General features: G+C 61.3%; 24 protein-coding genes and 1 pseudogene (1 of these 25 running past the window's edge). 10 read left to right on the forward strand and 15 right to left on the reverse strand.

From position 1 onward, the window contains the following. On the reverse strand, nt 1–560 hold a 560-nt coding region (locus ACIPIZ_RS04285; protein WP_401164246.1), incomplete at its 3' end, for a cbb3-type cytochrome c oxidase subunit I. A 95-nt stretch (nt 561–655) separates the two neighbouring features. On the opposite strand from ACIPIZ_RS04285, the gene ACIPIZ_RS04290 reads away from it, so the two are divergent. Together ACIPIZ_RS04290 and ACIPIZ_RS04295 are read left to right on the forward strand one after the other, a co-directional pair. Then, entirely contained in the window at nt 656–1336 is a 681-nt protein-coding gene (locus ACIPIZ_RS04290; RefSeq protein WP_401164248.1) for an alpha/beta family hydrolase, read from the forward strand. A gap of 1049 nt (nt 1337–2385) precedes the next feature. Further along, nucleotides 2386–2751 carry a DUF6124 family protein gene (locus ACIPIZ_RS04295; protein ID WP_253484882.1) on the forward strand — a complete coding sequence of 122 codons (366 nt, stop codon included), beginning with the start codon at nt 2386–2388 and terminating at the stop codon, nt 2749–2751. 132 nt (nt 2752–2883) lie between these two features. On the opposite strand, the gene ACIPIZ_RS04300 is transcribed toward ACIPIZ_RS04295, so the two are convergent. Both ACIPIZ_RS04300 and ACIPIZ_RS04305 read right to left on the reverse strand, forming a co-directional pair. Then, the gene (locus ACIPIZ_RS04300) at nt 2884–4275 is read right to left on the reverse strand and encodes a surface-adhesin E family protein (RefSeq protein ID WP_401164250.1); all 1392 of its coding nucleotides are present in this window, start codon (nt 4273–4275) and stop codon (nt 2884–2886) included. Between the two features lie 79 nt (nt 4276–4354). Then, nucleotides 4355–5053, reverse strand: a complete 699-nt coding sequence (locus ACIPIZ_RS04305; RefSeq protein WP_122661757.1) for a hypothetical protein — start codon at nt 5051–5053, stop codon at nt 4355–4357. 115 nt (nt 5054–5168) lie between these two features. Here ACIPIZ_RS04305 and ACIPIZ_RS04310 point away from each other — a divergent pair, with 115 nt between their 5' ends. Next, entirely contained in the window at nt 5169–5540 is a 372-nt protein-coding gene (locus ACIPIZ_RS04310) for a hypothetical protein (protein WP_401164251.1), read from the forward strand. Here the strand turns inward: ACIPIZ_RS04310 and ACIPIZ_RS04315 are convergent. The 3 genes and pseudogenes from ACIPIZ_RS04315 to inhA all read right to left on the reverse strand — a co-directional run bounded on the left by ACIPIZ_RS04315 (nt 5537) and on the right by inhA (nt 8913). Beyond that, a pseudogene (locus ACIPIZ_RS04315) lies at nt 5537–7102 on the reverse strand (methyl-accepting chemotaxis protein). The gene ACIPIZ_RS04310 and the pseudogene ACIPIZ_RS04315 sit on opposite strands and share 4 nt — an antisense overlap. A 102-nt stretch (nt 7103–7204) precedes the next feature. Continuing rightward, nucleotides 7205–7996: a CPBP family intramembrane glutamic endopeptidase gene (locus ACIPIZ_RS04320; protein WP_122854363.1), complete on the reverse strand. Its 792-nt coding sequence runs from the start codon at nt 7994–7996 to the stop codon at nt 7205–7207. Nucleotides 7997–8226: 230 nt separating this feature from the next. Continuing rightward, nucleotides 8227–8913 carry an isonitrile hydratase gene (gene inhA / locus ACIPIZ_RS04325; protein ID WP_150647161.1) on the reverse strand — a complete coding sequence of 229 codons (687 nt, stop codon included), beginning with the start codon at nt 8911–8913 and terminating at the stop codon, nt 8227–8229. 89 nt (nt 8914–9002) lie between these two features. On the opposite strand from inhA, the gene ACIPIZ_RS04330 reads away from it, so the two are divergent. After that, nucleotides 9003–9986 (forward strand): GlxA family transcriptional regulator, encoded by a 984-nt coding sequence (locus ACIPIZ_RS04330; RefSeq protein WP_401164254.1) that lies wholly within the window; start codon nt 9003–9005, stop codon nt 9984–9986. On the opposite strand, the gene ACIPIZ_RS04335 is transcribed toward ACIPIZ_RS04330, so the two are convergent. From ACIPIZ_RS04335 to ACIPIZ_RS04360, 6 genes are all read right to left on the reverse strand, one after another. Next, nucleotides 9955–10854: an alpha/beta fold hydrolase gene (locus ACIPIZ_RS04335; RefSeq protein ID WP_401164256.1), complete on the reverse strand. Its 900-nt coding sequence runs from the start codon at nt 10852–10854 to the stop codon at nt 9955–9957. The genes ACIPIZ_RS04330 and ACIPIZ_RS04335 overlap by 32 nt on opposite strands. Before the next feature lie 12 nt (nt 10855–10866). Next, nucleotides 10867–11499, reverse strand: a complete 633-nt coding sequence (locus tag ACIPIZ_RS04340; protein WP_401164259.1) for a BRCT domain-containing protein — start codon at nt 11497–11499, stop codon at nt 10867–10869. Nucleotides 11500–11511: 12 nt separating this feature from the next. Continuing rightward, a complete protein-coding gene (locus tag ACIPIZ_RS04345; protein WP_064389797.1) occupies nt 11512–11901 on the reverse strand; it encodes a hypothetical protein in 390 nt (129 codons plus the stop codon). A 360-nt stretch (nt 11902–12261) separates the two neighbouring features. Continuing rightward, nucleotides 12262–14088, reverse strand: a complete 1827-nt coding sequence (locus ACIPIZ_RS04350; RefSeq protein ID WP_122854359.1) for a glycoside hydrolase family 15 protein — start codon at nt 14086–14088, stop codon at nt 12262–12264. Beyond that, a complete protein-coding gene (locus tag ACIPIZ_RS04355; protein WP_122661752.1) occupies nt 14081–14881 on the reverse strand; it encodes a glucose 1-dehydrogenase in 801 nt (266 codons plus the stop codon). The genes ACIPIZ_RS04350 and ACIPIZ_RS04355 overlap by 8 nt, the downstream gene beginning before the upstream one ends. Before the next feature lie 89 nt (nt 14882–14970). Beyond that, complete coding sequence (locus ACIPIZ_RS04360; protein ID WP_105707954.1) at nt 14971–16518, reverse strand: family 2 encapsulin nanocompartment cargo protein terpene cyclase; 1548 nt, start codon at nt 16516–16518, stop codon at nt 14971–14973. A 330-nt stretch (nt 16519–16848) separates the two neighbouring features. On the opposite strand from ACIPIZ_RS04360, the gene ACIPIZ_RS04365 reads away from it, so the two are divergent. Beyond that, nucleotides 16849–18021 carry an MFS transporter gene (locus ACIPIZ_RS04365; protein WP_401164264.1) on the forward strand — a complete coding sequence of 391 codons (1173 nt, stop codon included), beginning with the start codon at nt 16849–16851 and terminating at the stop codon, nt 18019–18021. 101 nt (nt 18022–18122) lie between these two features. Here the strand turns inward: ACIPIZ_RS04365 and ACIPIZ_RS04370 are convergent, their stop codons facing one another. After that, nucleotides 18123–19256: a cupin-like domain-containing protein gene (locus ACIPIZ_RS04370; protein WP_401164266.1), complete on the reverse strand. Its 1134-nt coding sequence runs from the start codon at nt 19254–19256 to the stop codon at nt 18123–18125. 129 nt (nt 19257–19385) lie between these two features. Between ACIPIZ_RS04370 and ACIPIZ_RS04375 the strand changes: the two genes are divergently transcribed. The 5 genes from ACIPIZ_RS04375 (at nt 19386) to ACIPIZ_RS04395 (ending at nt 52259) form a co-directional block, all read left to right on the forward strand. Further along, nucleotides 19386–20123 (forward strand): thioesterase II family protein, encoded by a 738-nt coding sequence (locus ACIPIZ_RS04375; RefSeq protein ID WP_105707960.1) that lies wholly within the window; start codon nt 19386–19388, stop codon nt 20121–20123. 244 nt (nt 20124–20367) lie between these two features. Next, nucleotides 20368–32688, forward strand: coding sequence for a non-ribosomal peptide synthase/polyketide synthase (locus tag ACIPIZ_RS04380; RefSeq protein WP_401164268.1), 12321 nt, complete (start codon nt 20368–20370; stop codon nt 32686–32688). Then, nucleotides 32688–46214 (forward strand): non-ribosomal peptide synthase/polyketide synthase, encoded by a 13527-nt coding sequence (locus ACIPIZ_RS04385; RefSeq protein WP_401164270.1) that lies wholly within the window; start codon nt 32688–32690, stop codon nt 46212–46214. The genes ACIPIZ_RS04380 and ACIPIZ_RS04385 overlap by 1 nt, the downstream gene beginning before the upstream one ends. Further along, complete coding sequence (locus tag ACIPIZ_RS04390; protein WP_401164272.1) at nt 46211–49441, forward strand: amino acid adenylation domain-containing protein; 3231 nt, start codon at nt 46211–46213, stop codon at nt 49439–49441. The genes ACIPIZ_RS04385 and ACIPIZ_RS04390 overlap by 4 nt, the downstream gene beginning before the upstream one ends. 337 nt (nt 49442–49778) lie before the next feature. Continuing rightward, nucleotides 49779–52259 (forward strand): TonB-dependent siderophore receptor, encoded by a 2481-nt coding sequence (locus tag ACIPIZ_RS04395; protein ID WP_064389807.1) that lies wholly within the window; start codon nt 49779–49781, stop codon nt 52257–52259. 162 nt (nt 52260–52421) lie between these two features. Here the strand turns inward: ACIPIZ_RS04395 and ACIPIZ_RS04400 are convergent, their stop codons facing one another. Beyond that, a complete protein-coding gene (locus ACIPIZ_RS04400) occupies nt 52422–56594 on the reverse strand; it encodes an amino acid adenylation domain-containing protein (protein WP_401164780.1) in 4173 nt (1390 codons plus the stop codon). Nucleotides 56595–56720: 126 nt separating this feature from the next. Further along, a protein-coding gene (locus ACIPIZ_RS04405) for a cyclic peptide export ABC transporter (protein ID WP_105707970.1) crosses the window boundary here: on the reverse strand, nt 56721–57671 show its 3' portion. 711 nt of this gene lie beyond the right edge of the window; 951 of the gene's 1662 nt are visible here — the last part of the coding sequence; its start codon lies off the right edge, out of view — the gene reads right to left on this strand; the stop codon is at nt 56721–56723.

The raw sequence follows: 57671 nt of genomic DNA on the forward strand, positions 1-57671 counted from the left end.
GTGAAACTCACTGGCAACTCAAGGTTGTTGACGATGTGCAGAATCGCCACGGTGATGATGAACGCGCCGAAGAACCAGTTGCCCACATAGATGTGCTTGGTCTTGCGCTGCATGATCGTGCCGAAGAACACGACGGCGTAGGCGACCCAGACGATGGTGATCAGGATGTCGATCGGCCATTCCAGCTCGGCGTATTCCTTGGAGCTGGTGTAACCCAGTGGCAGGCTGATCGCCGCCAATAGAATCACCAGTTGCCAGCCCCAGAAGCAGAACACGGCGATTTTTGGCGCAAACAATTGGGTCTGGCAGGTGCGTTGCACCGAGTAGAACGAACTGGCGAACAGCGCACAGCCACCGAACGCGAAGATCACCGCGTTGGTGTGCAGCGGGCGCAGACGGCCGAAACTGGTCCAGGGCAAATTGAAGTTGAGTTCGGGCCAGACCAATTGGGCCGCGAGAAAAACCCCGAGCCCCATGCCGACGATGCCCCACACCACCGTCATAATGGCGAATTGGCGGACCACCTTGTAGTTGTAGGCGGTACTGATAGAAGTGTTCATGGTTCCCCATCCACGGTTCAGCCGAAGTGAGCGCGCGCAAGACACGCGGCGAATCCTTCGTCTGGAGTTATAGGCAGACTAAAAGCGAGGCAAGCATGGACAAACAGCACAAGGCCAGTATTGACGGGGATCAATGGGCGCAGTGTGTGCGGGATCGTGGGTGGCTTTGGGATGCTGCCAGTGGTGAGGCTGCGGCGACGTTGATCCTGGCTCACGGTGCCGGTGCGCCGATGGATAGCGAGTGGATGAACGACATGGCTGGGCGCCTTGCCGGGCTTGGGGTAAATGTGTTGCGGTTTGAGTTTCCTTATATGGCGCAGCGGCGGGTGGATGGGGTGAAGCGGCCGCCGAATCCTGCTGCCAAACTGCAGGAATGCTGGCGTGAGGTGTATGGCGAAGTGCGGCGTCATGTCGCTGGGGTTTTGGCCATTGGCGGGAAGTCCATGGGCGGGCGGATGGCCAGTCTTTTGGCTGACGAATTGGAAGCGGATGCCTTGGTGTGTCTGGGCTATCCGTTTTATGCGGTGGGGAAGCCGGAGAAGCCTCGGGTTGAGCATTTGGCTTCTTTGCAGACTCGGACGTTGATTGTGCAGGGGGAGCGGGATGCGCTGGGCAATCGGGAGGCGGTTGAGGCTTACACCTTGTCACCGAGTATTGAGGTGACGTGGTTAGCGGCAGCGGATCATGACCTGAAGCCACTGAAGGTTTCCGGGTTTACCCATGAACAGCATTTGGCCAGCGCTGCGCAGAAAGTAACCGAGTTTCTCAAGGGTTAACCGAGATCCCGAACCGCATAAGATCGGCTCCCTTTCCCCCTCGCCCCCTTGGGGGAGAGGGCTGGGGTGAGGGGGATGGATCTTGATGCGCTGCTGTCTTTCGTTTTGGGTACATATCCTTTCCTGCGGTAACGGCCACTCAGGGTTCCGCCCTTACGGCGGGTCACCTTTTCCAAACGCCGAAAAGGTAACCCAAAAGGCTTGCTCCTACGTACGGCCCGCTCGCTGGGGCTCGGGGTCCCTTCGCTCCGGGAGCGATCCGGGCGCAGCGCCTACGGTTTGCTTCGCTGCACCTCCTCTCGCTGTGTTTGGCTGCGCCAAACGGTCGCTACGCTCCCACCCCCGGATCAATCCCTCCACTCAGCCTTCCGACGTCGCCCGTGGATCAAGATCAAGAGCAGGCGAGCTGACACTCGGCCTATTGAGTGGTGAAGAGCGGGTGTTCGGCTTTTGTTTTGTGGTGCTCTTGCCCCTCATCGGAACGCCGCCCGCCCAGCCCGCTCCCGAGGGAGAGGGAGCCGATGGTGGGCCTCTCAAAATTTGCGTTCAACTCGGACTTTCACGTCGGCGTAACTCTCCCAAACACCTCGATCAGTCCCCTCTCCCTCTGGGAGAGGGCTAGGGTGAGGGGCGATTTCGCTGACACGATAAAAAACTGGAAGCCCTCACTACCCAGCAGTTCCTGTGCGTAAACATGATTCCGCGAGCGCGTTTAAAGTACACGAGCCGTTACGCCATCGGGCCTACAACACCTTGCGCCGTTACCTACGCGTACGCCAGAATCCGCCGGCTTACACGACCATAGCGCGGGCTATATCGTTTGCCTGCCACTGCCCATCAGTGGTCGGGTTTAGTAGCCCGTATGGTTTTAGTAAGTGCATAGGTCCCATTAAGTCAGGCGCATTTGCCTGCACTCAATGGTGGCTGTGCTCAGGGCGCTTTCGAGCGCGCCGGTCTTGCTAATTCCTCCGGTCTACTAACCTGCGCACAGCCGCCACCCTTCTTTTAGTAGAGAACGGTCGCGGCCCTTGTTCAGGAATTAGATATTTATGTTCAAAGCCACGCCAAACCCTCCGGGCACCGACCCAACCCCTCACGACCCAGCGCTTGAGTCTCAAAAGACAAAAGAAGCAATCGATCGCGCCCTCGACTACTACCTCAGACCAGAAGCCCTGGCGGCCCCGCCAAACTCGCCCAAGTTTCGCCCGGTCTATCTCGTCGACCCCACGCTGGATGACGAAACCCTCCTGGTCGAGGCTAGCGAGTCGCTTTCATACGCCCACGCCATGGCCGGTAACATCGCCAACTCAATCGGCGGCCCGGAACGCAAGCCGCTGCTGGCGCTGCAACAGGTGATCATGCTCAACGAACTGTTGGTCAATCGACTGTTGGATAAGCTGAAGTTGCCTCAGTAATTTCGCCGGCTGTTATGGCCTCATCGCGAGCAGGCTCGCTCCTACATTGGATCTGCGGTGATCACAGATTGTGAGCCCGACAACGATCCCCTGTAGGAGTGAGCCTGCTCGCGATGAGGCACCCGTCGCCGCCTACTTCACGCTTTGCACGTGCATATCCACCGCAATCCCGTCGCCTTTATCCGTACTGGCGTGATAGAAAAAACCGTAATCCACCAGATAGTAATAATGATCCATCGGCACGGGCTTCAAGCTCTTGCGCTGATCACGGCAACTGATCGCTTTGGCGTTACCACTCAACGCCGGGTTCAGCAGTTTGGCGGGTGACTCGCTGTCGACGGTGCAATCCACGGTAACCGGTTCTTCCCCCAGCGAGCCGATCAGGTTGCTGTTGATGCTGCCTTGGCGGGTGTAGCCCAGTTGGCTGCCGACGCGCATTTGCTGCCAATCACCTCGGAAACTCAAATTGTCGATCACAAGGGTGTTGCGGGACAGTTTGGCCTGTTCCCGACCGGACAGGGTGAGCAGGCCGCGCCAGCTGATTTGATGGCCGACGAGGTTTTCGCTCTTATGGTCAATGCTCAGTTGTTGGGTGACCGGGTCGGTGGAAATGAAGTATTCGGTGCGTTCCGGCCAGCTCTTTTTGCTATTGCTGGCGGTTCCGGCGAGGTCCAGGTAAGTCAGGGTCTTGAGTGGTTTCGGCAGGTGCAGCTGTTCGATGTTTTTCAGCACGTTCGGGCTGATGTCGGGGATAGCGTTGGCATCTACCGCCGCTTTGCTGCGTCGGGTCAGCGCCGGCAGGCTGGCGATGGACGTTGGTGCGTTGCACACCAGTTCAACCATCTTTGACTTGTCCGCCTCGGACGCCGTGATTACTTTGGTCTCGGGGAACATGTCGATTTTGCCGTCGGTGACCTGGTTGTCGGCGTTGAGGAAATAGCGGGCCAGCAGCGTGGAATTGCGTGTGGCGCAATCGAACGTGTAATGCTCGCGAGTTTGGGTGAACGGTGCGCTATTGACCAGGTTGAGGCGGGTTTTCGGCTCGTCGTAGGCCATCCATACATCGACTTGCCCGGCCTTGTTTTGCAGGTTGTTTTTATCGACCAGCAACCAGCGACCCGTGTCGTCTTCCGCCACTTTGCGCCAATCGGCGACGGGCAGGTTTTTGCATGCCTGGAGGAAGTCGCGGTTGTTCAGCAGTGTGGCGTGGTAACGCTCGGGCAACGCCCTCGCCGGCGCATAGTGACCCGGATTGCCCGGATAAATGTGGCGCATCAACAGGAATGAATACACTTCGTTGATCTGCGCCGTGCTGCAGGCCGCCGAGTACTGGAAGCGCTGTACCACCACGGATTGCGGATCGCGCGGCTCGATCACCTGAAAGTTGATGACGTCGCCTTCACGCATCAGGCTGTTGGGCGTCAACGGCTGGGCCAGCAACACTGCCTGGCGGTCGATATTTTTGGGCTGGGTGACGCAAGCGGCCAGCAGCAATGTGCTGATGCAAAGAATGATGCGCTGCACGGAACTCTCCGGGGGATCGATTGAAAGAGGCATTACGATTCATATAGCTCTGCTTGGGCTCAGCGCAGCGCCATCACCCTTACTCGTTCAAATCCTTGACCAGATAGTCGCCGACAATCTGCGAAACACCGGTCAACGCGGTGCGTACCAGTTCCGGTTCAGTGCGATAGCGCAGCGGCTCATAACCGTAGGTGTTGGCGCCGTTAAACGCGGTGATCGGCTCGTTGCGCTGCCAGATCAACTCGTCGCCGCGCTTCATCACGCCGTTGACCGCGATGGTCGGGTAAACCACGCTGCTGAAGCCCTGGGTCAGGGCGAAGCCCCAGTTGAATACGGTCAGTTCAATCTGCGCGTCCGCCGGTTCGTTGTCGCCGACGATTTTGAAGCGGCCGCTGGCGGCGAGTTTTTCTTCGAAGCTCGTTTTCACCAAGTCGCCGAGGTTGATGTTGGCGGTTTCCATGTTGTACAGGATCGCATCGACGGTCGACATGGAGGCCAAGTCGCCGGCCTTCATACCAGCGGCAAAACCGGCACCGCCGAGTGCCGCCGTACCGATTTTGCCAGCGCCCGCCGCCAGACCTACGCCGGTGCCGACGCCCGCGCCAATGGCGGCGCCCCATGCTTGTTCGCGGCCCATATAGCTCATTTCCCGGGGTTTCCATGACACCGCAAGGATTTTCACGGTGTGGATTTGGGTACGGTATTCGGGCTTGAATTTCTGGTTGGCGCATCCGGCCAGGAACAGAACGGCGAACATCAGGACAGCGATCTTCTTCATGAAGGACTCACAACAAGAAACGGACTTGCGGAGGTTGTCGTCCGCATGCAGGAATTCTGAAGGGGTGATGGCTATTAATGTGCCACTATCGCGGCGATCGAGTTCCGGCGCCTGAATGCCGCTGCCGCCAGCAGGTGGAAGCGCGCATCGGAAAACTCGCTGGACACACACAGCCCCACACGCTGACGTCTCGCGCTCTATTGCGAGAGATTCCCAGCGATGCGCGCTGTGCCACGGGCCGGATATCAAAAGCACGGGGTCGTTGGCGAAAAAGAGCAATCCGTCCACACCTGACCTGACCACCCCCGCGTTCAAGCAACGGCTAAATGATTACCCGGGGGTGATTGTGTCTTCGGTGATCCTGCGCCCGAACGGCAATCTGATACCGAAAACCTTGCAGGAGAATTCAAAAAGATCGCAGCCTGCGGCAGCTCCTACACGGATTATCTGTAGGAGCTGCCGCAGGCTGCGATCTTTTTGCTGTTAGCGGTTAAACCGCTCCACCAACGAGTACTGCGTGTTGGCCGTTTTGGTCAGCTCTTCACTCAGCAACGCCGAGTTATGCGCCTGTTCCGACGTCTGATCCGCCAACTCCGAAATATTGCTGATGTTGCGGCTGATCTCTTCAGCCACCGCACTTTGCTCTTCCGTCGCCGCCGCAATCTGCGTGGTCATGTCGGTGATGTTGGCCACCGCTTCGCTGATGCCGACCAGTGCCTGATCCGCTTCCAGCACCCGCGCCACACCTTCTTCCGCTTGGCGATGCCCGGCTTCCATGGTTTGCACGGCGCTGGACGCGGTCTGCTGCAACTTGGCGATCAGGGCATGAATCTGCCCGGTCGATTCGCTGGTGCGTTGCGCCAGTTGACGCACTTCGTCAGCTACTACCGCGAAGCCACGGCCCATCTCGCCAGCACGTGCAGCTTCGATGGCGGCGTTGAGCGCGAGCAGGTTGGTCTGGTCGGCGATGCCTTTGATCACATCAACCACGCCGCCGATTTCGTCGCTGTCCTTGGCCAGTTGGGTCACGGTCAAACCAGTTTCCCCGACCACCACCGACAAGCGCTGAATGGCTTCGCGAGTTTCCCCGGCGATGTCACGGCCACGACCGGTCAGGCGATTGGCTTCCTGAGTGGCGTCAGCAGTGCGCTGGACGTGGCTCGCCACTTCTTGCGTGGTCGCGGCCATCTGGTTGACGGCGGTGGCGACCTGTTCGGTTTCCACGCGCTGACGTTCCAGACCAGTGGAGCTGTTGTGCGCCAAGGCGTCAGACTGCTTGGCCTGATCGGTCAGGTGTTCAGCGGTGTCCTGCAGACGGGTCAGGCAGGTTTTCAGGCGTGCCTCCTGGCTGAGGATCGACATTTCCAGACGCGCCTGCGCGCCACGGCTGTCGGTGTACATCTGCGCGATCAGCGGGTCAGAGGTGGTCTGCTCGGCCAGACGCAGCAGGCGCTTGAGCCCGCGTTGCTGCCATTGCAGGCCCATCAGGCCCAGCGGCACCGACAGACCGGCGGCGAGAGCGAAGCCCCACTGCGAGTTCAGGGTCGCGCCGATCACGAAGCTCAGTTGGCTGACCAGAATGAACGGCAGCCAGTCTTGCAGCACTGGCAGCCATTTATCGCTGGAAGGGATCGCCGACTTGCCTTGGTTGATGCGTTGGTAGAGCGCTTCGGCACGGCGGATCTGTTCGGCGGTGGGTTTGATCCGCACCGACTCGTAACCGACCACCTGATTGCCGTCGAACACCGGTGTGACATAGGCGTTAACCCAGTAATGGTCACCGGTCTTGCAGCGATTCTTGACAATGCCCATCCATGGCAAGCCGTGTGTCAGCGTGCCCCACATGTGCGACCCCACCGCAGCCGGCACGACAGGGTGACGGACCAGCTAATGCGGCGCACGGATCAGTTCCTCACGCGAAAACCCGCTGATTTCGACGAAAGCGTCGTTGCAGTAGGTGATCACGCCCTTGGCGTCGGTTGTGGAAATCAACCGCTGCTGAGCCGGGAAAGTCCGTTCGCGTTGTGTAATGGGCTGGTTATTACGCATGGTTTTTCAATCCGCAAGGCTTTGAAAGGTTGTCGGCGGTGACAGCTTTTTATTGAAATTATTTTTCAATAATCAGCACGGCGTCGCAAAACGGCGCTTGCTTCAGCCGGCGAGCATCGGATAGGTGAACAGGCCGAAATGCAGCAGGTTCAGGCCGAAATGCGTGACGATCGCCGCGCCGAGTCCGCCAAAACGATAGGCCAGACCATAGCCGACCCCCGCCAGCCCTGCCAGCAACACCCAGGTCCAGCCCGCGCCGGCGTGCACCAGACCAAACAGCAACGAGGCCAGCAGCAGGGCGAGGTTGTCGCCGTATGGCAGCTGTTTGAAGCGCTGGCTGAGGCCGCCCTGTATATAGCCGCGAAACAGCGCTTCCTCGACCAAGGTCACCAGTAGCAGATTATTGAGCACCCACAGCCATGCCTGATCCGGCCACTTCGGCGCCCAGGCAATCACACCCAGCAACAGCGCGCCGCCGAGGGCCAGAACCGCGCTCAGCGTCAGGGCGAGGGCGGTGGCGTAGACGCTCAGGCGCAACGAACGGCGGCCGACAATCCACGGGCACACCAGCAGCAGCCAGAAACCAATCAGCGGTTTATCCAGATTCAGGTACATCGAGAACGGCACGGCGTTGTCGGTGAAGCGCTGCGGATCGATAGCCCGACCGTTGGCGAAACCCGGTAACCAGTGCAGCGCCAACGCCACGGCCAACACGATGAACAGCCCATGACCAAGAAAACGCGCGACCGGCACCTGTTGCTGGCGCACGGCAAAACCGGCGAACACCAGCAGCCCCACGGAAATCAAAGCGAGCCAGCCGAGGTGGCCGTAGCTCAGCGCCCATCCATAACCGAGGCTGAGAAGCGCCAGATAGAGCCATGGCAAAGCCTTCATCGAAAGTCCCTGTGCAGAATTTGTGGAAGCGCTTTCTACACGGGCGAGGGCTTGGGGACAAGTGAAGGTGTGGCGGTGATCGGGGACAACCCAAATATCCTTGGTAACCCGATCAACTGTAGGAGTGAGCCTGCTCGCGATAGCGGTGTGTCATTCAACGCAGATGTTGGCTGATCCACCGCTATCGCGAGCAGGCTCACTCCTACAGGCTTTTGTATTTGGCTGACGAATCAGTGCAAGTTGAGTTTGGCGGCAGCGCGCTCGGTAATTTCCGTACGTAGCTTCAGCGATGGCGCTGCACGCAAACGGGCCTCATCGACAACCGCACCCGGCGCAGTCTCCGGGCTGCCGGAATTGAACGGCGGTGCCGGGGCATATTCCAGTTGCAACTGGATCAGTTGCGCCGCGTCGGCACCCACCAACTCTTCAGCCAATACCAGGGCAAAATCGATCCCCGCCGTAATCCCGCCACCGGTAAACAGATTGCCGTCACGCACCACCCGATCTTTCACCGCAATCGCACCCAGCGTCGGCAGCAGATCGTGATACGCCCAATGCGTGGTCGCGCGTTTGCCTTGCAGCAGGCCCGCCGCGCCGAGGACCAGCGAACCGGTGCACACCGATGTCACGTACTTCGCCTGAAGGGCCTGGCGTTTGATGAAGTCCAGCGTCTGCGCGTCTTCCATCAACGGCCCGACACCGCCGCCACCGGGAATGCAGATCACATCCAGACACGGGCAATCCTCGAATGTGGTGGTCGGTTTCAGCAGCAGCCCGGTGCTGGCGGTGACCGGCATCAGATCCTTCCAGATCAGATGCACCTGTACGTCCGGCAACGAGGCAAGCACGTCATAAGGGCCGGTCAGGTCGAGTTGCTGAACCTGTGGAAACAACAGAAAACCGATCTGCAACGTCATCGTTCTTGCTCCATGAAAAGGGGTGGACGGCTTCACTGTAGGCGCGTAGGTTCTGGCGTATACGCCAATCACCCCACGAATTACGCCAAATGCCCAAAGCCATCCACGTACTCGCGTTTGCCAACATGCAGATCCTCGACGTCACCGGGCCGCTGCAGGTGTTCGCCTCGGCCAACGACCTTGCCCGCCAGCGCGGCTTGCCGATCCCTTATGCACCGAGCGTGATTGCCAACGGCGGCGGGGCGGTGATGTCGTCGGCAGGCTTGGCGGTGCTGGCCGAGCCTTTGCCGCAGGAACCCAGCGACACATTGATCATCGCCGGCGGCTGGGGGATTTATCCTGCCGCTGAAGATGTTCTTTTGGTGGATTGGGTACGCGAGCACGGCGGTAAATGTCGGCGCGTGGCCTCGGTGTGCACAGGTGCTTTTTTGCTGGCCGCCAGTGGCTGGCTGGATGGGCGTCGCGTGGTTACCCACTGGACCCGTTGTGAACAACTGGCGCAGCAACACCCCAATCTGCACGTTGAGGCGAATCCGATTTTCATCAACGACGGCCCGGTGTGGACCTCGGCAGGTGTCACCGCCGGCATCGACTTGGCTTTGGCAATGGTCGAAGAAGATCTGGGCAGCGACATCGCATTGGATGTCGCCCGCCATCTGGTGGTGTTCCTAAAGCGCCCGGGCGGGCAATCGCAGTTCAGCGTGACTTTGTCGTTGCAGAATCAGGGCAATCGTTTTGATGAGTTGCACGCGTGGATCGCCGAGAACCTCACCTGCGACCTTGGCGTGCCGACCCTTGCCGAGCAGGCCGGCATGAGTGAACGCAGTTTCGTCCGCCATTACCGCGCCGACACCGGCCAGACCCCGGCGCGGGCCATCGAAATGATCCGCGTCGAAACCGCCCGGCGATTGCTCAGTGACACTGGTCTGCCGGTCAAACGCATCGCCGCCAATTGCGGGTTTGGCAGTGAAGAGACGTTGCGTCGTAGTTTTCTGCGGGCGATTGGCGTAACGCCGCAGGCTTATCGCGAGCGGTTTTCGGTCAGTGCTGCAACAGATCCAGTAATGCCTTGAGGGTTTGTTCAGGGGCTTCCTCGGGAATGTTATGGCCGACATCGGGCAACACACGCCGCTCATAGAAGCCGGTGAAATGCTCTGCGTCTTCATCCTCTTGTGGTGCAGGGCCGACACCGTCGTCGGCACCGCACAAAGAAATGGTCGGCACGCTAATGGTCGGTTGCCGAGCCAGCAAATCTTCCATCAACTCAAACGCCGGATCTCCCGCGACGTACATGAAGCGGTGGCGATAGGAGTGGATCACCACGTCAACGAAATCGGGGTTGTCGAAGACAGGCGCAGTCAGGGGGAAACGCTTGGCGGCGTGCGACCAGGTCGGAGACCAAAGCCTCCAGAGCAGCTCACAAAACTCCCGACGATTGTGCGTCAGGCCCTCAACGCCACGTGGCGTGTGGAAGTAATACTGATACCAGAGCCGATGTTCGGTCTCGGGATCCAGCGGTCGAATCGAGTTGGGGATGTCCTGCAGGTTGTAGCCATCACCGGTCACCAAGCCGCGCACTCGTTCCGCAAATAACGCCGCGACGATACATGCCGCGCGACCACCCCAGTCATACCCGCAGAGCGTGGCTTGTTCGATGGAGAGTGCATCCATCAAATTCAGCAAATCCTGGGCGAGTGCGGCTTGCTGGCCTGAGCGCAGTGTTTGTGCATCGTTGAAGCGAGTCTGCCCGTAACCGCGCAGGTACGGAACGACGACTCGGTAACCCTGAGCGGCGAGGAGCGGCGCGATTTCGTCGTAAGCGCGAGGGGAATAGGGGAAGCCGTGAAGGAGGATCACCGGCGCACCGGTTTCCGGGCCATGCGCCTCATAGGCAATGGTCAGGCTAGCGGTTTTGCAGAACAGAATCGCTTTTCCACTCATACCGGGCTCCTGTTATCCGAACAACACCTTCTCCCAATGATCTTCACTGATGATGGCGATCGGCACGCCGCTGTCTCTCAGCTCAACGGCTTTTTTGATCTTCGTACCATAGCTGCTGTGCAGCCACTGTTCATTGCCGATGCTGCCGATCACTAGATAATGGATTTTCTTGCTGACACCTGCACCAATCATTCCGCCGCGTTCTACGATCAGCGATTCACACGCTTTGCGCGGCCCGTAAGCCATAACACCGGTAAACAGAAAAACACGATTGGCACAGTCCAGGGATGGGGCTGGACTATCGAGCGGCAGGCTGTTGGGCACGCTGAAGGTTTGTGCTGCGCCCACTGGCAGGCCGGCGAACTGATGAAGAATCTCCAGCAATTCCACCGATTCATCGGCATCCAGTACACCGTCGCTAAGCATGCCCCCAAGACGCTTGTAGAGAATATTTACCACCGGATCCCCCAAGTGAACCAAGTGGGTTTCGATCCAGGTCTTGAGAAACTCGGCTTCCTGCTGATTGATCTTGCCATCAGCGGCTAGCCCGGCAGCGACCCCTGCCAGTGCGTCGGCCGAACGCCTGTCAATCCGCGCTTCGTGAAAGAAACGGCTGTTATGAAATTCCTGATGCAAATCGACCATCGCTGCTTCTCCTTAAGCCTCGGCTTCCGCCACCTGATTGAAATACTTCGTCCGATCCGGAGTAAACGTCACCCGCATCTTCGTCCGCGAACAGGTCAACGAACGTTCTTCGCTCATATCAATATCCAGATCCTCGCCGCGCAAGCCTTGCCACTGCGCCAGATACTTCAACGAGCCATATTTTTCGGTTTTCTTCAGGCTGCGGCTCACGCCACCTTTCCAGCCGAGCACTGGCAGTTCGTCGGCGAGGCAGCGTTGGGCGAGGTCGGGGAAGCGGGTGGCGCGTTGGCGGCCGATTTCCCAGCATTTGATCAGGCCTTTGTCCGCGGCTTCCCAGAGTTGGCTGCGGGTCAGGCCGCTGCGAAGGGGCGTGTCGATTGTGCGCTGGACGTGCTGGGACATTCTGGTTCCTTGAATTCGGGTTTTATTGGACAGCTCCGCTGTGCCCGTTGCGGTGGATGGTAGGGGGGGATGTAACAGCTGGCAACAGGGTATTTCCGGGTGTGACTGCGAGGTTCGGGGGAGGGTGGACGCGGAGGATGTTGATCACCTGTAGTCCATTGCCATGCGAATTTGTGGCGAGGGGATTTATCCCCGATAGGCTGCGCAGCAGCCCCGAAGTGAGAAAACCCGGTACTTCTGGGGGAATGGGTTGGAGGGTTTTGGGGCTGCTTTGCAGCCCATCGGGGATAAATCCCCTCGCCACAGGGGTCCTACAAGGTCTTCGTTTTGTGGACTATTTCCTACAACCACTGGCGAACATTACGGCTGCCACTCACTCTTTTCCCCACTCAACCGACGATCCAGAAAACTCGCCGCGCTGATCAACGCCAGATGCGTCAGCGCTTGCGGTGTATTGCCCAAATGCCGGCCATGGCTGTCGAATTCCTCGGCGTACAAGCCCAGCGGGTTGGCGTAACGCAGCAGTTGCTCAAACTCCAGATGCGCTTTTTCCACTTGGCCGGCGCGGGCGAGGCATTCGACGTACCAGAATGAGCACGCAGCGAAGGCGCCTTCGGTGCCGGCCAGGCCATCGATATTGCTGTCGTCGTTGCGATAGCGATACACCATGCCGTCGCGCACCAGATGTTTTTCAATCGCCTCAAGCGTCGACAGCCAGCGCGGATCCTTGGCGCTGACGAAGCGCACCAGCGGCATCAGCAACATCGAGCCATCCAGCGCCGTGCCACCCTTGTACTGCACGAAATGCCCGCGCTCTTCATTCCAGAAGTTGTCCCAGATGTCGGCGTAGATCGCCTGTCGGGTCTGGTCCCACTGCGCAAACGGTGCCGGCAGCGAGCGTTTCGAGGCCAGTCGGATGGCCCGATCCAGCGCTACCCAGCACATCAGCCGCGAGTGCAGAAAGTGGTGCTGTTCACCGCGCATCTCCCAAATGCCGACGTCTTTGGTCTGCCACGTCTCACAGACTTGATCGACCACTTCGCGCACGTGTTTCCAGCCTTCGTGGGAAATTGCGTCGCCGTATTTGTTGACCAGATACACCGCGTCCATCAGCTCGCCAAAGATATCGAGTTGGATCTGATCGTAAGCGCCGTTGCCGATGCGCACCGGTTTTGCTCCGCCGTGCCCCGAGAGGTGATCAAGTTCGGTTTCCGGTAATTCCTGACGGCCATCGATGGCGTAGAGAATGTTCAGCTTCATCGGTTCGCCACAGCAGTCGCTGACCCGCCCGCGCAACCAGCCCATATAAGCGTTGGCTTCGCCGACAAAACCCAGGCGCATGAACGCGTACACCGTGAACGAGGCATCGCGGATCCATGTGTAGCGATAATCCCAGTTGCGTTCGCCCCCCGGCGTTTCCGGCAGGCCGAAGGTGGCGGCGGCGAGAATGGCGCCGTGTTTGCGCGATGTGAGCAGTTTCAACGCAAGGGCCGAACGGTTGACCATTTCGCGCCAGCGTCCGCGATAGATTGACTGACCGAGCCAGTCGCGCCAGAACTTCAGCGTGCGCTCCATGCAAAGTTGCGCGGCACCTGCCGCGAAACGCGGATCGTCTTCGCCACCCAGCATGAACGCAGCAGTCTGATCCTGTTTCAGGGTAAATGAGGCAACCGCTGCGTCGGTTTCGATGTGCAACGGCTGATCTGAGGTCAGGCGCATCGATGGCTGCCCATCGGCACTGAAAATCACCGCTTGCTGGTCCATCCGTGCACGGGTGTCGGCGCGCGCGTAGTCATGGCGCACCGCGCAACGCACGTGGAAGGTCGCCTCACCGCTGACCACGCGGACCCGGCGCATCAGCAGCGGCAAATCGTCCTCGTTGTCCGCCACCGGCAACAGATCGGTGACTTCGACCACCGCACGCTCACTCAGCCAGCGGGTTTGCAGCACATTGGTGTCAGGCAGGTAAATCTGCTCGCGGCGCGCATCGGGCAAGTCCGGCGCCAACTGGAAAATCCCCGCGTCGGGGCTGTCCAGCAACGAACAGAAAATCGACGGGCTGTCGAACTCCGGCCAGCAGAAGAAATCCACGCTACCGCGATCATTGATCAGCGCTGCACTGCGCATGTCACCGATGATGCCATGGGCATCGATCGGACTTTGTCGTTCCAGGTGATGCTCAGCCATTGCCGCGAAACTCCGGATAGAGGCTCATGCCGCCGTCGATGAACAGGGTGGTGCCGACGATGTAATCGGAGGCATCCGAGGCGAGAAAGACCACGGCGTTGGCGATGTCTTCCGCGTCGCCGATGCGTCCGTAGGGGATCAGCTCCAGCAGCTTGTCGCCGGCAGCGCCTTCGGTCGCGTCTTTGTTGATTGCCGTGCGAATCGCCCCCGGCGCGATGCCGTTAATGCGAATGCGTTGATGGCTGACTTCCTGCGCGAGGGTCTGCATCAATTGATCGACGCCACCCTTGGACGCTGCATAGTTGACGTGGCCGGCCCAAGGAATGCGCTGGTGCACCGAACTCATGTGGATGATCTTGCCGGCCGCGCGCGACACGCCTTCGCGAATGCCCTGGCGATTGAAGATGCGCAGGGCGGCGCGAGCGCAGAGGAACTGCCCGGTGAGGTTGACGCTGATCACTGCGTTCCAGTCGTCGAGGGTCATGTCCACGGCGGCAGCGTCTTTTTGCATGCCCGAGTTGGCCACCAGAATGTCCAGCGAGCCGAAGGCCTCGACGGTTTCGGCAAATAACCGTTCAACCTCGTTTTCTTTTGACACGTCGGCACCGATGGCCAGCGCCTGACCGCCCTCGGCAATGATCTGCCGGGCCAGTGCTTCGGCCGGTTCGGCCTGACGGTTGTAGTTGATGACCACTGCGGCGCCGGCAGCGGCGAGGGCTTTGGCGGCAGCGTGGCCGATGCCGGAGCTGGCGCCGGTGATCAGGGCTACTTGTCCGGTGAGGGAGATTTGCATGCAGGGTCGCGCCTTGAGTCGAGGACTTATCTAGCTGACTGACAGGCGGCGACGAGAGTTCATCCGTAATCATGAAAAGTTCGACACCTTCACACCTGATAACGGCCACTGGTGCGATGCCATTCGACATTGCCCGCCAGCCAGCTCTTGATTCCTCGCAAATAGCGTTTGAGCAGCGGCGATGCGCCCGGCAAGACGGCCAGCTCTGCGGCTTCATACAGATGCATGATCTCGTCATGGATAGCGGCGCTTTGCGCCATGGCCTGTTGCGGCGAGCATTGCTGCTCACGCATCAGCAGCAACGGTAAATTGAAATCACCAATGCCGGCCTGCTGTTCCTTCAACGCCGAAAACAGGTCGTTGGCAATGATCGTGGCGCTGGCAGCCAGTGTCGTCACCCGCCGCACTTGCGGTGCGCTGTAGACATTGGCGGGCAATTCATAGTCACCGACAATGTCGACGAGCGACAGGCATGGGAGGAAACTGTTGACCTGGCGGTGGGCGAGGTACTCCCAGAGCGCCGGTGTGAGTCCTTCGATGCGCCAGGCGGCTTCGGCTGTCATGGTTACGAACATGGCGATGATTTCATGGCGTACGCGTGCGACCTGTGCAGGTCTCGCGAAGGCCTCCACCCGCGCCAGATAGGCCTGCAGTGCGACCAATACCGGATCGCCACACAAAGCCTGTGCCAGACCAGGGCGAAACCGTTCGCTCAAATAAACCGGTTCCAGCGCGGCCAGCGCGACGGACAGGCGCGGGCCGACCAGTTTGGGTTCAGCCCCGGTTCTTTCATCATCACAGTAGTAATCATCGACGGCGAACAGCGCGGCAACACATTGCGCTGCCAGCAACACACGGTCCGGATCCTCCGTGTCGGTATGACACAGCATGGCGAAGCGCCCAAAGCCCATCGCGCGGACTTTTTCGAGTTGGCCCGGAAAGATCCCGACCTGCTCGATCCATGGCATGAGCTGTTCATCCACTGCCTCGGCCAGCGCAGCATCGACCCGAAAGGGAGCAGGGCAGTACAACGGTGGGATGGCCCAGGGCGAATCCATACGAACAACGTTTCGCGGCGGCGATGATGGTGAAGCGGTGCGCGCGCGCACTGCCTCGAACCAGCCTCGCACCCCCTCTATCCCGAACTGCTCGAACATCCGCCGAAACCAGACCGTGAAGACGTTGGGCGTCTGCTCGATGCGCTCCGCGATTTGCGGTAGCGCCAGCCACTCCCAGCTTTCGGCTTCATCAGGATTGGCCACCGGATCGGTCTGACTGATACCGGCAAACACATGATCGAACTCATGCTCGATCAGTTGATCGGACACTTGCTCGTGGTAGAGCATCGAGGCGACTTTGTGCAGCTTGCAGGTCATGCCCATTTCTTCCTGCAGTCGACGGTTGACAGCGACTGCCGTCCGTTCGCCCGCGCGAGGATGCCCGCAGCAGGTGTTGGTCCATAACCCGCCGGAATGATATTTGCCCAGCGCGCGTTGCTGCATCAGCAGCCGGCCCTGCGGATCGAACAGCAGAATGGAAAACGCCCGATGGCGCAGGCCCTGGTGATGCACTTGCATTTTTGCGGCCACGCCGGTCTGGCGATCCTTGGGTGAGACGAGAATGAGCTGTTCATCCATGGCAGGGCTCCCGAGTATGTTTGCTGCCAGATAGTTCCCATGCACGTTGCCTGTTCATCAGGAGCGCTGCGCAGTTGAGCGACGGATTAATGAAAACTTGTGTGGCGGAACAAGGCACCTGTCAGATCTGACAGGTCTGCCAGGTTTTCGACAAATGGTCGTTGTGATTCGAGAGGTTGACGGCCATTTCGGCTGTATCAGGCATCGGTCGTCAGCGCATGAGTCGAACCGCAGGCCGTAGTCGAGCACCTTCACATTCCACCAACAATTGTGCGCTTTGCGACCTGCAAGCCTTATGGCAACTTGGCGGCCCCTGATGAGGCAGCACCCATGGCAAACCCCTACCGCGAATTATTCACCGCCCCCGGCGCACGCAATTTTGTCCTGGCCGGAATGATCGCGCGCATGCCGATCTCCATGACCGGTATCGGCGTGATCACCATGCTCTCGCAGTTGAAGGGCGGCTATGCGTTGGCCGGTGGTGTGGCGGCGACGTTTGCTCTGGCCACGGCGTTTTGCGCGCCGCAGGTGTCGCGACTGGTGGACCGCTTCGGGCAGGGGAAAATTCTCCCGGTGTCGGCATTGATCGGCGGCGGCGCACTGCTGATGTTGCTGCTGTGCACGCGGTTGCAAGCGCCAAACTGGACGCTGTTCATCTTCGCCGCGCTGGCCGGGTGCATGCCGAGCATGTCGGCAATGGTGCGTGCGCGCTGGACCGAGATCTATCGCGGTCAGCCGCAATTGCAGACGGCCTATGCGCTGGAGTCGGTGCTGGATGAAGTGTGCTTTATCGTCGGCCCGCCATTGTCGGTGGGGTTGTGCGTGGCGGTGTTTCCCGAGGCGGGACCGCTGGCGGCGCTGCTGGCGCTGGCGATCGGCGTGACAGCGTTTGTCGCCCAGCGCAGCACCGAACCGCCGGTGCATCCGCACTCGTCCGAAGATCAGGGCTCGATCATTGCTTCGACCGACGTTCAATTACTGCTGGCGCTGATGATCGCCATGGGCGTTATTGTCGGCGTGATTGATGTAGTCAGCGTTGCGTTTGCCCAACAGCAAGGGCAGCCGGCGGCCGCGAGCATCGTGCTGTCGGTGTACGCGATCGGTTCGTGCCTGGCCGGCATCGCCTTCGGTGCGATGCGCTCGAAATTGCCATTGCCGCAGTTGTTCCTGTACGGCGGCGTGGCGACGGCGGTGACGACATTGCCGCTGTTGCTGGCGAGCAATATTTTTGGCTTGTCGCTGGCCGTGTTCGTTGCGGGGCTGTTCTTCTCGCCGACGCTGATTGTGGCGATGGCGTTGATTGAACGCATTGTGCCAGCGGCCAAACTCACCGAAGGGTTGACCTGGCTGGTGACCGGTTTGAGTATCGGCGTGGCTGTCGGGGCCGCCGGCTCCGGTTGGCTGGTGGACGCCTTCGGTGCGCGCAGCGGTTTCTGGCTGGCGATTGTGGCGGGGGCCGTGGTGCTTGGCTCGGCAATCCAGAGTTACCGCCATCTCAAGTAGGGGTCGCGGCACGCTGCGATCTTTTGATCTTGATCGTTAAAGTCAAAAGATCGCAGCCTCGTTTCACTCGACAGCTCCTACAAAGTAGAGGTGGCAACTGTTTACCAGCCCCGTCCCGAATTCACCCAGAAATTCACCGACAGTGATGTCGACACCGATTCCACCTGATGGAACCAGCCCTCCGGCAAAAACAGCAAATCCCCAGCCTCCAGCGTCACCCGCAGAAATGTCACGTCGCGGGCGGCAGGAAAACGCTCGTAGTCCGGCGCATCCGGGTTGAAATCACAGCCATCCAGACCACCCTTGGGCGCCGTCGACCAGGTCCCCAGCGCTTCACGGTGATGCGGCGCGGCGAGGGTGAAGGTCTTCTGCCCCCAAACCTGCGCGAAGAGGTTGTCGGTGTCGTCACGATGCAACGGCGTCAACGTGCCTTTCGGCCCGATCCAGATTCGCGGCGGAATAAACAGCGAGGTGTCGAAGTAGGGCGGGTACTTGATCTGCTGCATCAATTGCGCCGGCAGGATGTTGTTGCCCATGTAGGCGGGTGGTTCGCCATTCGCACCTTTGACCGCCGGTTGATCCAGCGAGGCGATGAAGTCGGCCATCGACGTGGAGCGGAAATCACGTTCGGTGGAGAAGGTCTTCTTCACGTAGTCGCCATGGCGAGTGATGCCTTGCAGCTCGGCGAAATGCACCAGCGATTCTTCGCGGCTGAGCTTGAACAGTGGCCAGTCGTGCAGCGCATTGCTGATCACCACCGGAATGCCATTGGGCAGGTAGCGGCTGTTGAATTCGGCGACCGACAGATCACTGCGGGCAAGGCGTTCGACGCTGCTTTGGGTCGGCAGGCTGGCAGTGAGTTTTTCGCTGAAGCGCGGCGGAGTCGGGTAGCGCTTGTTCATGTCGACTTTTTCCGCCACGGCGCCACCGTGCATCGCATGTTCGATAATCTGCGGCAGCATCGTTGCCAGGCCCATGTTGCCGCCGATTTTCAGGCGCCCGCTGGCGAACAGCTCTTCGACGTTGGCCATGCCGCTCATGATCCCGAGGAAATCGCGCTCGGCGACTTCAATGGTCACGTCCGGGCTGGCGTGGCGTCCGGGCTCGGTGCGGCTGCTGGCCTTGACCTCGGACCAGTAGGCCTGCTGCGGACCAAACACGAATTGAAAAACGCCTTCGATGCCGACGGCACCGGCATTGGCGAACAGCTTGCCCAGGATGCTCTGCAGGTCCACGGTGAATCCTCGTTATTGGTTTTGGCCTGAACAGTTAACGAGCACCTGCGGGGGGAATTTACCGGTCGACGACTAATTTAACCGCCACGGGATCCGTTTCTCTCTACAAGTGAATTTTTCGAGGAAAGCGTGGTGACCAAGCTGACCCTGCTGTGCCTGCCGTATTCCGGCGCCAGTGCCATGGTCTACAGCCGCTGGCGGCCGAAACTGCCGCAGTGGTTGCAGTTGCAACCGGTTGAGCTGCCGGGACGTGGTGCACGTTTCGGCGAGCCACTGCATACCGACATGCGTGCATTGGCGATGCAACTGGCCAAGGAGCTGCGCCCGACACTCAAAGTCCCTTATGCACTGTTCGGCCACAGCCTTGGCGCGTTGCTGGCCTGCGAAATGGCGCACGCCCTGCGTGCGCTGGGTTGCCCGGAACCGGTGGCGATGTTCGCTTCCGGCACGGCGGCGCCGACCCTGCGTGCCGATTACGATCGCGGCTTTGCCGAGCCCAAGACCGACGCCGAGTTGATCGAACAACTGCGCACGCTCAATGGCACCAGCGAGGAAGTGCTGGCCAACGAAGAGCTGATGAGCTTGACCTTGCCGATCCTGCGCGCGGATTTCCTGTTGTGCGGCAAGTTCGAGCCGCTGGCGCGACCGCTGCTCAACTGCCCGGTGCATGTGCTCGGCGGCAAGGCAGATCGCGCCACCACCGAGCAATTGATCGGCTGGAGCAAGGAAACCCGTGGCAGCTTCTCGGTGGACATGCTCGCGGGTGGGCACTTCTTTATTCATGAGCATGAAGCGAAGGTATTGAAGGTGATCAAGGATCAGCTCGATGTGCATCATCGCCGCCACGCCATGGCCGCGACTGCCTGAACACCTTATAACCTGTGGGAGCGAGCCTGCTCGCGAAAGCGTCGCAACAGTCAGCATTTTCATTGCCTGACATACCGCTTTCGCGAGCAGGCTCGCTCCCACCTTTGATTTGTCGTGCCCGAGAAATCCCCGCTCTGCCTCCCGCCTGACAGTTCTTCTCATTCGCTAATTTTTCCGGTCTGCATTCGTTTTATAGGGACGACGTGCCTTTGTGCTTCCTGCCTACTGATCCGGATGCTAAGAAATGAATGCTGAAGACTCCTTGAAACTCGCTCGCCGGTTTATCGGGTTGCCCCTGGAAAAGCGCCAGATGTTCCTCGCTGCCCTGCAGAGGGAAGGGGTGGATTTTTCCCGGTTTCCGATTCCGACCGGCGTCGAGGCCGAGGATCGGCAGGCGCTGTCTTACGCACAGCAACGCATGTGGTTTCTCTGGCAGCTGGATCCCCAGGGGGGTGCCTACAACCTGCCGGGCGCGGTGCGCCTGAGCGGTCATCTCAACCTTGCCGCGCTGGAGCAAGCCTTCGCCAGCCTGGTCGAGCGCCACGAAACCCTGCGTACGGTGTTCCAGCGCCAGGCCGATGACAGTCTGTCGCAAGTGCCGGCCAGCGCGCCGTTGGTGATCCGTCATGAAGACTTCAGCGCACTGCCGGCCAGCGAGCGAGAGCAGGCTGTGGTGCAGGCCGCCGAACAACAGTCGGTGTTGCCATTCGACCTGGCCGTGGGTCCGCTGCTGCGGGTGACGTTGCTCAAACTCGCCGATCAGGAGCATGTGTTGCTGCTGACCCTGCACCACATCGTTTCCGATGGCTGGTCGATGAACGTATTGATCGACGAGTTCATCCGTTGCTACGACGCGTTCGATGCCGGTCAGCCACCGCAACTGGCCGCGCTGCCGATCCAGTACAGCGACTACGCCTTGTGGCAACGCCGCTGGCTCGAAGCGGGCGAACAGGCGCGCCAACTCGATTACTGGCAGGCGCAACTGGGTGACGAACACCCGGTGCTGGAGCTGCCGCTGGATCATTCGCGTCCGGCGATGCCGAGCTATCGCGGCACTCGCTATGAATTCGCTGTCGATGAACAACTGGCCGAGCAACTGCGCAACACCGCGCAGCAGCATCAAGTCACGTTGTTCATGCTCTTGCTCGGTGCTTTCAACGCGCTGCTGCATCGCTACACCGGCCAGACCGACATCCGTGTCGGCGTGCCGATTGCCAACCGCAACCGTGGCGAAATCGAAGGGCTGATCGGCTTCTTCGTCAACACTCAAGTGCTGCGTACCCAACTGGACGGGCAGACCCGCATTGACGATCTGCTGCGGTCCGTCAAGGACACCGCGCTCGGTGCTCAGGCGCATCAGGATCTGCCGTTCGAGCAACTGGTCGAGGCGCTGAAGCTGGAACGCAGCCTCAGTCACACGCCGCTGTTCCAGGTGATGTACAACCACCAGCCGCAAGTGGCGGACATCGCCAGCATCAGCACGGCCTCCGGTCTACTGTTGAACAGTCTTGACTGGCAGAGCCGTACCACCCAGTTCGATCTGACCCTCGATACCTACGAGAAGGGCGGCAAGCTGCATGCGGCGCTGACGTACGCCAGCGACTTGTTCGAGCCTGCGACCATCGAGCGCATGGCGCGCCACTGGCTGCGCTTGCTCAAGGCCATGGTCGCCGATCCGTCGCAACGCATCGGCGAACTGCCGCTGCTGGAGGCCGATGAGCAGCACACGCTGGTGCATGACTGGAACAACGTTCACGCGGTTTATCCGACGCAAACCCCGATACACCAACTGATCGAAGCGCAGGTTGCGCGCACGCCGAATGCGCCGGCGCTGCTGTTCGGTGAGCAGACGCTGAGCTACGCCGAACTGGATGCGCGGGCCAACCGCCTCGCGCATTTGCTGGGTGAACAAGGCGTGCGGGCCGACAGTCTGGTCGGCGTTTGTGCCCTGCGTTCGGTGGAAATGGTTGTCGCGCTGCTGGCGATTCTCAAGGCTGGCGGCGCTTATGTGCCACTGGATCCGGAGTACCCGCAGGAGCGTCTGGCGTACATGATCGAGGACAGCGGCATCACCTTGCTGCTGACCCAGGATGCTTTGCTGGCATCGCTGCCGACTGACGGCGTGCAGGTCATCACGCTGGATCAGACGGGCCTGCTCGACCGCTGCAGCGATAGCCGTCCGAACGTCAGCATCGATCCGCTGAACCTGGCCTATGTGATTTACACCTCGGGTTCCACCGGCAAACCGAAAGGCGCCGGCAACAGCCACGCGGCGCTGGTCAACCGCTTGTGCTGGATGCAGGAAGCGTACGCGATCGACGCCAGCGATTCGGTGTTGCAGAAAACCCCGTTCAGCTTTGACGTTTCGGCCTGGGAATTCTTCTGGCCGCTGCTGACCGGCGCGCGTCTGGTGGTTGCCGCGCCAGGTGCGCACCGCGATCCGCTGCAACTGATCGACATCATCAACCGCCACGGCATCAGTACGTTGCACTTTGTGCCGTCGATGTTGCAGGCGTTCATTCATGAGGCCGGTGTCGAAAGCTGCGTGGGCCTCAAGCGCATCGTCTGCAGCGGTGAAGCATTGCCGCTGGATGCGCAACTGCAAGTCTTCGCCAAACTGCCGAACGCTGGCCTCTACAACCTCTACGGCCCGACCGAAGCGGCAATCGACGTAACTCACTGGACCTGCGTTGACGAAGGCGCCGACAGCGTGCCCATCGGCCGGCCGATCGCCAACCTGCGCACCCACGTCCTTGATGCTGAATTGCTGCCGGTGCCAAGTGGCGTGGCCGGCGAACTGTACCTGGGCGGCGCCGGTCTCGCGCGCAGTTATCACCAGCGTCCGGCGCTGACCGCCGAGCGTTTTGTGCCGTGCCCGTTCCACGACGGCGCGCGCCTGTACCGTACCGGTGACCGTGTGCGCCAGCGTGCCGACGGCGTGATCGAATACCTTGGTCGTCTCGACCATCAAGTGAAACTGCGCGGTCTGCGCATCGAGCTGGGTGAAATTGAAACCCGTCTGATGCAGCACCCGCTGGTGCGCGAAGCGGTGGTGCTGGTGCAGGGCGGCAAACACCTGGTGGCATACCTGGTGCTGGAACAGGCTCAGCCGGACGAGCAGTGGCAGCAGGACGTCAAGGCGTGGCTGCTCGGCAGCCTGCCGGAATTCATGGTGCCGACCTACCTGATGACGCTGACCAAACTGCCGGTTACCGCCAACGGCAAGCTCGATCGCAAAGCCTTGCCGCAACCGGATGCCGCTCCGCAACAAGCGTTCGTCGCGCCGCAGGATGCGCTGCAAAAAGCCTTGGCGGCGATCTGGGAAGACGTGCTCGGCCTTGAGCGCGTCGGTCTGGAAGACAACTTCTTCGAACTGGGCGGCGATTCGATCATTTCGATTCAAGTGGTCAGCCGTGCGCGACAGGCCGGGATTCGTCTCAGCCCGCGTGACCTGTTCCAGTACCAAACGGTGCGCAGCCTTGCGCTGGTCGCCACGCTGGATAATCAGACCTCGGTGGATCAAGGGCCGGTGACCGGCGCTGCCGTGCTCGGGCCGATCCAGCAGCATTTCTTCAGTCGTGTGATGCCGCTGCGTGAACACTGGAACCAGTCGCTGCTGCTGACCCCGCGCGACACCTTGAACGCGCAGTGGCTCGATGCCGCACTAACTCAGCTGATCAATCATCACGACGCCTTGCGCCTGCGCTTTGGCGAAAGCGCCGACGGCTGGCAGCAGAGCCATGGCCCGCTGGTGGGCAGCGCTGACCTGTGGTTGCGTGATGCCGAGTCGGCGGAACAGTTGCAGGCGTTGTGCAACGCAGCCCAACGCAGCCTCGACCTGCAGAAGGGTCAGCTGCTGCGCGCACTGCTGGTGACGATGGCTGATGGCTCTCAGCGCCTGGCGTTGATCATTCACCACTTGGCAGTGGACGGCGTTTCCTGGCGCGTGCTGCTGGAAGATTTGCAGCAAGCTTACGAGCAGCGCTCGGCGGGCGGAGGCATTCAGTTGCCGGCCAAGACCAATGCCTTCCAGAGCTGGACCGCTCGCCTCGAAAGCGCCGCTGCACGCTTCGATGAACAACTGGATTACTGGAAAAACCAGCATCAGGGCGCACAGGATCTACCGTGCGAGCGACCTGGCGGCAGCCTGCAAAACCTGCACGGCGAGAAAATCGAATGGCGCCTCGACGCCGAGCGTACCCGTCAGTTGCTGCAACAGGCGCCGGCGGCGTATCGCACGCAAGTCAATGACTTGCTGCTGACCGCATTGGCGCGCACCATCAGCCGCTGGAGCCAGCAGCCGGGCACGTTGATCGAGCTAGAGGGGCATGGTCGCGAAGACCTCTTCGATGACATTGACCTGACCCGCACCGTGGGTTGGTTCACCAGTCTGTTCGCGGTCAAGCTGACCGCTGCCGACGATCTCGACGGTTCGATCAAGTCGATCAAAGAGCAACTGCGCGCGGTGCCGGACAAAGGCCTGGGCTACGGCGTGCTGCGTTATCTGGCGGCGCCATCGGTGCGCGCCGAATTGGCGCAGTTGGCGCCGCCACGGATTACCTTCAACTACCTCGGCCAGTTCGACCGTCAGTTCGACGACGCGGCGTTGTTCGTGCCGTCCGCTGAAACCAGCGGTGTCGCGCAGGATCCGGCCGCGCCTCTGGCCAATTGGCTGACCGTGGAAGGTCAGGTCTATGGCGGTGAACTGTCGATGAGCTGGGGTTTCAGCCGCGAGATGTTCGACGGTGCGACCGTGCAGAAACTGGTGGATCAGTACGCCATTGAACTGCACGCGCTGATCGAGCATTGCTGCACGTTGCAAGCCGCACAAGCGACGCCATCGGACTTCCCGCTGGCGCGCGTGACCCAGGCACAACTGGATGCGCTGCCGGTGCCGGCGGGTCAACTCGACGATGTCTATCCGCTGTCGCCGATGCAACAGGGCCTGCTGTTCCACACCCTTTACGAGCAAGCGGCGGGTGAGTACATCAACCAGTTGCGCGTCGACGTCGAGGGGCTCGATCCCGAGCGGTTCCGCGCCGCGTGGCAGGCCACCGTCGATGCGCAGGACATTCTGCGCAGCGGGTTCGTCTGGCAGGGTGAGCTGGCGCAGCCGCTGCAGATCGTCCACAAGCGGGTGCAACTGCCGTTCAGCATTCTTGACTGGCGCGACCGCGACGATCAGCCCGCAGCGCTCGCGGCGTTGGCCGATGCCGAGCGTCAGCAAGGTTTTGATCTGAGCTGCGCGCCACTGCTGCGACTGCTGCTGGTGCAGACCGGCGCCGAGCAATGGCATTTGATTTACACCCATCACCACATCCTCATGGACGGCTGGAGCAACTCGCAGTTGCTCGGCGAAGTCTTGCAGCGCTACAGCGGTCGCACGCCGGTGACGGGCGGCGGACGTTATCGCGATTACATCGCCTGGCTGCAACGTCAGGACGGCCAACTGAGTGAAGATTTCTGGAACGGCCAATTAGCTGCCCTGCAAGAGCCGACGCGACTGGCCCGGGCAGCCACCGCTGGCGAGAAGCAGAGCGGCCACGGCGATCACTTCCTGACGCTGGACGTGCAACGCACCCAGGCGCTGGAAACCTTTGCCCGCCAGCAAAAAGTCACCGTCAACACCTTGGTGCAAGCGGCATGGTTGCTGTTGCTGCAACGCTACACCGGTCACGAAGCCGTGGCGTTCGGTGCGACCGTGGCCGGGCGTCCGGCGGATCTGCCGGGCATCGAGCAGCAGGTCGGCCTGTTCATCAACACCTTGCCGGTGATTGGCGCGCCGCGTCCGGATCAAAGCGTTGGCAGCTGGCTGCAAGCGGTACAGGCGCAAAACCTCAGCCTGCGCGACTTCGAACACACGCCGCTGGCGGACATCCAGCGTTGGGCCGGGCAGGGCGGTGAAGCACTGTTCGACAACATTCTGGTGTTCGAAAACTACCCGATTGCCCAGGCGCTGAGTCAGGCCGGGCAAGGGCTGACATTCGGTGATGTCGGCAATCTCGAGCAAACCCATTACGCGCTGAGCGTGGCGGTCACCCTCGGTCAGCAGTTGGCGTTGCACTACAGTTTCGATCGCGGCCAGTTCGCCAGCGATGTCATCGCCGGTATCAGTGCGCACCTGTTGCAATTGCTTGAGCAGTTCGCCGTGTCCGCCGAACGCAACCTCGGTGAAATCGCCTTGGCCGATGCTCAAGAGCAGGCCCGCCAGCAAGCCGAAAACCATCCGCAGCCGTACCCGGTGGACATCGGCGTACATCAGCGTATTGCCGCGTTGGCTGCGCAAAATCCGCAGCGCACGGCGGTGATCTTCAACGGTGAGCATTTCAGCTACGGCGAGATCGACCAGCGTGCCAATCAACTGGCGCACGCACTGATCGCCCGTGGCGTCGGCGCAGAAACCCGCGTCGGTGTAGCGCTGCCGCGCAGTGAGTCGGTGATCGTCGCGCTGCTGGCGGTGCTCAAGGCTGGCGGTGCTTATGTGCCGCTGGACACCAGCTATCCGCGCGAACGCCTGGCCTATCTGATCGAAGATTCCGGGCTGGCGCTGCTGATCAGCGACTCGTCGGTGTCGGCGCAATTACCGGTCGACGAATCGGTGCCGCTGCTGGAACTGGATCGTCTCGATTTGCGCGAGTTGCCGATCAAGGTACCGCTCGTGCAGCTCGATCCGCACAACCTCGCCTACGTGATTTATACCTCCGGTTCCACCGGCAATCCGAAAGGCGTCAGCGTCGCCCACGGTCCGTTGGCCATGCATTGCCAGGCCATCGGTCAGCGTTATGAAATGCGCGACAGTGACTGCGAATTCCACTTCATGTCGTTCGCCTTCGATGGTGCCCACGAACGCTGGCTGACCAGCCTGACTCACGGTGCGTCGCTGCTGATTCGCGACGACACGCTGTGGACGCCGGAGCAGACCTACAACGCGATGATCGAACACGGCGTGACCGTGGTCGCATTCCCGCCGGTGTACCTGCAACAATTGGCCGAACACGCCGAGCGCGTCGGCAATCCGCCGAAGGTGCGTATCTATTGCTTCGGCGGTGACGCGGTGCCGAACGCGAGTTTTGAGCGGGTCAAACGCGCGCTCGATCCGGACTACATCATCAACGGCTACGGTCCGACCGAAACCGTGGTCACTCCACTGATCTGGAAGGCCGGTCGCGAAGTGCCGTGTGGCGCCGCGTACGCGCCAATCGGCAGCCGTATCGGTGACCGCAGCGCCTACGTGCTCGACGCCGATCTGAACCTGCTGCCGCAAGGCATGGCCGGTGAGTTGTACCTCGGTGGCACGGGGCTGGCGCGGGGTTATCTGAACCGTCCGGGGCTGACTGCCGAGCGCTTCGTCGCCGACCCGTTCAGCACCACCGGCGGCTTGCTTTATCGCACAGGCGACCTGGTGCGTCAGCGTGTCGATGGCACGTTCGACTATCTGGATCGCATTGACAATCAGGTGAAAATTCGCGGTTTCCGTATCGAGTTGGGCGAAGTCGAAGCGGCCCTGCAAGCCCTCGACGGCGTGCGCGAAGCGGTGGTCGTCGCGCAGGAAGGCAGCGCCGGCAGTGGCAAGCGTCTGGTGGCCTATGTGGTGGGCGATTCCAGTCGTGCCGACTTCACCGACGATCTGCGTGCGCAACTCAAGGCGACGTTGCCGGGGCACATGGTGCCGGCGTATGTCTTGCGTCTGGAGCGCATGCCGCTGACGCCGAACGGCAAACTCGATCGCAAGAACCTGCCGAAACCGGACGTCAGCCAGCTGCAGCAGGCTTACCTTGCACCGCACACGCCGCTGGAACAGCAACTGGCGGCGATCTGGCAAGACGTGCTCAAGCTTGAGCAAGTGGGCATCAGCGACAACTTCTTCGAGCTGGGCGGCGATTCGATCATTTCGATTCAAGTGGTCAGCCGTGCGCGGCAGGCCGGGATTCGCTTCACACCGAAAGACCTGTTCCAGCACCAGACCATTGCAGCGCTGGCCGTGGTCGCGCAGACCGGTGAAGCGTTGCAATTGATCGATCAGCAACCGGTCGCCGGTAGCACAGCGCTGTTGCCGATCCATCAGGAGTTCTTCGCGCAGGCGATTCCCGACCGTCATCACTGGAACCAGTCGGTGATGCTCAAGCCGACGCAGGCGCTGAATGCGCAATTGCTGGAACAAGCACTCGATGCCTTGGTGCTGCATCACGACAGCTTGCGTCTGGACTTTGTCGAGCAGGCTGATGGTTGGGCCGCGCAATACCGTGATGTGGTAACGCAAGCGGGTGAGACCATTCTGTGGCAAGTCGAGGTCGCTGACCTTGCAGCCCTGGAAGCGCTGGGCGACAAGGCGCAACGTAGCCTGCAACTGAGCGGTGGCTCGCTGATTCGCGCGGTGTTGGCGAATCTGGCTGACGGTACGCAACGCCTGTTGCTGATCGTTCATCACCTGGTGGTCGATGGCGTGTCGTGGCGGATCCTGTTCGAAGACCTGCAAAACGCTTATCGCCAGCTCAGTGCCGGTGCATCCGTGCAATTGCCGGCCAAGACCAGCGCAGTCAAAGCCTGGGCGGCAGCGTTGCAGGATTATGCGGCAAGCCCTGCGTTGCAGGCTGAACTGCGCTTCTGGCAGCAGCAGTTGCAAGGCGCTTCGGCCGCCTTGCCTTACGACCATCCGCACGGCGGGCAGCAACACGATCAGGCGCTGACGATCCGCAGCAAACTGGACAAAGCCCTGACCCGTCAACTCTTGCAGGATGCGCCACAGGCCTATCGCACACAGGTCAACGATCTGCTCCTGACCGCACTGGCGCGAGTGATGGTGCGCTGGACCGGTGCTGATAACGCGCTGGTCTTGCTCGAGGGCCACGGTCGTGAAGATCTCTTCGACAACATCGACCTGACCCGCACGGTCGGTTGGTTCACCAGTGTGTTCCCGGCGCGTCTGTCGCCGGTCGCCGAGTTGGGCGCATCGCTCAAACAAGTGAAGGAGCAACTGCGGGCCATTCCGCACAAAGGCATCGGCTTCGGTGCGCTGGCGCATCTGGGTGATGAACAGGCGCGCGAAACCCTGCAGGCCTTGCCGGCACCGCGCCTGACTTTCAACTATCTGGGCCAGTTCGACGGCAGCTTCGACGCGGCCGACGAGGCCTTGTTCGTACCGACCAGCGAAGCCGGCGGTGCCGAAGTCAATATGCAAGGGCCGCTGGGCAATCCGCTGGCGCTGAACGGCAAAGTCTTCGGCGGCGAGCTGGACCTGAGCTGGACCTACAGCGGCGCCATGTTCAACGCCGCGACCATCCAGCGCCTGGCCGATGACTACATGCAGGAACTGACCGCGCTGATCGGCCATTGCTGCGACAGCGGCAACCGTGGCGTGACGCCGTCGGACTTCCCGCTGGCGCAACTGTCGCAGCCGCAACTGGATGCGCTGGTGCTGGAGCCGCAAGGCATCGATGACATCTACCCGCTGTCGCCGATGCAGCAGGGCATGCTGTTCCACACCTTGCTCGAACATGGCAATGGCGACTACATCAACCAGATGCGTCTGGACGTTGAGGGCGTCGAGCCGCAGCGCTTCCACGCCGCGTGGCAAGCGGTGGTGGATGCCCACGACATTCTGCGTACCGGGTTCTTCTGGCAGGGTGACCTGCCGCAGCCGGTGCAAGTGGTGCAACGCCAGGTCGAGGTGCCGTTCAGCGTGCTCGACTGGAATGGCAAGGCTAATCTGGATTCGGCGTTGCAAACCCTCGCTGACGAGGAGCGCGCCCTGGGCTTGGACCTGACCTGTGCGCCGTTGCTGCGTCTGGTGCTGGTGCGCACGGCGACCGACCGTCATCACCTGATCTACACCAACCATCACATCCTGATGGATGGCTGGAGCAGCGCGCAGTTGCTCGGCGAAGTGCTGCAGCATTATCGCGGCGAAGCGGTGCCGCGTCCGGCGGGTCGCTATCGCGACTACATCGGCTGGCTGCAGCGTCAGGATGCGGCGGCTGCCGAGAATTACTGGCTGGCAACGCTGGACCACCTGCAAGAGCCGACGCGTCTGGCCAACGCCATCGCGCGGCCAATCGACGCCTTGCCAAGTGTCGGTTATGGCGACCATTACCAAGTACTGGAGGCTGATCTGAGCGTGCGTCTCGGTGAATTTGCCCGTGCTTCGAAAGTCACCGTCAACACGCTGGTGCAAGCTGCGTGGCTGTTGCTGTTGCAGCGTTACACCGGCAAAGACTGTGTGGCGTTCGGTGCGACCGTGGCCGGGCGTCCGGCGGATCTGCCGGGAGCCGAAGAACAGATCGGTCTGTTCATCAACACCTTGCCAGTGGTGGCCGCGCCGCAAGCGCAGCAGAGTCTGGCCAGTTGGCTGCAAGCCGTGCAGGCGCAGAACCTCGCTTCGCGCGAGTTCGAACACACGCCGCTGGCGGACATTCAGCGCTGGGCCGGGCAGGGCGGTGACGCACTGTTCGACAGCCTGATGGTGTTCGAGAACTATCCGATTGGCGAAGCGCTTGAACGGGGCGCGCCGCAGGGATTGCGCTTCGGTGCGGTGGTCAATCAGGAACAGACCAACTATCCGCTGACGCTGCTGGTGAGCATGGGTGCGCAACTGTCGGTGCATTTCAGCTATCAGCGCGACAGTTTTGCGGCGGCGAGTGTCACGCAGTTGGGTGAAAGCCTGCAGCGTCTGCTCGGGCAGATGGCCGAAGCGGGTGAAGGCTCGCTGAGCGACTTGAGCTTGATCGACAACGTCACGAACGTCGAGCCCGACTTCGTCACCGAACTGTGCATTCATCAAGGCATTGCCCGCCAAGTGGCGGCCACGCCGGATGCGCTGGCGGTGACCTTCGCCGATACGCGACTGACCTACGCCGAACTCGATGCGCAAGCCAACCGTCTGGCGCACAAGCTGATCGAGTTGGGTGTCGGCCCGGAAGTGCGCGTGGGTGTGGCGATGCCGCGTTCCGAACAGCTGCTGATTGCCTTGCTGGCGGTGCTCAAATCCGGCGGCGCGTATGTGCCGCTGGATCCGGATTACCCGGCTGATCGCGTTGCCTACATGCTCGAGGACAGCCGTGCGCGGGTGTTGCTCACCGAGCAAGCGGTCGCTGCGACGCTGAGCGTGCCGGGCGATACCCAAGTGCTGCTGATGGATCAGGTTTCGCTGACCGGTTATTCAGGTGTCGCCCCGCAAACGTCGGTGCAGCCGGACAACCTCGCCTACGTGATCTACACCTCCGGTTCCACCGGCAAGCCGAAAGGCGTGGCGATTGCTCACCGCAACGTCATCGCGCTGATCGACTGGTCGGCGAAGGTTTACAGCCGCGACGATATTCAAGGCGTGCTGGCCTCGACTTCGGTGTGCTTCGACCTGTCGGTGTGGGAGCTGTTCGTCACGCTGGCCAATGGCGGATCGCTGATCATCGCGCGCAATGCACTGGAACTACCGACCCTGCCAGCTCGCGATCAGGTTCGCTTGATCAACACCGTGCCGTCGGCCATCGCTGCGCTGCAACGCGCCGGGCAGATTCCCGCGAGCGTGCGCATCATCAATCTCGCGGGTGAGCCGCTCAAACAAGGGCTGGTCGACGCGTTGTATCAGCAGCCGACAGTCGAGCACGTCTACGACCTTTACGGCCCGTCGGAAGACACCACCTATTCGACCTGGACCCGCCGTATCGCCGGCGGTCAGCCGCGCATCGGTCGTGCGCTCGATCACAGCGCCAGCCATTTGCTCGACGCCGATCTGCAAGCGGTGCCGCATGGGGTTTCGGCCGAGCTGTACCTGTCCGGCGCCGGCATCACCCGCGGTTATCTGGGGCGTGCGGCGATGACCGCCGAGCGCTTTGTACCGAACCCGTTCGTCGGCAATGGCGAGCGCATGTACCGCACCGGCGACCTGATTCGTGAACGCGAAGAGGGCGAACTGGAGTACATGGGCCGCATCGACCATCAGGTGAAAATTCGTGGATTCCGCATCGAACTGGGGGAAATCGAGGCGCGATTGCTCGCTCAACAGGACGTCAGCGAAGCAGCGGTGCTGGCCATCGAAAGCGAAACCGGTGCGCAACTGGTGGCCTATGTGGTCGCCCCGCAGCTGGACATGCATGACGGCGAAGCGCAGCGGCAACTGCGCGACGGACTAAAGACTGGCCTCAAGTCTTCGTTACCTGACTACATGATTCCCGCGCACCTGCTGTTCCTTGAGCAGTTGCCACTGACCCCCAACGGCAAACTCGACCGCAAGGCCCTGCCTGCGGTGGATGCCAGCCAGATGCAGGCCGCGTACGTCGCGCCGCAGAGTGAGCTTGAGCAGCAGGTCGCGGCGATCTGGCAGCAAGTGCTCGAGGTTGAACGCATTGGTCTGAACGATCACTTCTTCGAACTGGGCGGGCACTCGCTGCTGGCGGTCAACGTGGTGTCGCGCATCGCCCTCGAACTGGGCCTGACGCTGACCCCGCAACTGTTATTCCAGCACCCCGTCCTGAGCGACTTTGTCGCTCGACTCGATACAGGAGGCGGGGCAATCAACGAACAGAAACTGAGCAAGCTGGAAGCCCTGCTTGACGATATGGAGGAAGTCTGATGGACAAGAGTGTTGCTTTGAGGGTAGCCAAGCGCTTTATCACTCTGCCGCTGGACAAACGTAAGCTGTACCTGGAAAAGATGCTCGAAGAGGGCGTCTCTCCGGCCAACCTGCCGATCCCGGAAACACGTTCCGGGTTTGCCGCCATTCCTCTGTCGTACGCTCAGGAACGCCAACTGTTCCTCTGGCAAATGGACCCGCACAGCACCGCGTATCACATCCCCAGCGCCTTGCGCCTCAAGGGCCAGCTGGACGTGGCGGCGCTGGAACGCAGCTTCAATGCCGTGGCCGCGCGCCACGAAAGTTTGCGCACCACGTTTGCCGAGCACGGCGAAACCTTCTGCCAAGTGATTCACCCGCAATTGCCACTGAGCATCACCCTGACACCGCTGCCGGCAGGCCTCGACAGCGCTGGCGAAGAGGCGGCGATCAAGGCGTTTGTCGAAAGCGAAACCGCGCGCCCGTTCAATCTGCAACAGGGTCCGCTGCTGCGCGTGGCATTGCTCAAGGTCGCTGATGACGATCATGTGCTGGTGTTGATCCAGCACCACATCATCGCCGATGGCTGGTCGATCAAAGTGCTGGTCAAAGAGCTGATCCAGCATTACGCCGCCGACAGCGCCGGGCAGCCGTTGAGCCTGCCGGAACTGGAGGTGCAATACGCCGACTATGCGATCTGGCAGCGCCATTGGCTGGAAGCGGGCGAGCGTGAGCGACAACTGGCTTACTGGATCAAGACACTGGACGGCGAGCAGCCGGTGCTGGAACTGCCGATCGATTTCCCGCGTCCGGCAGTGCAAAGTTTGCGCGGTGCACGCCTGCAACTGGACCTGCCGGCGGCCCTCGGCGATGCGCTCAAGCAACTGGCCCAGCGCGAAGGCGCGAGCCTGTTCATGCTGTTGCTGGCGTCGTTTCAGGCGTTGCTGCATCGCTACAGCGGCCAGGCGCAGATTCGTGTCGGCGTGCCCACGGCCAACCGTAACCGGGTCGAGACCGAGGGCCTGATCGGCTTCTTCGTCAACACTCAAGTCTTGAATGCCGAAGTGCATGGGCAACTGCCGTTCAACCAATTGCTGGCCCAGGTCAAGCAGGCGGCGATGGCCGCCCAGGCGCATCAGGATCTGCCGTTCGAGCAGTTGATCGAAGCGCTGCAACCGGAACGCAGCCTGAGCCACAGCCCGGTGTTCCAGGTGATGTTCAACCACCAGACCAGCCGTGATCAGGGGCGTGGCGCGGTGCAACTGCCGCAACTGAGCGTCGAGGATGTGCAGTGGGAAGGACGCACCGCGCAATTCGACCTAACCCTCAATACCTATGAATCGAATGACGGTTTCGCCGCCGAGCTGACCTACGCCACCGATCTGTTCAAGCCGGAAACGGTCGAGCGTCTGGCGCGTCATTGGCAAAACCTGTTGCAAGGAATTGTGGCCGCACCGACTCAACGGGTTGGCGAGTTGCCCTTGCTGGAAAGTGCCGAGCACGGCGTTCTGTTGCAGGACTGGTTCCGCGTGGCTGACCGCTGCGCGCAGGCCGAGTGCGTGCAGCAGGACTTTGCCCTGCAAGCGCAGCAAAACCCGCAGGCCACGGCACTGATCATCGGCGACGACGTACTGACGTATGGCGAACTGGATGCCCGGGCCAATCAACTGGCGCATCACCTGATCGAGGCCGGCGTCGGCCCGGATCAGCTGGTCGGCATCGCGGTCGAGCGCAGCGTTGAGATGATCGTCGGCCTGTTGGCGATCCTCAAGGCCGGCGGCGCTTATGTGCCGCTGGACCCGGCGTATCCCGAGGATCGCCTGGCCTACATGATCGAAGACAGCGGTCTGCAATTGCTGCTGACCCAAACGCATTTGCAAGCGCAGTTGCCGATCCCGGCGGGTGTGCAAATCCTGTTGCTCGATCAGCCAGCTGCCTGGCTGGCGGCTTATCCACAGACCGCACCGGACGTGGCCGTCAATGGCGAGCATCTGGCCTACACGATCTACACCTCCGGCTCTACCGGCAAACCGAAAGGCGTGATGGTGCGCCACGCGGCGCTGAGCAACTTTGTCGCGAGCATGATCAACCAGCCGGGGATTGCCGCTGCGGATCGCATGCTGTCGCTGACCACGTTCTCGTTCGATATTTTTGGCCTGGAAATCTATGGCCCATTGCTGGCTGGCGCCTGTGTGGTGCTGACCGGCAAGGATGTGCATCAGGATCCGCAAGCGGTGCTCGAACTGATCGAGCGTCATGCCGTCAGCGTCCTGCAAGCCACGCCATCGACCTGGCGCATGCTGCTCGACAACGAACACGCAGCGATTCTCAAGGGCCGCACATTCCTCTGTGGCGGTGAAGCGCTGCCGCAGGAACTGGCCCAGCGCATGCTGGCGCTGACGCCGAGCGTGTGGAACCTGTATGGCCCGACCGAAACCACGATCTGGTCGGCGCAACACGCACTGAGTGCGGACAACAGCCGCCCGTTTCTCGGTACGCCGATCGACAACACTGCGCTGTACATCCTCGGCAGCGACCTTGAGCTCAATCCGCTCGGCGCACCCGGTGAATTGCTGATTGGCGGTGACGGTCTGGCGCGCGGTTATTTCCAGCGCCCGAGCCTGACCGCCGAACGTTTTGTGCCGGATCCGTTTTCGGCAAACGGTGCGCGTCTGTACCGCACCGGCGACCTGACCCGTTATCGCGCAGAAGGCGTGATCGAGTACATCGGGCGCATCGACCATCAAGTCAAAATCCGTGGTTTCCGAATCGAGCTGGGCGAGATCGAAGCGCGTTTGCTCGCGCGCGACAGCGTGCGCGAAACCGTGGTGGTCGCGCAGGACGGCCCGACTGGACCGCAACTGGTCGGCTATGTGGTGCCATCCTCCAGCGCTGTTGATGAAGTCGAACTGCGCGCTGAATTGAAAGCCAGCCTCAAGGCCGAGCTGCCGGAATACATGGTGCCGGCGCACCTGCTGTTCCTCGCGCAACTGCCGCTGACCCCCAACGGCAAAGTCGACCGCAAAGCCTTGCCGGCGCCAGATGCCAGCCAGTTGCAATCGACTTACAGCGCGCCAAAAACCGCGACTCAACATGCCGTCGCCGAGATCTGGCAAGCGGTGCTCAAGCTTGAGCGTGTCGGCCTCAGTGACAACTTCTTCGAACTCGGCGGCCATTCCTTGCTGGTGACGCAAGTGGTCTCCCGTGTGCGTCAGGCCCTGAACGTTCAGGTGCCGCTGCGCACGCTGTTCGAGAACAGCACGCTGGAAGATTTCGTTGCTGCTTTGGGTGTCGATCAGGCGACTCAGGAACCGCCGATTGTTGCCTTGCCACGCCTGCAACCGCTGGCGCTTTCCTATGCGCAGGAGCGTCAGTGGTTCCTCTGGCAGCTGGAACCGACCAGCACCGCCTATCACGTTCCGGCTGCGCTGCGTCTGCGCGGTGAGCTGAATCTGCCGGCATTGCAGCAAAGCTTCAATGCGCTGATCGAGCGCCACGAATCCTTGCGCACCTGCTTCGTCGAACAGCAGGGCCAGACCCTGCAAGTGATTCAGGCGCATGGCACGCTGGATCTGCAAGTGCAGGACGTGGCGGGGCTCGACGACGCGGCGCTGCGAGCGCTGGTCGCCGCAGAAACCCTGCACCTGTTCAACCTGCAGCAAGGCCCGCTGCTGCGGGTCAAACTGCTGCGTCTCGCTGCTGATGACCATGCGCTGGTGATCACCTTGCACCACATCGTCTCTGACGGTTGGTCGATGAACATCATGGTCGATGAACTGGTGGCGCTCTATGCCGCGTACAGCCAGGGCCAGACTGCGCAATTGCCGGCGTTGCCGGTGCAATACGCCGACTACGCCGTGTGGCAGAAACAGTGGATGGACGCCGGTGAGCGCGAACGTCAGCTGAATTACTGGACCGCGCAACTCGGCGATGGCGATCAACCGCTGCTGGAACTGCCGACCGACCGTCCGCGCCCGGCCGAGCAAAGCTATCGCGGCGCGCGTCGCGACATCCCCCTGAGCCTCGAACTGGCCACTGCCCTCAAGCAAGTCGCGCAACGTGAAAACGTCACCCTGTTCGCGCTGTTGCTGGCTTCGTTCCAGACCTTGCTGCACCGTTACAGCGGTCAGGCCGACATCCGCGTCGGTGTGCCGGTAGCCAACCGCAACCGGGTCGAGACGGAAGGGCTGATCGGCTTCTTCGTCAACACCCAGGTACTCAAAACCGAATTCGACAGCCAGCAGACGTTCCGCAGCCTGTTGCAGCAAGTGAAGAACACCGTGCTCGGCGCTCAGGCCCATCAGGATCTGCCGTTCGAGCAACTGGTCGACGCACTGCAACCGGAACGCAGCCTCAGCCACAGCCCGCTGTTCCAGGTGATGCACAACCACCAGAGCCAGGCGCGTCAGGCGCAGGGCGCGACACGCCTGCCGCAACTGCAGATCGAAGGCTTGCCGTGGGCGTCGAACACCGCGCAGTTCGATTTGACCCTGAACACCTTTGAATCGACCGACAACGTCTGGGCCGAGCTGACTTACGCCACCGACCTGTTCGACGTCGAGACCATCGAGCGCCTGTCGCAACACTGGACGAATCTGCTGCAAGGCATCGTCGCCGACAGCGGCCAGCGTATCGCTGAGCTGCCGCTGCACGACGCCGCCGAACGCGCAGCAACCCTGCTGCAATGGAACCCGGCTGTGGCCGATTTCCCTAACGAGCAGTGCCTGCATCACTTGATCGAAGCCCAGGCCGCCCGCGCACCGCAAGCGGTGGCCGTGACGTATGCCGAGCAATCCTTGAGCTACGGTGAACTCAACAGCCGTGCCAACCAGTTGGCGCACAAGCTGATTGCCAGCGGCGTCGGCCCGGACGTGCGCGTGGGTCTGGCGGTGGAGCGCAGCCTCGACATGCTGGTCGGTTTGCTGGCGATTCTCAAGGCTGGCGGTGCGTATGTGCCGCTCGACCCAAGCTACCCGGAAGAGCGTCTGAGCTACATGATCGGCGACAGCGGCATCGGCCTGCTGTTGAGCCAAAGCCATCTGCTCGGCCGACTGCCCGTACCGGACTCGGTGCGCAGCCTGATGCTCGATCAGGCTCGTGAAGACCTCGAAGGCTACAGCGACTGCAACCCGCAGGTGCAGATGAGCGCGGACAACCTCGCGTATGTGATCTACACCTCCGGTTCGACCGGTCAGCCCAAGGGCACCTTGCTCGCGCACCGCAACGTGCTGCGCCTGTTCGAAGCCACTGCGGCGTGGTTCGATTTCGGCGCGCAGGATGTCTGGAGCCTGTTCCATTCCTACGCGTTCGACTTCTCCGTGTGGGAGATTTTCGGCGCGCTGCTGTACGGCGGCAAACTGGTGGTAGTGCCTTACGAGGTCAGCCGTGCGCCGGAAGATTTCTTCGCTTTGCTGTGTCGCGAAGGCATCACCGTGCTCAACCAGACACCCTCGGCGTTCAAGCAACTGATGCAGGTCGCCTGCGCCCCGGAACACGCCGCGCAACAACTGGCGCTGCGTTACGTGGTGTTCGGCGGTGAGGCGCTGGAAGTGAAAAGCCTGCGTCCATGGTTCGAGCGTTTCGGCGATCAGGCACCGCAACTGATCAACATGTACGGCATCACTGAAACCACCGTGCACGTGACCTACCGGCCGTTGTCGATGGCCGATTTGCAGCGTGACGCCAGCAGCCCGATCGGCGAGCCGATTCCGGACCTGTCGTGGTACTTGCTCGACGGCGATCTGAACCCGGTGGCCAAGGGTTGCATCGGTGAGCTGTACGTCGGTCGCGCCGGTCTGGCGCGCGGTTATCTGAACCGCGCCGACCTGACCACGCTACGCTTCATTCCTGATCCATTCGCCACTGACGGCGGTCGTCTGTACCGCACCGGCGACCTGGCGCGTTATCGCGCTGACGGCGTGATCGAATACATCGGGCGCATCGACCATCAGGTGAAGATTCGCGGTTTCCGTATCGAACTGGGTGAGATCGAAGCGCAACTGCTCGAACAGGCTGCCGTGCGTCAGGCGGTGGTGCTGGCGCAGCCGGGCCTCAGCGGTCAGCAACTGGTTGCTTGGCTGGTGCCGAGCGATGCCACGTTGCTCGACGCAAGCTCTGCTGAACAGGCGCAGTGGCGCGACCGCGTGCGTGCCGAACTCAAGGAAAACCTGCCGGATCACATGATCCCGGCGCACCTGCTATTGCTTGAGCAATTGCCGCTGACCGCCAACGGCAAACTCAACCGCAGTGCCTTGCCGTCCCCGGACGCCAGTCAGGCGCAGCAGGCGTATCAGGCGCCACAAAGCGTCATGGAGCAGCGTCTGGCCGAGATCTGGCAAGACGTGCTGAAGCTGCCGCAAGTGGGCCTCAACGACAACTTCTTCGAACTGGGCGGCGATTCGATCATCTCGATTCAGGTGGTCAGCCGCGCGCGACAGGCCGGTATTCGCTTGAACCCGAAAGACCTGTTCCAGCACCAGACCATTCAACGTCTGGCCCTGGTCGCGCAGTTGGGCGATGACGATACGAGCATCGACCAACAAGCGGTGACCGGCGCAGCGTTGCTGTTGCCGATCCAGCAGCAGTTCTTCGACGATGAAATCCCTGAGCGTAATCACTGGAACCAATCGGTGCTGCTCAAGCCGCGCCAGCCGCTGGACGCGGAAAAAGTCGAGCAAGTGTTGCGTGCGCTGGTTGCCCATCACGATGCCTTGCGCCTGAGTTTCACCCAGCACAACGGCGTGTGGCAGGCCGAGCACCGCGCGGTTGAAGATCAACCGCAAAACCTGCTGTGGCAGGAAGCCGTCGCCGATGCCGACGCACTGGAGGCCTTGGGCAACCGCGCGCAGCGCAGCCTCGATTTACAGAACGGGCCGCTGTTGCGTGCGGTGCTGGCGAATCTGGCCGATGGCACCCAGCGTTTGCAGTTGGTCATTCATCACTTGGTGGTGGACGGCGTGTCGTGGCGGATTCTGCTGGAGGATCTGCAGAACGCGTATCAGCAATTGCTTGACGGTCAGGCGCTGCGCCTGCCCTCGAAAACCAGCGCCTTCAAGGACTGGAGCGAACACTTGCAGCGCTACGCCAACAGTGCAGCGTTGCAGCAGGAACTGGCTTATTGGCAGGCCTGCCTGAGCGATGTCAGCACCGATCTGCCGTGCAAGCGTGCCGATGCCGGTCAGCACAATCGTCTGGCGCACACTGTGCAGACCCGTCTCGGCAGCGAGCTGACCCGACAGTTGCTGCAAGAAGCCCCGGCGGCGTATCGCACCCAGGTCAACGACTTGCTGCTGACGGCGTTGGCGCGGGTCATTGGCCGCTGGAGCGGGCAGGCGTCGACGCTGATTCAGCTCGAAGGTCATGGGCGTGAAGAGCTGTTCGACGGTGTTGACCTGACCCGCACCGTGGGCTGGTTCACCAGCCTGTTCCCGGTGCGCCTGACCCCGACGGTGACGCCGGGCGAGTCGATCAAACAGATCAAGGAACAACTGCGCTCGATCCCCAATAAAGGCATCGGTTTCGGTGCACTGCGTCATCTTGGCGATGCTCAGGCACAACAGAGCCTGCGTGAATTGCCGACCCCGCGCATCACCTTCAACTACCTCGGTCAGTTCGACGGCAGTTTCGAGGGCGATGACGGCGCGCTGTTTGCACCGGCGCCGGACAATGCCGGTCTCGACCAGAGCCCGGACGCGCCAATGGGCAATTGGCTGACCCTCAACGGTCAGGTGTACGGCGGCGAATTGCGCGTAGGCTGGACATTCAGCAGCGAGCGTTTCGACAGTGCTGTGATCGAAGCACTGGCGGCGGACTACGCCGAGGAGCTGGCCACTTTGATCGGCCATTGCCTGACCCCGGGCGTCGCTGGGCTGACGCCTTCGGACTTCCCGCTGGCCGGGCTGACCCAGGCACAGCTCGACGGCTTGCCAACCCGTCCACAGCAGATTGACGACATCTATCCGTTGTCGCCGATGCAGCAGGGCATGTTGTTCCACACCCTCTACGCGCAACAGTCCGGCGACTACATCAACCAGATGTGTGTGGCCGTCGATGGCTTGCAGGTCGAGCGTTTCCGCGATGCCTGGCAAGCGGCGATGGACAGCCACGAAGTGCTGCGCAGCGGTTTTGTCTGGGAAGGTGACCTGCCCAATGCCCTGCAAGTGGTGCACAAAGGCTTGCAAGTGCCGTTCAGCGTGCTCGACTGGCGTGATCGCAGCGACCAGGCGCAAGCGCTGAAAGCCTTGGAACTTGAACAACGCCAGCAAGGGTTTGATCTGCACGCGGCACCGTTACTGCGTCTGGTCGTGGTGCAGGTGGCGGCTGAGCGCTTCCATCTGATTTACACCTCGCACCACATTCTGATGGACGGCTGGAGCAACTCGCAGTTGCTCGGCGATGTATTGCAGCGCTATCACGGCCACGCGCCGGCGATGGGGGCGGGACGTTATCGCGATTACATCCAGTGGTTGGCGCAGCAGGATGCGCAGGTCACGGAAAACTTCTGGAAGGGCCAACTGGCCGACTTCGAGACACCGACGTATCTGGCCGATGCCGTGCCGCACCTCGTTGATGCAAGCGTCAGCGGTCAGGGTGAATACCTGCTGACCCTCGACACTCACGCGACCGCTGAACTCAACAGTTTTGCCCGCGCGCAAAAGGTCACGGTCAACACGCTGGTGCAAGCCGCGTGGTTGTTGCTGTTGCAGCGCTACACCGGGCAGGACACGGTCACGTTCGGCGCCACGGTATCGGGGCGACCAGCGCAGTTGAACGGCGTCGAAGGTCAGATCGGTCTGTTCATCAATACCTTGCCGATCATTGCCAGCCCACGTGCCGAACAGTCGTTGCCGCAATGGCTGCAACAGGTGCAGGCACAGAACCTGCTGCTGCGCGAGCAGGAACATACGCCGCTGTTCGACATTCAGCGTTGGGCGGGGCAGAGCGGTGAGGCGTTGTTCGACAACATTCTGGTGTTCGAGAACTACCCGATTGCCGAAGCCTTGCAACAAGCCGAATCGGCGGATCTGCGCTTTGGCGAAGTCGACCGTTATGAGCAGACCAACTATCCGCTGACGTTGATGGTCAACCTCGATCAGCAATTGACCGTGCACTTCAGCTATCAACAGACAAGTTTTGCCGCCGGCACCGTGGTCAAACTGGCAACGCAGTTGCAGCAACTGTTGAGCGGCATGCGCGCCAGTGTCGAAGGCTGTCTGGGCGAATGGAACCTGCTTGAAGCAGACGATGAGCAGCGCATCCTGCGTGACTGGAATCCGCAGGCAACCGCTGACCTTGAGCCGATTTGCATTCACCAGGCCATCGAGCGTCAGGTCGCTGCCCAGCCGAACGCGCGCGCCGTGACGTTCGGCCAGCAATACTTCACCTATGGCGATATCGATGCCCGGGCCAATCGCCTGGCGCACCGTTTGATCAGCACTGGCGTCACCGCCGAAGTGCGCGTCGGTGTGGCGATGCAGCGCTCTGACAACCTGCTGGTGGCATTGCTCGCGGTCCTCAAGGCTGGTGGTACCTACGTGCCGCTGGACCCGGATTACCCGGCGGATCGGGTCGCCTACATGCTTGAAGACAGCCGCGCCCGCGTGCTGCTGACCGAGACCGATGTGGCGGCCTCCCTGTCGCTCGCCAGCGACATGCAAGTGTTGCTGCTGGATCAACTGGATCTCTCGGCCTACAGCACGGTCGCGCCTGTCACCGACGTGAGTTTGAACAATCTTGCCTACGTGATTTACACCTCTGGTTCCACCGGCAAGCCCAAAGGCGTATCGATCAGCCATGCCAACATCATGGCGCTGAGCGACTGGTCGAAGCACCTCTACAGCCGCGAGGACATTCAAGGTGTGCTCGCTTCGACGTCGGTGTGTTTCGACCTGTCGGTGTGGGAGCTGTTTGTCACCCTGGCCAATGGCGGTTCGTTGATCATCGCGCGCAACGCGCTGGAGTTGCCGAACTTGCCGGCGCGCGATCAGGTGCGCCTGATCAATACCGTGCCGTCGGCAATCAATGCCTTGCAAGACTCTGGCGATATTCCGGCCAGCGTACGCATCATCAACCTGTGCGGCGAAGCGCTGAAGCAGAACCTGGTGGACACCCTGTATCAACAGGCGACCATCGCCGATATCTTCGACTTGTACGGCCCGTCGGAAGATACCGTTTACTCCACCTGGACCCGTCGAGAGGCTGGCGGCACGGCGAACATCGGTCGACCGATGATCCGCACCGCCAGTTATGTGCTGGGCGGCGATCTGCAACCGGCACCACAGGGTGTGTCGGCGGAGTTGTACCTGGCCGGTGCCGGTCTCAGCCGTGGCTATCTGGGCCGGGCGGCGATGACCGCAGAGAAATTCGTGCCTAACCCTTTCGCCGGCAATGGCGAGCGTATGTACCGCACCGGCGACCTGACCCGTTATCTGGGCGACGGCACGTTGCAGTACGTCGGGCGTATCGATCATCAGGTGAAGGTGCGCGGTTTCCGTATCGAGCTGGGCGAAATCGAAGCGCGTCTGTTGCAGATCGACAACGTCAGCCAGGCACTGGTGGTGGCGCAACCGATCGCCTCCAGCCATCAACTGGTGGCGTATGTGGTGGTCGATGATGCGACCGTGGCCAGCGCCGATGCGGCCGCGCAAGCGCTGCTGCGCGAAGCGCTGAAGACGCAACTCAAGGTGCACCTGCCGGACTACATGATTCCGGCGCACGTGCTGTTCCTCGCCAGCCTGCCGCTGACGCCGAACGGCAAGGTCGACCGCAAAGCCTTGCCGAGCATCGACGCGTTTGTCGCGGCGGGTGACTTCGTTGCCCCCGTCGGTGAACTGGAACAGCAGATCGCAGCCATCTGGCAAAACGTCCTGGAACTCGATCAGGTCAGCCGCGAGGATCATTTCTTCGAACTGGGCGGGCACTCGCTGCTGGCCACTCAGGCAGTCTCGCGTTTGCGCCATTTGACCGGCGGCACGTTGAGCCTGCGGGACCTGTTCAACTATCCGCGCCTCAAGGATCTGGCCACCTGGATGGCCGAAGAACAAACACCGGCCCTTGGCGGGGCGGCCAGTCAGGCCGTTCCACTGAAGGCCTGGGGCAGCAAATCGACGGCACCGCTGTCGCTGGTGCAACGGCGTTTGTGGGTCGCCGAGCAATTGTCCGGCGGCAGTTCGGCCTACGGCATGCCGCTGGCCCTGCGCTTGCGCGGTGAGCTGTCGGTCGAGCGCTTCATGAGCAGTTTTGCCGAAGTGGTGCGCCGTCATGAAGTGCTGCGCACCGCGTACTCGCAGGATGACGAAGGTGATCCGATTGCGCTGATTGCCGAGACGGTCGATGTCGACTTCCCGTTGCTCGATTTGTCCGGTCTGTCGCGCAGTGCCCAGGAAGAACAGGTCGCGCAGGCTGCGCTGGATAACGCGCGAACGCCGATCGATCTGGAGCAGGCGCCATTGTGGCGCGGGCGCATTCTGCATCTGTCACCGACCGAGCATGTGCTGCTGTTCTCCATGCATCACATCATTTCTGACGGTTGGTCGATGGGCGTATTGATCAACGAACTGGTGCAGCTCTATGAGCTGAGCAAGGCCGGTGCTGCCGCGTCGTTGCCGGCGCTGGAAGTGCAGTACTCGGACTTTGCCCTGTGGCAACAGGAGCTGGAACGGCAAGGGATTCTTGGCCAGCAGGCGGATTACTGGAGAGAGATGCTCAGTGGTTACAGCGGGCAGCTCAACCTGCCGCTGGACACCCCGCGAGGGCCGGTGGCGTCGTACGACGGTGATGCCGTGCAGTTCCATCTGCCGAAGGATTTGAGTCAGGCCTTGCGCAAGGTTGCCAATGACGCCGGGGTGACGCTGTACAGCACGCTGCTGGCGTCGTTCCAGGTGTTGTTGCATCAATTCAGCGGCGGCAACGACGTGTTGGTCGGCGCCGACGTCGCTGGACGCGAGCAGGCGCAGCTGGAACAACTGATCGGCTTCTTCGTCAACGTCTTGCCGCTGCGTTCACGCTTCTCGGCGGACACGGCGTTCTCGGCATTCCTCACCCGCACGCAGGACACCCTGCTCGGCGCGCTGGAGCATCAGGACCTGCCGCTGGACATGATCGTCGAATCCTGTGGCGTGCCGCGCCACAAGGGCATGAACCCGTTGGTGCAGGTGTTGTTCGTGATGAACAACCTGCCGGGCCGTACCCAATCCATGGGCGGTTTGAGCGTCGAGCCGCTGGCGGCGCTGCAGAGCCATTCTAAATTCGACATGGCATTGTTCGTTGACGAAGAAGAAGGGCAATTGCTGGGTAATTGGCAATTCGCCACAACCTTGTTCGGACACGAGCGCATTCAGTACCTGGTGCAGGCCTGGATAGCCCTGTTGGAACAGATCGTCGCTGATCAGGACATTCAATTGGGAGCTATCAGCATGCCAGTCGACAATTTAGCAGTGGCCGCCAAACCCGCTGCCCCCGGACCCAAGGCCGACAAACTGGGCAAGTTCCTCAAGCGTGGCGCCGCGCCGGTGGCCAAGGTTCGCCCGGCGCCGATCCGCGAATCGCTGATCGCCGCGCCGCAGCCGTTCCCGCTGTTGATGGAACCGAACGAGCCGCAGCTGGATTTGATCGAGTGGATCAAGCACAACCGCCCGCTGATCGAAGAAAAACTCGCGACCCACGCCGGCATTCTCTTCCGTGGTTTCGAGCTCGACGGCATTCAGGGCTTTGAGGCGTTCGCCGAAGCGATCCAGCCAGGCCTGTACGGTCAATACGGCGATCTGCCGAAGAAGGAGGGCGGCAAGAACACTTATCGCTCCACGCCGTACCCGGAACGCAAGATGATCCTGTTCCACAACGAGAGCTCGCACCAGGATCGCTGGCCGCGCAAGCAGATGTTCTATTGCGAGCAAGCGGCGCCGGTCGGTGGTGCGACGCCGGTGGTGGATTGCCGCTTGATGTACGAAAAACTGCCGGCGGACCTGCGTGACAAGTTCGAGTCCAAAGGCTTGCTGTATGTGCGCACCTTCACCGACAACCTCGACGTGTCGTGGCAGCACTTCTTCAAGACCGAAGACCGTGCCGAAGTCGAAGCCCGTTGCCGCGCCGGCGGTATCGAGTGGCGCTGGCTCGACAACAACGAACTGCAAACCCGTACACCGGGGCCGGCGATCATTCGCCACCCGATCACCGGGGCCAAGTCGTTCTTCAATCAGGTGCAACTGCACCACATCTACTGGCTGGAACCGGATGTGCGTGAAGACCTGTTGTCGATGTTCGGCGCCGAACGCATGCCGCGTCACGTGTACTACGGAGACGGTTCGCCGATCGAAGACGACGTGATGCAACGCATCGGTGAGCTGTATGAAGAGTGCGCCGTGCGGTTCGACTGGCAGAAGGGCGACGCGATCCTGCTCGACAACATGCTGGTGGCGCATGCCCGTGATCCCTTCGAAGGTCCGCGCAAGATTGTCGTGGCGATGGGTGACATGTATGACCACGGCAGCCTGGAGCGCCCGACAGCCGCCGCTCAGGTGGCAATGAATACTGAGGAAAGCGGAGCATGAGCGAAGTCATGATGGACGTACAGGATCCGGGTTTCGCCCTGACACCTGAGCAACAGGCGCTGCTTGAGCGCCTGTCGAACACCGCCACCTGTGGCGAGGCCATGCGCTGGCTCAGCGTTGTCATTGACGGTGATCTCGACCCGCAACGTTTGCAGGCCGCGTTCGATAGCGTACTGACAGAGCAGCCGATGTTGTTGGCGCGGCTGGGCAAGGCTCCCGGTTTCCACGGTTTGCGTCAGGCCGCGACCGGCATCGAACGTTTCCCGTTGACGATCCATGCTGCCGAGCAACGCGCCGGGGACGTTCTGGCGCAAATCAGCGAATCGCTGGAACGCGCCTTTGTCGTCGGCGAATCGGCCAGTGTCCAGGCGGTGCTTTATCGACTGGCGTCACAGCAATGGCAACTGGTGCTGGGCATTGCTCGCTACAACGCCGACGCGCCATCGTTGAACCTTGTGCTGCAACAAGTGCAACAGGCGTACGCCGGGGTTCAGCCAGCCGAAGACGAAGAGTCGGGGGAGTTTGCCCAGTATCTGGAATGGCGCAGTGAGGTGGTGCTCGATGAAGATGCCGCCACCGCTCGAGCGTACTGGCAGCAACACCTGCAAGGTGTGCAGACGGACATCGCAACGCCTTGGCTGGCTGCTCGCAGCGCCAGCCTCGAAGCGAGTGCTGCCGATTCGCGCGTAGCGCTGAATCTGCAGGCGGCGCAGCGTGATGCTCTGCAAGCGCTGGCCGAGCAGCTTGGTCAGCCAGTCGCCACGTTGCTGCAAGGCGCGTGGTGGCTGTTGCTCGGGCGTTTGAGCGGTCTCGATCAAGCGCTGGTCGGTCTGCGCCATGACAGCCGTGGCGACTACGAGTATTTCGCCAACGCCGTGGGCGTGTTCGAGAAAACCTTGCCGCTCTCGCTGGAATTGCCTGGCAGCGCGCGCTTCAGTGACTGGCTGGGACAGTTGGCCGCGCGTGTCGAAGAACATCGTACCTGGCAGGAATACTGGACGCCGGAACTGGCGCCCGACGCCGCGCGCCCGGCTTACGGCTTTAGCCTTGGCCAGATCGGCGTTGCCACCAACAGCAGCGGTTTGCGCTGGATCCGGGCTGAAGCCGTGCAGGTGCAACCGGATGCTTTCGAGTTGTTGTTGCAGGTGCAGCTGGACGAAAACCAGCGTCTTGCCGGCGCTGGTCTGCAGTATGCCGCTTCGCGCTATTCGCCAGCGGCAGCCGAGGCCGTACTGGATCAGTTCGGCGCACTGTTGAGCGCGATTGTCGAGGCGCCGCACACAGCGCTTGGCCAACTCAATCTGCTCAGTCACGCCGCCGAACAGCGCCTGCTGGCGATCAACCCGCCGCCGCGGGCGCTGGTCGACACCCGTTACCTGCCACAGCGTATGGCTGACTTGGCGACGCATACGCCAGACGCAATCGCCTTGACCGATGCTGAGCAGCAATTGAGCTATGGCCAGTTGCTGGATCGTGCAGAAACCGTGGCTCAGGGCCTGAGCAACAAAGGCGTGGGCAAAGGCTCGATCGTCGCGCTGGCGCTGCCTCGCTCGGCGGACCTGGTCATCGCGATGTTGGCGAGCTGGCGCATCGGCGCGGCGTATCTGCCGCTGGATGTGCAATGGCCACAGGCGCGTCAGGCGTTGATGCTGGAACAGGCCAACGCAGCGCTGTTGTTGACCGATGCAGCGCACGTGACGGCCTGGCAGGATCAGCCGCACACCGCGCTGACCCTGGCCGACCTCGGCACGTCGCACGCGGTATTGCCGCGGCTGTCGACCGAGGGTAGCGATATCGCTTATGTGCTGTTTACCTCCGGCTCTACCGGTGTGCCAAAAGGCGTGGTGATCGAGCATCGGCACTTGCTCAATTATGTCGCGCAGGCCAGTCAGGCGCTGGGCCTGGAGCAGTGCAAAAACATCGGCTTCAGTTCCACCGTCGCGGCAGATCTGGGCAACACCACGTTGTTCGGTGCGTTGTTCAATGGTGCAACGCTGCATGTCGCCAGCGATGCGCAAATGCAGGACGGCGCGTTGTTCGCCGAGTACCTGCAGCAGCGTCAGATCGACGGTCTGAAAATCGTCCCCTCGCACCTTGCCGCGCTGCTTGACAATGAGCAGGCGACCTTGCCGCACACGCTGGTGCTGGGCGGCGAGCCGATTGCGCCGACGCTGATCGAGCGCATTGTGCGGCTGCGCAGTGATTGCCGGGTGTTCAACCATTACGGCCCGACCGAAGCCACGGTCGGCGTGATGATTCATCCGCTGACCCTTGACGGCTCGGGCGGCGATTGTTCGGCGTTGAGCCAGGTGCTCGGCAACAACCAGGTGTTTGTGCTGGACGCTGACCTGCGGCTGGCGCCGGAGGGTGTGCTGGGTGAGTTGTATCTGGGCGGGGCGCAAATATGCCGTGGCTATTTGAACGCCGAGGCCGATGCGCAGACGTTCATTCAGAGCCCGTTCGATCCTGCGCAGCGTTTGTATCGCAGCGGCGACCTGGCCTGTTACCGCGCCGATGGTGCAATCCAGCTGCAGGGTCGACGTGATCAGCAGGTCAAGGTGCGCGGGTTCCGTATCGAGCTGGCGGAAATCGAAGCCGAGCTGCTGCGCTTGCCAGCGGTTGCCGAAGCGCTGGTGCTGCCTGCGGCGTCGGCCGAGCAAGGCCTGTTGGCATTTATCGTGGCGCAGCAAGGCGCTCCGGCGGGGCTGCTTGACAGCGCTCGTGCCGAGTTGAGCACGCGCTTGCCCGCCGTGATGGTGCCGCAGCATTTGCAACTGATCGAACGGTTTCCGCGTTTGGCCAATGGCAAGATTGATCGTAAAGCGCTGCAACAGTTGGCCGGCACTGCCGCCAATGACGAAGGTGAGGCGCCGCGCGATGCGTTGGAGCAATTGCTCGCTGGGCGCATGGCGCAACTGCTGGGGCTGGAGCGTCTGGGCATAGACCGTGACTTCTTTGCCGCCGGTGGCCATTCGTTGCTGGTGATCAAACTGGTGGCCGGTATTCGCAAGTTGCTGCAATGCGAAGTGCATCCCGGGCTGGTCTTCGATCATCCGACCGTGGCGTCGTTGGCGCTGGCGTTGCGGGCGGTCGAAAGCACGCCGGGGCAGTTGGAAAAACTGGCTCAGGTGCGTCTGCGCATGGATGCAATGAGCCCCGAGGAAAAGGCTCGACTGGCTGAACAAGCGCGGCAGCTGCAAGCCGCCAAGGCTGCGCAGACAAGCTGAAATAGCAAGAAACAAAAGGCCGTCGCCCAACAGCGTCGGCCTTTTTTTTAAATTTTTGCGCTAATGATAAATAAACTCATTCCGGTTTTCTGGAGGTGCTGCGTCTTACTAAGGTATGTGGACAAAGCCGGTTGGCAGGGCAGCCTCGCACCGGATCTGTTCAGCAGAAAAAATTTCGCCGTTGTTTCGCCAGATGATCGTGCCCGGGGAGGGGCTGGTCGGCCACGCACTGTCATGTTGCCCAAGGGGCCATCGACAGTGTGCGGTTCTCGAGTGCAGGCAGCGGCGGGCCCGTCGGCCCAATGGACTTTCACTTTTACCAATAATAGAGAGCACGATGTCAGCAATTCATGAGTTGAAACCTCTGTTCAAGGCACTCGTCATGTCCCGCGGCTTGCGTTCGCGTCGGGTGCTGACCGGTCTGGGGCTGGTCTGTGTGTTGCCAATCAGCGCCCAGGTGATGGCGGAAGACGTCAGCATCAACATTGCGGCGCAATCGTTGCCGCAAGCGCTGCAAGCCTTCGGCCAACAGACCAACCAGCAAGTGATCTATAACGCTGACGACATGACCGGGCTCAGAAGCCACGCGGTCAGTGGCAAGATGAGCCCGCAGGCGGCCATCGCCGAATTGCTCAGAGGCACTGGGGTGCGCTACAGCATCGAAGGCAACACGCTGATGCTGGTACGTGGCAGCAACACCCAGGGCCTGGAACTGGGCGCGACCAACATCAGCGCGCAACAGGTCGGTGCGACCACCGAAGGTAGCAACTCGTACACCTCCAACGCCGTCACCATCGGCAAGGGCACCCACACCCTCAAGGAAATTCCGCAGTCGGTCACGGTGATGACCCGCAAGCAAATGGACGACCAGGACCTGGTTGACCTCAAGGACGCGCTCAACCAGACCACTGGTGTCGTGGGTCTGCAGGGTGTCGGCAAGGGTTTGATCATTTCCTCGCGCGGCTTCCAGATCGACGACTGGCAGTACGACGGCGTGCCGATCCCGCGTAACACCTATTCGCTGGGTAACTGGGCGACCCAGGATCTGGTCTTTTTCGACCGCCTGGAAATCCTGCGCGGTGCCTCCGGGTTGCTGCAAGGCACTGGCAGCCCGGGTGGCGCAATCAACCTGGTGCGCAAGCGCGGTCAGGCGGCACCGACTGTAAGCGTGACCGGCAAGGCTGGCTCGTGGGATCACTACGGTCTGCAAGTCGACGCAGGCGGCCCGCTGAACCAGGCCGGCACCATCCGTGGTCGTCTGGTAGCCGATCAGGACCAGAGCAATTCTTTCATCGACTCTGAATGGAGTCGCACCCTGTCGCTGTACGGCTCGCTGGACTTCGACCTGAGCGAAGACACCACCCTGGGCCTGGCCGTCAGCCGTTCCGACGGTGATTCGCGTCCGATGATCCGTGGTCTGCCGCGTTATGCTGACGGCAAGATGCCGGACGTCTCACGCTCCACCTACACCGGCGCGCGCTGGAACAGTTCGGACATCGACGTCACCACGCTGTACGCCGATCTTGAACATCGCTTCAACGAAGACTGGGCATTCAAGGTCGGTGCCGTGCGCATGACCGAGAGCAACAAGGCGAAGAACCAGCGCGTGCAAAGTGCCGGCGATGGTCTGGAAGCGGATGGCAGCGGCGTGCAGTACGCTAACTTCCTGACCGATTTCGACTCCACCAAAGTCGGCATCGACATGAACCTGAATGGCAAGTTCGAAGCCCTGTCGATGCAGCAGGAAGTGATGTTGGGCGGTAACTTTTCCCAGCTCGAAACGGACGACCAGCTCGCCCGTACTTTCAGCAACAGCAGCGACACGATCTTCAACCTGAACAAGGACCGTACCGACATCAGCTATGACAGCCTGATCGCTGCCAACGGTCGTGGCACGCTGAGCAAGTATGACGTTCGTCAGAAAGGTGTGTACGGCACCTGGCGTGTCAAACCGGTCGACGATCTGACCCTGGTGCTGGGCTCCCGTGTCAGCTGGTATGACTTCAGCTACAAATCCAAGGCGCAATCTTCGTTCGGCGGCATCACCAAGAATGACCCAAGTACCGCGACTGAAACCGGCGAAGTCACGCCTTACGCTGGTATCGTCTATGACCTGAGCCGCGAGTGGGCGGTTTATGCCAGCTACACCGACGTGTTCCAGCCGCAGACCAACCGCGATGTCAACGGCACCGTGCTCAAACCGGTTATCGGCAGCAACTACGAAATCGGTCTCAAGGGCGAGTTGATGGACGGCCGGGTCAACACCTCGTTGGCACTCTTCCGCTACGACCAGGAAAACCGTGCGATCAACGACATTGCCGGTGGTTTCGAGTGCGATGGTTCGTACTGCTCGACCGCTTCGGGCAAAGTGCGCAGCCAGGGTATCGACGCCGAGATCAGCGGCGAAGTGGTGCAAGACCTGCAACTGTTTGCCGGCTACACCTACAACACCACCAAGTACATCAAAGATCCTAGCAACGAAGGTCGCGTGTTCAGCACCTGGACGCCAAAACACATGCTGCGCATGTGGGCCAACTACCAGTTGCCGGGTGAGTGGAATCGCGTCAGCACCGGCCTGGGCTTCGTGACCCAGAGCCATACGCTGGGTTACGAAGGCACCTACGATGTTGCGGGTTACACCGTATGGAACGCCCGCGTCGGCTACCAGCTGACACCTGAGGTCGGCCTGGCGATGAACGCCAACAACCTGTTCGACAAGAAGTACATTGCGGCCGGTTACAACCAGCTCGACGGCAACAACAACTTCGGTGATCCGCGTAACGTGATGTTCTCCGTGAAGTGGACCCCTCAGTTCTGATGCACTGAAGGCCCTTCACCGAAGCGGCCCACGCTCCTCTACAGAGGGCGTGGGCCGTTTTTTTTGCCCGTCTGCAGCTGAATCCCGCAGGTTATGCGTCAAGTCACGCAAAAAAAAACGCAGAAGCCAGCGCTTCTGCGTTTTTGTTGGCCAGGATGAAAATCAGTTTTTCAGTGCCGCCTCGCACGTCAGGAACACCGATTCGAAGGACTCCAGCAACGACTCACCGTAAATCATGCTGCGGTGGGGCAGGGTGGAATGCACCGAGCCTTGCAGTCGTCCGCTGACGGTGTGTTCACGCAGCACCTGTTCCGAGTGCAACACCTGTTCCAAAGTCTTGTGCGACAGCGACCACCAGCAACTGGCCTCGACCTTTAGCGTTGGCAGCGTGAAGGCGTCGTAGGATTTCACCAACCGATCATGGATCTCGAACGCCTGGGCATTCATGATTTCCTGTTTGATGGCGTCCAGTGTCGCCACCATTTCCTGTTCGCTGGTGGCAGCCTGTTGGCTGGCCCACTGGTAGAAAGCCTTCAGATCGGTCTGCGGATTCTCGGCGAGGAAGCGTGCCGCCGCTTCGTGCAGATGCGCGAACATCAGGCTGAACATTTCCACCGCCGTCGCCAGTTCATTTTGTGCGCTGAAGTACTCGGGATTTTCTTCTTCCAGCGGTTTGCGCGGCAGATCGGCCGGCAACAGGCTGTCCGGCAAGGTGGTATCGACCAGACCGAGGAAGCTCACTTTACGTCCCTGACGCTCCAGTTCCGCAGCAATGTCCATGGCGATGGAGCCGCCGAGCGACCAGCCCATCAAGCGATACGGGCCGTCCGCCTGCTTGTCGATAATCTGCCGGGTGTAGTCGGCGATCATCTGCGCCCAGGTCTGGGCGTGGGCGTGTTTATCGGCGAAGCCTGTGTGCATCACGCCGAAAGTGCGCGCGTGTTTGCTCAGGCGTTTGGCCAACGGTTGGTAGCAGAACACGATGCCGCCGCTGGGATGCAGGCAGAACAGCGGCGGGGCGCTGGTGGCCGAGGCCGAGAGCTCCACCACGCACTGGGCTTGCTGCTGGTGTTGCGTGGCAATGAATTGCGCAAGGGTTTCGACGGTGGCGTGGGCGAGCATTTGCTGCAAAGCGAGTTTGATCCCCAGGCGCGCATTGAGCGCGGCAATAAACTGGATGGCCAGAATCGAATGTCCGCCCAATTCGAAGAAATTGTCGTCGAGGCCGACCCGGTCGACGTGCAGGGTTTCCTGCCAGAGCTCGGCCAGCGCTTGCTCCAATGCAGTTTCCGGGGCCTTGAAGCGGGTCTCCGATAGACTGAAGTCAGGCAGCGGCAACGCTTTGCGATCGAGTTTGCCGGTGGGGCTGACAGGCATGGCTGCCAGCACTAGCAGATGGCTGGGCACCATGTAGCCGGGCAGACGGCTTTTCAGTTCAGCCTTGAGGGCTGCGCGCAGTTGATCGTGCTGCTCACTCGACAAATCACTGGCGCTCGGCACGACATAACCGATCAACTGCATCCCGGCCAATCCTTCGCGAGCAAGGACCAGGGCTTCGCGAACGGCCGGGATTTGCAGCAGGCAGGATTCGATTTCACCGAGTTCGATACGGAAGCCGCGAATCTTCACTTGATGATCGAGTCGGCCGACATATTCGATGACGCCATCGGCGCGATAACGTGCCAGATCACCTGTGCGGTACAGGCGCCCGCCCTGCGTGCTGAACGGATCAGGCATGAAGCGTTCGGCGGTCAGTTCCGGGCGCTGGAAATAGCCCCGGGCCAATAGATCGCCAGCAATCACCAGCTCGCCGACGACGCCCACCGGGACTGGTTGACCACCGCTGTCCAGCAGATAAATGGCGCGTCCAGCCAAGGGGCGGCCGATCGGCATGGTTTTCGGCAGTGGCATTTGCCCGGTGACGTAATCCGTGCAATCGAGCACCGTGGCACTGACCGTGGTTTCCGTAGGGCCATAGGTGTTGAGCAGGCGCACATGGCCAAGTCCCGCTTTGCCCCACGCTGCCACGCCTTCCGGTGGCATGGCTTCGCCGCCGACGATCACCTGGCGCAACGGGCCATAGTCACGCACACCGGCAGCGGCAAAATCCCTCGCCAGCATGTTCCAGTACGTGGTGGTCAGGTCGCTGACCGTGAATTGCTTGTCGCGCAACTGCCGGTACCAGGTTTCGCTGTCCCAGATGTCCGGCCCGCGCAGTACCACCGACGCGCCGCAGATCAGCGCCGGGTAGAGCTGTTCGACGAAGGCATCGAAGTTGAACGTGGCAAATTGCAGCGATCGATCGGCGGCTGTCAGGCCGAGGAATTGCAGGGCGACTTGCGCGTGTCGGGTCAACGCCGCCTGGGTAATCCCCACACCTTTTGGTCGGCCGGTGGAGCCTGAGGTGAACATCACATATGCCAGGTTATGGCCATGGGTACGGCAGGGCGGATTGTCGCTGTGCGTGCTGTCGAGGAGGTCGAGTTCATCGACGCACAGCACGCTCACCGCGGCTACCGAAGGCAGGCGCTGGAGCAAAGAGCGCTGGCTGAGCAGCACGCTCAGGCCGCTGTCTTCGATCATCGAGGTCAGGCGTTCCTGCGGGTATTCGGGGTCGAGAGGCACGTACACACCGCCAGCCTTGAGCACCGCCAGCAGGCTGACGATCATCCGCGCCGAACGCTCGACCGCGATGCCCACCCGCACTTCCGGGCCCACGCCGTAGCCGAGCAGGGTCTGCGCCAGGCCATTGGCTGCCGAGTTGAGTTGGGCATAGCTCAGGCGCACGTCATCGCAAATCAGCGCGAGGGCATGCGGCGTGGCCAGTGCCTGGCGTTCAAAGAGCTGATGCACGCCTGCGCTCGGCAATGGCGCAACGGCTGGGTTCCATTGTTCGCGTTGCTGACGGCACTCGGTGTCGCTCAGCAGCGGCAGTTCGCTCAGGGCAATATCGGGATTTGCGGTGATGGCGCGCAACAGATTCTGCCAATGCCCGGCCAACCGCTCGATGGTGGCGGGGCGGTACAGGTCGCGGCTGAATTCGATGTTGGCATCGATGCGGTTCAGGGAATAACTGACGTCCAGCGACAGGTCGAATTTCGCCTGGCCGCTGCCGGCATCGACAAAGTCCAGGGTCAATTCGCCCAGATTCAGCGGCACCGAGGCGCCGCCGTCCGTGCGCCAGTTGAACAGCACCTGGAACAACGGATTGATCTGCTGACTGCTTTGCAGTTGCAGGTCGTCGAAGCTCAACTCCAGCGGATAGTCAGCATGGTCGAGCGCGGCCAGCGATTCGCGGCGCAGACGTAGCAGAAAGTCCTTGCAAGGCAACTGCGGGTCAATCCGCACGCGATAGACCTGGGTGCTGACAAAGAATCCGACCAGATCCTGAATTTCACTGCGGTTGCGTGTGGCGTTGGGCACGCCGACGGTGAAATCGTCCTGGCCACTGTAGCGGCTCAGGAGCAATTGCCAGGCGCCCAGGGCGACCACAAAGGGAGTCAAACCGTGCTGCTGGCAGAAGCGATTGAGTGCTTGCGCCAATGTGGCGGGCAGGCTGAAGTCGTGTTTGCCGGCCGCATGGCTGTGCTGGTCATTGCGCGCAAAGTCCACCGGCAGATCCAGCGGCGGCAACGTCTGGCCCAGATAATTCTGCCAGTATTCGGCGCTGGTCTTGCAGGCCGGGCTGTGCAGATAGTCGCCACGCTGCCAGTCGGCATAGTCGGCGTACTGGATGGCCGGGCGCGGCAGTGGCGCGCTCATGCCCATTGCCGCTTGCGCGTAGGCGCGGGTCAGGTCCTGCATCAGAATCGCGTTGGACCAGGCGTCCGAGGCGATATGGTGCATGTTGAGCAGCAGCAAGTGCTCCGTGTCGGCGACTTGCAGCAGTGTCGCGCGCATCAGTGGTGCGTGCTTCAGGTCGAAGGGCTTGGCGGCCTCTTCGGCAATGCGCAGGTCAATCTGCTGTTCGCGCGCTTCAGCGCTCAGCCCGCGCAGATCATCGAAGCCCAACTGCAGCGTTGCGTGTGCATCGACCACCTGCATGGCTACCCCGTCGATCTCGACGATCGCACTGCGCAGGACATCGTGGCGTTCGATGACTTTATTCAGCGCCATTTCCAGATGCTGTGCTTGCAAGGCACCGCTGAGGCGCACGGCGCGTGGCAAGTTGTAGGCGGCACTGTCAGGTGTCAGCTGTTGTACGAACCACAATCGCTGTTGCGCGAAGGAGAGGGGGGCCGGGGCCGGGTGGGGACGGGCAATGATGCCTTGGGATTGCTCGCCGGCATCTGCCATCAGCAGCGCCAGTACCTCATCATCGAGTAAGTCGTTCATCGGGCTCTCGTGGTTGGCAGCACCGTGAGCGCTGACGGCGTTGCCGACAGTCGGGTCCACGGCGATAGACATTCGGATTGAAGGCCGGCAGGACGGGCGTCCGGCCGGCTGCAAAGGTGCAATCGATCAAGCAGTCTCGAGGGGCTTTTTGTGGGTGACCACTCGGCCTCCCTCCATCCTCACCAGTTGATCGGCGACGTCGAAGTAGCGGTCGTCGTGGGAGATCACGATGATGGTCTTGCCCATCTGTTTCAGCTCCGGCAGCAGCTCGGTGTAGAAGATGCGCCGGAAGGCCGGGTCCTGATCGGCAGCCCATTCGTCGAACACCAGCACCGGACGCTCTTCCAGCCAGGCGTTGATCAGCGCCAGGCGTTTGCGCTGGCCGGTGGACAGATCGGTGGTACTGAAAACACCGTCGTTGATGCTCACCTTGTGCGCAATCTCCAGGCGTTCCAGATAGCGGCTGGTGTCGGCCGGCACTTGTTTGTCGCCCTGTACCAGTTCATCGAACAGGTAGTAGTCGGCGAAGATCGTGGTGAACAGTTGGCGATAGTCATCGCGCGCCTGGGCATCGACCACCTGGCCATTGAGCAGGACTTCCCCGCGTTGTGGCGCATACAGGCCCAGCAACAATTTGATCAGGGTGGTTTTGCCGCCGCCGTTCTCGCCGACGATGAACACGATGTCACCCTGCGCGATGTTCAGATTGACCGGCCCCAGTTCAAACGCTGCGCTGCCCTGAACCGGCGGGAAGGCGTAGTGCACGTTGTGCATTTGCAACTGTTGCACTGCGGTCTTGCTCGCGGGCGTCGACTCGCGCAGGAGCAAGTGCGGTTCCGGCGAGGAAAACTGCTCGGCCAGTTCGGCAATGCGTTTGAAGGCAATGTTCGCGCGACTGACCACCGGCAACGTGGTGACCAGATATTCCAGTGGGCCCTTCATGTACAGCAACACCAGCACGAAGCCGCTGAGCACGGCTTTGTCGGTACCGAGCCAGAACGATTGCAGCGCGAGGGCCAGACCGATCACCACGAAAAACAGCATCGAGCCAAAGGTTTTCGCCACCACGAACGTGTT

The organism is Pseudomonas sp. NPDC087690 (assembly GCF_044743175.1).
Taxonomy (GTDB): Bacteria; Pseudomonadota; Gammaproteobacteria; order Pseudomonadales; family Pseudomonadaceae; genus Aquipseudomonas.

Bases quoted from the DNA above. Each gene is read 5' to 3' on its own strand.
- ACIPIZ_RS04380 (WP_401164268.1), top strand. From the start codon at position 20,368: ATGAATGCTGAAGACTCCTTGAAACTCGCTCGCCGGTTTATCGGGTTG.
- ACIPIZ_RS04295 (WP_253484882.1), top strand. From the start codon at position 2,386: ATGTTCAAAGCCACGCCAAACCCTCCGGGCACCGACCCAACCCCTCAC.
- ACIPIZ_RS04310 (WP_401164251.1), top strand. From the start codon at position 5,169: ATGCCGCTGCCGCCAGCAGGTGGAAGCGCGCATCGGAAAACTCGCTGG.
- inhA (WP_150647161.1), bottom strand. From the start codon at position 8,913: ATGACGTTGCAGATCGGTTTTCTGTTGTTTCCACAGGTTCAGCAACTC.
- ACIPIZ_RS04320 (WP_122854363.1), bottom strand. From the start codon at position 7,996: ATGAAGGCTTTGCCATGGCTCTATCTGGCGCTTCTCAGCCTCGGTTAT.
- ACIPIZ_RS04365 (WP_401164264.1), top strand. From the start codon at position 16,849: ATGGCAAACCCCTACCGCGAATTATTCACCGCCCCCGGCGCACGCAAT.
- ACIPIZ_RS04395 (WP_064389807.1), top strand. From the start codon at position 49,779: ATGTCAGCAATTCATGAGTTGAAACCTCTGTTCAAGGCACTCGTCATG.
- ACIPIZ_RS04335 (WP_401164256.1), bottom strand. From the start codon at position 10,854: ATGAGTGGAAAAGCGATTCTGTTCTGCAAAACCGCTAGCCTGACCATT.
- ACIPIZ_RS04390 (WP_401164272.1), top strand. From the start codon at position 46,211: ATGAGCGAAGTCATGATGGACGTACAGGATCCGGGTTTCGCCCTGACA.
- ACIPIZ_RS04385 (WP_401164270.1), top strand. From the start codon at position 32,688: ATGGACAAGAGTGTTGCTTTGAGGGTAGCCAAGCGCTTTATCACTCTG.
- ACIPIZ_RS04305 (WP_122661757.1), bottom strand. From the start codon at position 5,053: ATGAAGAAGATCGCTGTCCTGATGTTCGCCGTTCTGTTCCTGGCCGGA.
- ACIPIZ_RS04350 (WP_122854359.1), bottom strand. From the start codon at position 14,088: ATGGCTGAGCATCACCTGGAACGACAAAGTCCGATCGATGCCCATGGC.
- ACIPIZ_RS04340 (WP_401164259.1), bottom strand. From the start codon at position 11,499: ATGGTCGATTTGCATCAGGAATTTCATAACAGCCGTTTCTTTCACGAA.
- ACIPIZ_RS04330 (WP_401164254.1), top strand. From the start codon at position 9,003: ATGCCCAAAGCCATCCACGTACTCGCGTTTGCCAACATGCAGATCCTC.
- ACIPIZ_RS04345 (WP_064389797.1), bottom strand. From the start codon at position 11,901: ATGTCCCAGCACGTCCAGCGCACAATCGACACGCCCCTTCGCAGCGGC.
- ACIPIZ_RS04290 (WP_401164248.1), top strand. From the start codon at position 656: ATGGACAAACAGCACAAGGCCAGTATTGACGGGGATCAATGGGCGCAG.
- ACIPIZ_RS04355 (WP_122661752.1), bottom strand. From the start codon at position 14,881: ATGCAAATCTCCCTCACCGGACAAGTAGCCCTGATCACCGGCGCCAGC.
- ACIPIZ_RS04400 (WP_401164780.1), bottom strand. From the start codon at position 56,594: ATGAACGACTTACTCGATGATGAGGTACTGGCGCTGCTGATGGCAGAT.
- ACIPIZ_RS04360 (WP_105707954.1), bottom strand. From the start codon at position 16,518: ATGGATGAACAGCTCATTCTCGTCTCACCCAAGGATCGCCAGACCGGC.